The organism is Brevibacterium aurantiacum (genome assembly GCF_900169065.1).
GTDB classification, from domain to species: Bacteria; Actinomycetota; Actinomycetes; order Actinomycetales; family Brevibacteriaceae; genus Brevibacterium; species Brevibacterium aurantiacum.
Genome location: NZ_FXZB01000013.1, coordinates 1 through 55092, shown reverse-complemented (window position 1 = coordinate 55092; position 55092 = coordinate 1). Strand labels below are relative to the sequence as shown.

Sequence of the window (55092 nt, the reverse complement as noted above, 5' to 3'; positions counted from 1 at the left end):
CGGTCGAGGGCGACTCGATTGCCCAGAGTGAGCTGGCGTGCATAGGTGCCGGTCGTCCGTTCCCGGGTCAGCCACTTCACATCCTTATCTGCCACCTCCGACTGGCGCTGAGCGCGAACGGTCAGCGTGCGATCCTCAACGTCGACGTCGATGCTCGAGGGGTCAACACCCGGCATGTCGATACGTGCGACGAAGACCTCTCCATCACGGTAGAGATCCATGGGAAGCGAAGTGGAGTTCGGGGTGCGAGTCACTTCCGAGAAGAATCGATCGAGGTCACGGATGGGGTCAAAACGTGTAGCCATGAGCTTCCTTTCGTTAGGTCGTTACATTGAGTCAAACACACTCAACTTTGAAATGATTCCCATCTCATGAAATTCTCAGTCTCGTGAGTCTCACTCCGGTCCTCCTCGCCCTCGTTCCCGTCGCTGTTCTGATCTTCTTCGGCGCCGTGCTCAAAAGACTCCCAGGTTTCACCAATCCCGAATTCTGGTCAGGAGCGGAGAAGCTCGCCTACTACTGCGTGTTGCCGGTGCTGCTGTTCACATCGGTCGCCGACGTCAACGTCGCACATGTTCCGCTCGGGCGACTGACCATCGGCCTCATCGCCCCGACACTGCTCGTATCGATCCTCATCATCGTGCTGCGTCGGTTCGTGGCTCGCGATCTTCCATCCTTCACCTCGGTGCTGCAGGGCGGAATCCGCTTCAACACCTACATCGGACTGTCGATATCGGCCAGCATGTTCGGACCTGAGGGGAGTGCCCTGGCCGCCATCGTGGCGGCCGTTCTCGTGCCCACGGTCAACATCGTCTCCAGCCTGGGGTTCGAGTTTCTGCGCACCGGGCCCAGCTCGGTGCTCGGAATCCTCCGCGTCATCGTGACGAACCCGCTGGTGATCGGCTGTGCGGCCGGGGGAGCGTTCAACCTCACCGGAGCTCGCGTGCCAGATGTGCTCGACTCCGTGCTCTCGCCATTGGCGGCCGCGGCCCTGCCGATCGGACTTCTGTGTGTCGGCGCCGGTCTGCGAAGATTTCCGCTTCGCGCCCAGGTCGCGGGACTGGTCAATTCCACCGTGGCAAAGCTCATCGTCCTGCCTGCGGTGACCCTGCTCGCTCTGGTCCTGCTCGACGTCCCCACCACCCCGGCGTTGGTGGCCATGATCTTCCAATCGATCGCCACGGCCAGCTCCGGCTATGTCATGGCGAGGCAGCTCGGCGGCAATTCGGAGCTCATGGCCGCCCTCATCGCGGCCCAGACTGTGCTCATGCTCATCACGCTGCCCATCGTCCTGCTCGTCTCACAAGCCGTACTCGGCAGCTGAGCAATTCATCGTCCGCGGTCTCTCGCATTACCCGCGACTTCGCGGACTGGAAGTTCTCACACCGAAGCAGCGAATGGCCGGACCCTGTGCAGGGTCCGGCCATTCGCTGCTTGCCTACGGTGACTGCAGGTCACACGCAACAGATCATGATCTGTCGATCACTCGTTGTCAGCCTTGATGTCAGGGTGACGCGATCCGAGCTCGGAATCGATCCGGAGCAGACCGGAACCGCTGTCGCCGACGAGCTCCAGGCGACCGATGATCTCAGAGATGGTTGATTCCTCTTCGACCTGCTCGTCGATGAACCAGTGCAGGAGCGGCAGGACGTCGAGATCGGTCTCCGACTGAGCGGTGCGGTAGAGGTTGCGAATCGATTCGGAGACCTTCTCCTCGTGGGCCAAGGCAGCCTTGAAGTAGTCGATGGGCTGTGAGCCCGAGACCTTCGGTGCCGCGATGTCACCGATCTGGGGAGCGAAGCCACGATCCTGGCAGTGCTGAATGAATTTCGCAGCATGGACCTGTTCTTCCTCGGACTGCGCACGCATCCAGCGTGTCATTCCGGGAAGGTCGTGATCATCGAGCTGAATGGACAGCTGCAGGTAGACCATCGACGCTTCAAGTTCGAGAGTGACCTGCTCGCCGAGGACCTTCTGCATTGCGGGGCTCAACTGCATATGTTTCTCCTTCGCGATACGAGACGGATTCGTTCCGTCCTCATGTTCCATATCCTGACACCTTTTCTAGAACGGTTCCAGTGTGGGAAGGCTCGGCAAACAATGCTGAGGCATGGCATACCTGACCCAGCAGATTCGCTGCTTTTGCCGATGCCGTGGCTATGGACACTTCGCCGGGCCCGGTGCCAAGCTGGGTCCATGCAGGATCGAATCGACGAACTCACACAATGGCAATCGGCCGACGACGCACTCCACGCACGGTTCCTGACGGGTTCCTTCGTCAGCGGAGTCACGTTCATCAATGCCATCGCAGACGCAGCAGAAGCCGCAGGCCACCACCCGGATGTGGACCTGCGGTTCCCACATGTGGATATCTCACTGACCACCCATGACGCCGGGTCGATCACCGACAAGGACATCGACTTGGCCACTGAGATCTCCCAGATCGCGAAGGATCAGGGCATCGACGCAGCCAGCTGAGGATGACGGCGATGGACCTGGGTCGCCGTTTCGAAGGCATGCGCCATGCGCAGCAGGTCCACGTCGGCACCCGGCTTCGCGACGAGCTGGACTCCCACCGGCAGCCCCGACTCCGAGAAGCCCGCAGGCACGGAGATCGCCGGGCACCCCGTGGCCGAGATCAGACACAGGGCTCGCATCCAATCGAGATAGTTCTCGAGTCCGACCCCGTTGATCTCCGTGGGGTATTCGATGCTGGCGTCGAAGGGGAGCACTTGGCAGGTGGTGAGCACCAGGAGGTCGTGGTCACCGAAGAACTGGTCGACTTCGCCATGCAGACGTGCACGAGCACGATCGGCGGAGACCACCTCGGTGCCGGTCAGCTTGAGTCCCATCTCGATGTTCCAGATCACGGAATCCTTGATCTGTTCGGGATGCTGTTCCAGCAGGGGCCCCCAGGAATGGACGAAATCGAGGGCTCGTCGAACGTTGAAGACCTCATCGGCATCGCCGAGGTTGGGGATCGTGTCGACGACGCTCGCTCCCAGCTCGGAGAAGACGTCTGCCGTACCCGCCACGATGTCATGGACCTCCCGTTCGACGGGGAGCAGACCGTTGAGGTCTGGGTTGAATCCGATCTTGACACCGCGCAGGTCAGGTTCGGCCTGATGTCCCAGCTCGAACTCGGGCAGGTCGAAGACGCTGCCGGGCTCACTGATCGAACGAGGCCCGCCTGGCTCCGGCCCGGCAGTCGCACTCATCGTCAATGCCACATCCGAGACCGTCCGGGCCATGAAGCCGCTCTGTGCCAACCACGCGAACGGGTTGCCGGGAAGCGTATGAGGAATGCGCCCATTCGACGGGCGAAACCCCACGACATTGTTGAACGACGCGGGGGAGCGCAACGATCCTCCCATGTCCGAACCATCTCCGGAGGCTTGGATGCCAGCGGCCAAGACCGCCCCGACTCCGCCGGAGGAGCCCGAGGCGGACTTGCTCGTGTCATAGGGATTGACCGTGGTGCCGAAGACCGGGTTGAAGGTGTGCGAGCCCGCCGCGAACTCAGGCACATTCGTCTTGCCGGTCGTGTTGACACCCGCCGCTTTGAGTCGGGCGATGATGAGGGAGTCAGTCTCGGGAACGCGATCGGCCATGATCGGCGAGCCCCAGGTGGTGCGCATCCCGGCAGTGTCGTGCGTGTCCTTATGGGTCATCGGCACGCCGTGCAGCGGTCCGATCGGCTCACCGTTGGCCACCGCCTGGTCAGCGGCGTCGGCGCGTGCCAGCGCGCCTTCGTCATCGCGGGTCACCACCGCGTTGAGGGCCGGGTTGAGAGCATCGATGCGTGCCAAGTGATCGCTGAGTGCTTCCCGCGCAGAGATCTCCTTCGTCGCGATCTTCGCCGCCAGCTCACGGGTGGACAGCCAGTCCAGTTCCTTGCTCATCGTCTCACTTCCCGACCGTGCTGAGAACGGCGCTCAGTGCCGCACGAATACCGGTCTCCAGTGTGGTTTCGACATCGTCTGGAGCGAAGAAGGGGGAGTGGTTGCCTGCCGGCGGTTCATCACCGTCGAACTTGGCGGGGGAGTACCCGCCGAAGAACCAGTAGACGTAGGGCACGTCGATGTCATCGCCGAAGGCCCCGAAGTCCTCGCTGCCGGTGACGGCCTGGTCCAGGTGGACCTGTTCTGCTCCGAGCTCGGATCCGGCAGCCTCGAGGAACTGGTCGGTGGTTGCAGGATCGTTGTAGCAGCGTGGGAACCGGTACATCTCTTCGATGATCGGCTCCGGTGCCCCGGATGCCTGCGCCTCGGCGAGGATGATGCGTTCGATCCGGTTGAGGACGACCTCACGCACCTCCTCGTTGAAGGTGCGGATGTTGAGTTTGAATTCGGCGGAATCGGGAATGATGTTCTCCTTCAGCCCGCCGTGGAAGGTGCCCACGGTGACGACAGCCATGTCGCGACCCGAGATCTCTCGCGAGACGATGCTCTGGAGGCGGGTGATCATATAGGCGCCGAGGACGATCGGGTCGACTGAGTTCTCGGGCTGTGAACCATGAGCCTGCTTGCCTCTGACCGTGACCTTGATGCAGTCGGACATCGCCATGGCGGTCTCCTTGGCCACGTAGACGTGTCCGGCCTTACCGGGCCACACGTGCTGTCCGTAGACGACCTCTGGCTTGACGGTCGAGTCCCAAAGTCCGTCGTCGAGCATCGCCCGCGCGCCCTCGCCGGTCTCTTCGCCGGGCTGGAAGATCATGACCACGCTGCCTGACCACAGGTCCTTGTGCTCGACGAGGTAGCGGGCCAGATATAGGCCGACGGTGATGTGCGTATCGTGGCCGCAGCCGTGCATGACCTTCGTGGTCGATCCATCGGGCAGTGTTCCCTCGGCCGTCGAGGCGTAGTCGTATCCGGTATCTTCGGCGATCGGCAGTCCGTCGGTGTCGGCCCGGTAGGCCACGACAGGGCCTTCTCCGTTTTCGATGACGCTGACGATGCCGGTGCCGCCGTAGGTGCGGGTTTCAAGTCCGAGTGCTTCGAGCTTGGAACGAATCGTCGCAGCCGTCTGAGTCTCCTGCATCGACAGCTCGGGCGTGCGATGGAAGTCCTTGTAGTCGGCGACTGTCTGTGCCAGATTGTCCGAGATCGCACTCCGAAGAGTGGTGTTGAGCGACATGATGTCCTTTCACAGTGTGGGTGTATTCGATGGTCTCAGGTATTGAATGATGAGGTGGCGGGTGACCGTCAGTTGATTCCGACGTTGTCGCCGTCTGCCGGTCCCTTCTTGTCGGTGAGGGCCTTGTTCCGGGTGAACCAGGTGATGGCGATCGTCAGAATGACGACGATGGCAACATCGCCGGAGGCCAGGACTGGGACGAGCGGGATGAGGACGAGGATGACCAGGGCCGCCGCTCCCAAGGCGATGAGCGTGGACTTGACCTGCCGCAGAGAAGCGATGAGCTGGACTGTGACACCGCCGAGGATGGCCGGCAGGATGTAGAGCTTGGCTACGAGAGTCACCGGTTCGGGAATGATCGAGACCAGCCAGGTGCCGAGGATGCCCACCAAGAGCACCATGGAGGCCACGTGGATCAGTGCCGCTCCGCAGATGGCCATGGTGGCCGCGTATTCGCCCTTGCGCGTACCCGGCTTCACTCCGAGCGTGTCCTGCGCGACGATCGCCGAGGGCAGGAGCTTGTTGGAGATGTTGCCGATCAGGAATGCCTGGTACATGCCGGCGGGTCCGAGGATCGGGAAGTAGGTCAGTGGTTCGACGATGTAGAAGACGCCGTAGACGGCGAAGACGGCCAGGAACCCCTTGAGGATCTCACCGAAGTTGACGTTGGCATCTGCAACGAACAGAAGGTAGAAGGGCACCGCGGTGGCAATGAGGAACCCGATGAACAGAGTGAGTGAGCCCCACTTGGTCGTGGTGCGTTCGAAGGCCGCGTGCGAGGGTGACGTGATGATGTTGGACATGATGTTCTCCTCAGGCTTCGGGTGCGCCAAGACCGGCGTAGTGGGCGAAGTAGGACGCGATGAGACCCACGAGCAGGGAGATTCCAAGTCCCCATTCCTTGAGCCATGGCTGTTTCAACGTCTTTGCGAGGAAGAGACAGATCGTCATCACCACAGCTGAGACGAGGATGGCGATGACGTGTGTCGGGGATTTCGGAAGCTCCCGAAACGTCAGTGCGGCGAAGGCCGCGAGCAGTGCTGCCCCGGGAATGATGGACATCAGTGCCGGATTGACCTTTTCAAGCTTGTGGGAGCTGTGCTTGAAGACCGGAGTCAGGATCAGGGTGGAGATCATCCACCCTGCACCCGAGAGGCTCATGGCCATGAGAGCGACGATGAAGACGCCACGAGTGAAGGTCTCATCACCGAGGCTCGAGCCCATGGTGCCGGCTGCGATCGAGGCCGAGGCAACCTCGGTGGCGGCGGAACCGATGAGACCGACGCGTACGACGACCGGGGGAGTGCCGAAGAGGGGGAGAAGCGCAATGGCGACGAGGACGACGGACAATGACGGCCCGATCGCAGCAACACCGCCTGCTCTGAAGGCCGATTTGACCTCCTGTTGGGTCATGCCCGCCGATTCGGCGTTCTTCTTCACCGCAGTCATGTAGATGAGTGACTGGACGACGACAACGCCCATAACTGCCGCTGCCAGAATCCAGAGAACCGGGGCATTTGCGAGACCGATGTAATCGGCCGACTGACTTGCCAGCACCATAGCGGGGCTCCTCACTTTCTTGTCGGAGTTGCTCACAGGACCGAGCCACGTCGTTGTGGTCCGCATCACGTGTGTGAGTAACGTATACCGGGACGGGGCTGAAATGATCATCTTTGGCCAGACTTCCCGACTGGCAAGAACAGACTTCTCAATGCCGACCATCAACGAATCCGATGAGTAACCTCAAGAACACAACCATTCGCGATCAGGAAGACTCGAACAATGGGCAAGCGGAACATCGACAGCTACCTCGACCAGGCAGAGACGTGCTGGGTGACTGCTCTGACCCGAGTCTCAGACGAGCACTTTGATCTCAGGAGCGGATGCCAGGAGTGGACCAATAGGGAACTGATCAACCACCTCATCGGCGGGGGACTGCGCTACGAAAAGCTGCTGGCTCAAGCCCCGCCAGCAGAGGTCGAGGCCACCCGAGGACAGGACCACCTCGGCGAGGATCGAGTTGCGTCGTTCTGGAACCATGAACGGGCCTTCCGCAGAATTGCGGGGGAGTGCGATCTCGACCGACAGGTGCCTCATCGCATCGGCCCGATCTCCGGCCATCAGCTGATGCGAATGCGCATACTCGAACTGGCGCTCCACGCCGCCGACCTCTCTGTCGGAACCGGTGATGGGTGGCCCATCGATGATGAGCTGGCAAAGTTCATGTCGACAGAGCTCGACGAACTCATCATCGAATTGGGGGAGACTGGGGGATATGCATCGCCGAGACATCGACACTCAGGATCCCACGCAGAGCGCGTGCTGGCGATCTCGGGGCGCTGAGAGGCGAGGGCTGACCTCATTCGTGAGGGGGAGCGGCCGCCGACAGTTGATCGCAGCACCAAAACGTCAGGCCAACTCTTCTCGAAGCAAGGTGCCACCCAGCAGGTGAAGATGCGGATGTGTGATGCGCTGTTTCGTGTCCGGTCCGAAATTCCACACCAACCGATAGCCGCGTTCATTTAATCCGCGCTGTGCGGCAATCTCCGCTGCCCGCCGCATGAGCCGACCGACCCGCGGACTCGACCTCACGCTCGAGAAAATAGGGGAGACCGTCGTAGTGTGCGCGAGGAAACAGAAGCACATGCGTGGGTGCCATAACGCGAAGGGGAGTGATCGCGAGACACTCCGGATCGTCGTAGATGATCTCTGCGGACTCTGTGCCATCGGCCACGTCACACAATATGCAGGTCATAGCGACACCATATAACGCATTTCCAGAAACACATCCGCAGGGGAGCCGGGGATCGGACTTCCTGCACGTCGACCTAGGCAGCCTTCTTCCGAGAGACCCTCATGGTGATCTCCGCGGAGACGAACACCTGACCGTCAGCATCGAGGACATCGACCGGCACGAGCAGTTCCATCGGATCATCACCGAATTCCGGAAGCGCATCAAGCCGTGCAATGGATGTGACACCGGTGGTGGCCTTGGCCTTGTACTCAACTGTCATTCCGACTGGAATCCAACGATGCGTTGCCGGAACCGTCGCCTCAGTCATCATGCCGGCAGCGATTTCAGCCATATTGCAGGAGGCGATGGCGTGATAGGTGCCGAGATGATTGCGTACGCCGCGACGGTTCGGGGCACTGACTCGGCAATACCCGGGACGCAGCTCATGGATCTGCGGATGAACGGTTCGAAAATAAGGAGCTTTGAAGCACACGGCACGAGTGAAGAGCCAGTTGCCGAACGGGACCTTCTGCAGTTTCTGCCAGATTGTGAAGATCGCGCCCGAAGCTGTGGTGTCCAGACTGCGCGGAGCGCCGGGCATGGAAGTGCGCTGCGCCTCTGCGGTGCCTGTGGTGTCTGCTGTTCCTGCGGTCATGGAATTCTCCTTTGGCCATGGTGCCGGTCGCGGCAATAGTGGTGACGAATGAGTTTACTTAACATAATGTATATTATCGGCGTTATACACATGACCCCAAGGGAGCCACGAGATACCGCTGATATTGAGCTGTCAGTTCTGCCGTCGGTCTTGCCATCAGTTCTGCTGTCATTCCTGCGACGATCATAGTTACCGGTCAGTCACCAGCGTACAAAAAGATGACGGCCGCGGATAGCTTCTCAGCTATTCGCGACCGTCATCGTGCTGACTGCGTGTCAGCCAACTGCGTGTATCAGCAGGTGTCTCAGCTGCCGCCGAGTCCGACCTTGTCGTCATCCTTGGATCCACCATCGTCCTTGGATCCTCCGCCGTCGTCTGCAGCGCCGTTGGCCTTCGTCAGGCCAGCTTCTTCACCACAGACCGGCCATGCTCCCGGGCCCTGCTCCTTGAGAGTCTTCTGAGCGACATCGATCTGCTCTGCCTTGCTGGCCTTGTGAGGCATACCCTCACCGCCGAAGGCCTTCCAGGTCTGCTCCGAGAACTGCAGTCCGCCGTAGTAGCCATTGCCGGTGTTGATGTGCCAGTCACCGCCGGACTCGCACTCGGCGACCTTGTCCCAGACGCCTTCCGAGGACTGAGCCCCTGTGGAGGCCTGAGCTGGGCCGCCCATTCCCGTCAGTCCGGCTGCGGCGACCGCGCCGGCTCCTGCAACGAGGGCGACCTTGCGGAGGCTTGTGCTGTAGAGGTTCACTGTCTCATCTCCGTAATACGACTGCATTTCGGTTCTGTAACTCGGTCGTCACCGAGCCGTTATACACCGTAACGGATCTGAGTGCCGGTGTGAACCGAGATCAAGGTCTCTGCACTCCGAATCGACTCACAGAAGTCACAACACGAACTGAGAGACGAGCCCGTCAGGTGAGTGTCACAGAGGTGCTCGACTCCCCCGAGAATCGCCTCAGACTCCCCCGATATCCGGCTCAGGCACCTGAGACGTAGGCCGCCAGGTGCTGTGCGGTCAAGGACGCGTCCGACTCCGAGGCACCGTCTACGAGTTGCTTCGGAGTGCCTTCGAAGACGATGCGGCCACCGTCGTGTCCGGCCCCGGGTCCTAGGTCGATGATCCAGTCGGCGTGGGCCATGACTGCCTGATGATGCTCGATGACGATAACTGTTCTGCCTGCATCCGCGAGACGGTCGAGCATTCCGAGCAGGTTGTCCACGTCGGCGAGGTGCAGGCCCGTTGTCGGTTCGTCGAGGATGATCACCTGTGCGGCATCCGCGGCTTTGGCCGACAGATGTGTGGCGAGCTTGAGACGCTGTCGCTCACCGCCCGATAAGGTCGTCAACGGCTGTCCCAGGCTGAGATATCCGAGTCCCACCTCGGCGAGGTTGGCGATGATCTTACTCACCGCAGGGATACGTGACTCCTCTGCTGCGAAGTATTCGATGGCTGCTGACACCGGCAGGTCGAGTACCTCACGGATGTTCTTGCCACCGAGCGTGTATTCGAGGACTTCGGCCTGAAATCCCTTGCCGTCGCAGACATCGCAGGGAGCTGACATTCCCGCCATCATTCCGAGATCGGAGTAGATGATCCCGGCACCGTTGCAGACCGGGCAAGCCCCTTCGGAGTTCGCGCTGAAGAGTGCTGGTTTGACCCCGTTGGCCTTCGCGAATGCCTTCCGAATGGGTTCGAGCATGCCGGTGTAGGTGGCCGGGTTGCTCCGACGTGAGCCCTTGATACCCGCCTGATCGATCATGATCACACCATCGCGATGGCGCAGCGATCCTTCGATGAGGGTGCTCTTGCCCGAACCTGCCACGCCAGTGATCGCAGTGATGACTCCGACAGGAACATCAACATCGACGTCACGCAGATTATGGGCCTGTGCTCCCCTGATCTCGAGACGTCCAGTCGGTTCACGGGTTGTCGCCTTCAGCTGCGCACGGTCATTGAGATGTCGACCGGTGAGGGTGTCACTGGTGATGAGGTCGCCGACGGTGCCGGTGAAGCAGACCTCTCCCCCGGCTGTTCCTGCTCCGGGTCCGAGGTCGACGATGTGATCGGCGATTCTGATGGTCTCGGGTTTGTGTTCGACGACGAGGACTGTGTTGCCCTTGTCTCGAAGCGCGATGAGCAGCCCATTCATTGCGTCGATGTCGTGCGGGTGGAGCCCGATCGTGGGTTCGTCGAAGATATAGGTGACATCGGTCAGTGAGGACCCGAGGTGTCGGACCAGCTTGATTCGCTGTGCCTCTCCCCCGGACAGCGACCCGGCCGAACGGTCAAGGGAGAGATATCCGAGGCCGATGTCGACGAAGGCCTGCACATCTGCGATGAGTGATTCCACGAGGTTGCTGACGCCCTCATCGGGGACTTGGGCGAGCCAGTCCAGGAGGTCAGAGACCTGCATTGCGCAGACTTCCGCGATGGACAGACCGACCAGCTTCGATCCTCGTGCCGCCGAGTTCAGGCGTGTGCCGTCACACTCGGGACACTGCGTATAGACGACCGCACGATCGACGAACTCACGCACATGCTTCTGCATCGCGTCGCGGTCCTTTGACAGGAAGGAGCGTCGAATCCGGGGAATGAGTCCGTCGAAGGTCATATTCGTGCCGTTGATGACGATCTTCTCGTCCTCGGCGTAGAGGAGATTGTGCCTCTCCTCCTCGGTGTAGTCGACGATTGCCTTGTCGGGGTCGAAGTATCCCGATTCCGAATAGAACCGCACGCTCCATCCGCCGGGCTTGTAGCCGGGGATCGTGATCGCACCCTCGTTGAGGGACCTCGAGGAGTCGACCACCTCGGCGATGTCGATGTCTGTGGCCGTGCCCATTCCTTCGCAGTGAGGGCACATCCCTCCATTGACGGTGAAGGTACGTCGCTCGACCTGTTTGTCGGCGCCCTTGTCGATCGTCACGGCTCCCTTGCCGCTGATCGTGGCCACATTGAACGAATAGGCCTTGGTCGATCCCAGGTTCGGTTGAGCCAGCCGGGAGAACAGGATGCGCAGCTTCGCGTTGATGTCGCTGACGGTGCCCACCGTCGATCGCGGGTTGGCCCCGATGCGTTCCTGATCGACGATGATGGCGGTGGTCAGGCCCTCCAACACGTCGACTTCGGGTCTGGCCATAGTCGGCATGAAGCCCTGGACGAAGGCGCTGTACGTCTCGTTGATCAGGCGTTGGGACTCGGCTGCGATCGTGGAGAAGACCAGCGACGATTTGCCGGAACCGGAGACTCCGGTGAACACAGAGAGTCGGCGTTTGGGGATGTCGACAGAGATGTCTGCGAGATTGTTCTCCCGAGCTCCCTGCACACGGATGAGCTCATGGTCATCGGCTGGATGCGTCATACCGATCAGCCGCGCTGCTGAACGCGGATCATATTGCCGGCCGGATCCCGCAGAGCGAAGTCCCGGAGACCGTAGGGCTGGTCCATCGGCTCCTGGACGATGTCGGCTCCCCTGCCCTCCACCTCGGCGAAGGCCTCATCGACGTTCGTGCTTGCCAGCACGATCGCGGCGTAGCTGCCCTTGGCCATGAGCGATTCGATGACTGCCCTCTCCTCGTCGCTGATGGTCGGGTCGGTGATCGCTGGGGTGAGCACGATCGAGGTATCGGGTTGACCAGCAGGGCCCACAGTCAGCCACCGCATCTGCCCGGATCCGACATCGAGGCGAACCTCGAAGCCGAGGACGTCACGGTAGAAGGTCAGGGATGCTTCGGCATCGGTGTGAGGCAGGAAGCTGGCGTTGATTGAAATATTCATGATCGTCATCCTAGTGCGCATCACCGGGGTGGAACTTCTCGATTCCTGACCGGTCTGAGCACATTCTTGACGATGATCGTCGGCAGGTCGTGGTCGCCTTCGACGACGCCGGAACGGTAGCGGGAGGGTGAGACCCCGACAAGTTCGCTGAATCGAGTGGAGAACGTGCCCAGCGATGAGAATCCCACAGCGAAGCAGATATCTGTGATCGACAGGTCACCGCGACGAATCAGTGCCATGGAGCGTTCGATGCGCCGGGTCATGAGATAGGAATAGGGCGACTCCCCGTAGGCAGCTTTGAATCCGCGACTGAGGTGCCCGGCCGACATATGCACCCCGGCGGCAAGTTCCTGGACGTTGAGAGGCTGGTCGAATTCTCTGTGGATGCGGTCGCGCACACGCCTCAGGATGGCCAGCTGCTGCACAGACGGAGTGTCGCTGCCTCTCGCGCTCACCCTGTGTGGACTCCCTGCGTCAGCGTCTTCCCGCGGAAGTAGTCGGGGTGCCTGCGGGATTGGATGATCATGATGACCACACCCAGGAGCAGGACGCCGATGCCCAGCACGAAAACCAGTCCGATGCCGAAGACCGAAGAGCCGGAACCATAGTCGGGATCGAGTGAGTCGATCGCGGTGGTCACGAAGATCACCAGCAGGGTCACTCCCCCGACCAGCGGGAAGAGGCACCTGAAGAAGAAGTTCTTCGCCCCGGAGAACAGGGACCGTCGGAAGTACCAGATGCAGGCCAGGCCGGTCACACCGTAGTAGAAGCAGACCATCAGCCCCAAGGCAGTGATCGTGTCCCACAGTGCGTTCTCTGACAGCAGACGCATGACCACATAGAAGATGATTGCGGCCGCCGCCGAGGTGATGGTGGCCACGGATGGAGACTTGTACCGGGGCGAGATCTTTCCGTACTTCTTCGGCAGCGCCCCGTAGTGGCCCATGGCCAGGATCGTGCGCGAGGGAGAGACCATCGTCGACTGCAGCGAGGCCAGTGAGCTAGAGAGGACGGCGATCGAGACGAGAACGGCGAAGGGCCCCATCACCGGGCCGGCGAGGACGGCGAAGATGGATTCCTGATTCTCCGGATTCCCCGCGCCCAGCCCCTCGGTGCCGACACCGGCGAACGAGATGACGGCGACGGTGCAGGCCAGGTAGATGATGACGATGGCGATGATCGTGAGCATGGCTGCGCGTCCGGGAGTCTTCTCCGGGTCCTTCGCCTCTTCGTTCATGGTGATGACGGTGTCCCAGCCCCAGAACAGGAAGATGGACAGAGACACTGCCGCTGCGACCGTCGAGAAGTCTCCGGCCTCGGCAGGGTTGAACCAGCCGAGTTCGACCGGTGTGGGGTCGAAGGCGGTGCCGTTGGACACGTGGACGAATGCTGCGATGACGAACCAGCCGAGTGCAAGTACCTGGAAGGCGACGAGCCAGACCTGAATCTTCTCGGTGGCTTCGACTCCGCGGTAGGAGATCCACGCGGCGGCCGCGGTCAGGAGAACTGTGACAGGAATGTTGATCCACAGCACTCGGGTCAGATCGGCGATTCCTGGGTCACCGAAGATCTGCGCCAGCAGCAGGAACAGGAAGTCCACTGCCACTGCGGCCAGGTTCGAGAGCACGAGGATCGTGGCAGAGATCAGGCCCCATCCTCCCATCCAGCCCAGCCAGGGCCCGAAGGCGCGGGTCGCCCAGGTGAAGGTCGTCCCGGAATCGGGCATGGCAGTGTTGAGTTCGCGGTAGCCGAAGACGACGAGCAGCATCGGAACGAATCCGATGAGCAGAATCGCCGGAGTGTGCACACCGACCTGCGAGATCGTCGGTCCCAGCCCCGAGGTCAAGGTGTAGGCGGGCGCGATGCAGGAGATGCCGATGACGGCACCGCCGATGGCACCGATCTTGCCCGCCGACAGCCCCTTGGAGCTCAGACCCGAAGCGGATGTCGCAGACGCGCTTCCGGTCGGGCCCGGTGATGGAGTTGCCGAGGTCATCAGTTCAACCTTTCAGACATGTGCTCAGGTGCCCAAGATCATACGGGCGGTGTCCTGCCCGATCCTGATGGCGCCATCGACGTGCTGGTACCCGTGTGCTGCAATGTCCGAACTTGCGAAGTGGATGGGACCGACTGGGTCGTTCTGGAAGCGGCCCCACCGGTGCAGTCCACCGAGGTCGTAGCTGGTCGCATACGCTCCACGGGTCCATTCCTCGGAGCCGAAGTCTGACAGGTAGAAGACGTCAGGCTCCAGGGCACGTGGACCGAGGAAGTCTGCCAGGCATTCGACGATGCGCTGCTTGCGGGTGTCCTCGTCGAGGGCGAACATCGCATCGGCGTTGACGTCTGAGATGAATCCGACGAGAGTCCCCTGCTCTTCACCGTGATTGGTGTTGTCATAGACCTCCTGAACCAGCTGGCCGGCACCGAATCCGGTTCCGCACAGGCCGTCTTCACGCCAGAACGGTGTCGGATAGGTGGCATGGACCTTGATCACCAGACCCATCGACTGGTGCTGGTGGAAGACCTGCTGGAGTCGGGGCAGATGCGGGGAGTAGCTGATGCGTGAGTACAGGTTCGGCGGGACGGCCACAATGACACGATCGGCCGACACGGTCATCGCATCGGTGCCGACGCTCACCGAATCCTCTGTCCACTCAATGGTGCGCACGGGGCTATTGAGGTGGACGACGCCCTCACCGAGCTCGCCGGCCATCTGCTCGGAGACCGACTGCATTCCACCCACGACGCGGCGGTCGAGAATGAAATGATCATCGACGAGGTGGGTGAATGATCCCGCCGAGGCGGCCATGAGTATCGCCTGCAGTGCGGAGAATGCGGTGGCCGGCTTCGTCAGCATTCCGCCCGCGATGAACATGCCGATGTTCGCGCACGCGGTCTCATCGTCTGATTGTTGGCGCAGCCAATGGTGGAACGACACCGAATCGAGTTCGGCAGCATCCTCGGCTTCCCACGGAGCTGTCGGTCCGATGCGGGCGGCGAGCTCGTCCAACTGCGCGATCAGCCGTTCCATCTCCGCTTGGGTCGACTCCCCCACTGGGAACATGTCGCCGCTGTAGACGGAACGTGTGCCGTCCGGTGCGATGTAGACGCTGTCGCCTTCTCGGTAGCGCTGGTACGTCTCCTTGCCCAGCTCCTCGACGAGTTCGAGGAGTGCCGTCTGGTCAGGTGAGATCCACTGACCACCGATTTCGTACATCTGACCGTCGATGTGATCTGTCCACGTCCGACCGCCCACACGATCTCGTGCCTCGAGGACCACAACGTCCTTACCTGCTGCCTGCAGCGTCCGGGCCGCACTCAGGCCGGTCGGGCCAGCTCCGACGATGACCACATCGCATGTTCGATCCGACATCCTGCTCTCCTTCGAAAGTTCCACTTATGTGATCAGAGTAACCAGGGAACCAGGGCCTGCCAAGGCGAGTTCGGGTCCGGTCGGACCGGTGCGGAATCGGTTTCAGCGATACTCGCGGGCGTCCGCGCCCAAGTCGGCCTCCTTGGCTGCCATGAAGCTCCAGGAATCGGGTCGAGAACCATCGATATCGTCGATCGCGTAGATATCTGCGAGTTCCCGCGTGCTCAATGTGCGTGTGTTGAACCGGTGCCGTTGCGCGTCCGAGGCCACTGCGACGACAGTTCGCCCCAACAGGTGCGGGGTCTCCGAAATCGCGAAATCCGCAGGCGGCAGTTCACGCTCGGTATCCAGAGAGTCTCGCAGCCAAGTCTGCTCACTCGTGTCGAAGAGGTCGAGCATCATCTCCGATCTCAGCCAGCCTGGGGTGATCGCCAACGCGGTGCACTCGGAGTCGCTGAGCTCGTGGCCGAGTCCGAACGCCAGCCTGCTCACCGCCGTCTTCGTCAGGTCGAGATAGATGGACTCCCGGTAGTGGGCAGCATTGAACTCGGAGGTTCCGTCGGTGATCTCGATGTGCAGTCCCCCTGGGGTGCGTGTCAGCAGAGGGAGTGCAGCGTGGGCTGTGTGCAGGTGCGTGAGCAGGCCCGCGTTCACCAACCTCATGCCCGAGTCGAAGTCCGTGTCCCAGAACTTCTCGCCCCAGGAGACGTAGGCCTCTCCCCCGATGTCGTTGACGACAACGTCAAGCCGACCGTGCTGCTCATCGATGCGGCGCACTACCTCGTGGATCATCTCCGGTTTCAGGTGATCGCAGACGAGCGCCTGGGCGTGGCCGCCGTCTGCTTCGATGAGTTGGGCTGTGCCCTCGATCGTCTCGCTGCGACCGTAGTCGGATGGCTGCGCCGAGGTGGATCGTCCTGTGCAGTACACGAACGCTCCCGCCCGGGCCAGATTCCTGGCGATGGCGCGTCCGGCACCCCGGGTTGCGCCGGCGACGAGAGCGACTCGGCCCTTAAGCGGACGCTGGACGAAGGGAGGAAATTCTGGTTCTGCTGGTGCCTGGGATGAGGTCATGATGACAGCATCTCGTGCGATCACTGACACCTCATGTCAGTGATGAAGACTATTCTTGATGAGCATGAAGGCAGCACGGCTGGTGTCGGAGATCGTCATCCTCAGCGCGAGGAGCGTACCGATCACTGCCGCGAATCTGGCCGAGCGGCTCGAGGTCACCGAACGGACGGTCTATCGCGATCTCGGCGACCTGTCTCGGATGGGTGTGCCCGTGGTGACAGAGGCCGGCCCAGGTGGGGGCATCAGCCTGCTGGGAACCTGGACGTCTCCGCTGTCGGGCATGACCCGTGATGAGCTTGATTCAGTGCTCGTCGGAGGTGCCGCAGCAGCCGATCTCGGGTTCGCACGGGAGTTGGCGACGGCGCGGGAGAAGATCCTGTCCGAGACGGAATCCGTCTTCTCATCGAACGTCCTCGTCGACGGGCCCGACTGGTTCATGACACATGAGCGTCTCGAGGCGCTCTCGGTCATCGTCACGGCTCTGCGTTCGCACCGCGGACTGCAGTTTCGGTATGCAGCCCGTACGGGATCACGACTTCGCACTGCCATTCCGCTGGGACTCGTCGTCAAGGCCGGTCGCTGGTACCTCATCGCACAGCCTCCCGGAGGCAGACCCCGAACCTACCGGGTCTCCCGGATGACTGCGATCGCACTGCGCTACGTCGCGGTTTCACGGCCGGTGGAATTCCACCTCGGCGACTATTGGTCGCGGTCTCAGGTCGAATTCGACCGCACCGTCAGGTCGACGACGGTGAGACTGCGGGTTCCCAGCCACAGCCTCGACGATCTGCGCCGGGCAGTTCCGGGTCGAGTCACCGAGGAGGCAATCGAGGCAGGATCCATCACCGCCGACGACTATGTCATCGACCTTCCGATGGAGCCCGTGGACGTCGCTGTCTCCCAGCTGATCACGGTGCCCGGAGTCGAGGTCATATCACCTGGAGAACTCCGACTGGCGCTGCATGAACGGGCCCGTCAAGCGGCCGCGTGCAATGGTCCCTGACGTCGCTCAGCGACGCCAGGGACGGTCACTGGACTTCGTATTTGCCGTTGATCTGCCCGGCACCGACTCCGCCGACTGCTTCCATGGCGGCCTTGGACAGGTCGATGCAGCGGCTGCCGTGGTAGGGACCACGGTCATTGATGCGCACGGTCACGGATTTTCCGTTGGCGGTATTGGTGATCTTGACCTGCGAGCCGAAGGGCAGCGTCTTATGCGCAGCGGTCAGCTTGTTGGTGTCGAAGATCTCCCCGTTGGCCGTCTGCTGGCCATCGAATCCATCGCCTCCGCCGTAGTACGACATCGGGCAGGTACCGGACTCGCCAGCGGACTCACCGGACTTCGAGGGTTCGTCATTGGTATCAGGAGCGGGCTTCTTCGTGTCTGTGCCGCCTGCGGTGCCGCCTGTGGTCGCGTCCGTGCTCGCAGCTTCGTCGGACGCGGTCTCCGACGGGGTCGGGCTCGGTGTCTCGACCTTGGACTTGAGGGAGATCTCGGCTGGCTTCTCTTTGGCCTGCTTCTTCGCTTTGGCCAGGAACTCATCTGGGGATTGGGTCGCCTCGGCTGCGGCGACGACAGGAGATTCGGCGACGACCTGCTGGTCACCGCCGGCGCTGCCGGGCACCATCGCCAGGCTGGATGCGACGACCGCTGCTGTTGCGGCGGTGGGAACGATGAATGCGGAGAGCACTGGACGTGCACGCACCGAGGCCAGCACTCCCCCAGCGGTGTTCGCAGATGCCTGGGTCCCCTGCGGCGAATGCCGTCCGGACTTCTTCGGTGCTTTGAACGCAGAGAAGAGCGATCCCGTCGATTTCGAACGGGGTGAAGAGTGTTTACCCACAGTCAGTCCTTGTATAGATGTGCCGGTGTCCTTCGCAAACATGGGTCTCAGTGATCGAGCAAGGCTCAACACTGACTCCAAGTTATCGGATCGTTACCTGAACACAGTCTAATTAAGAAACTGTTACAAAAGCAATGCGGCACGCTAAAAAGCGTGCCGCATCAATGGTTATCGGGTCACTCGGACTTGCGGTTGACCAGCCTGCGGACGGTATCGGCGCCGGTGGTCACACCTTCCTGGGCCTTGTCGAAGACTCGCTCGACCTTGCCGCTTCGCACGGCATCGTCGATCGCGTGGGAGACATTGCCCAGCGCCTTCTTCACGTTCGTCTCGGTGGTCTCGATGAGACGGTTGCCAGAGGTTGCTTCACGAGCGTTCTTCACACTGCTGCTGGCCGCACCGTAGGCTCTGGTGGCTGCCGAACGCACCCTTTCGGTCGGGGTCCGCTTGGTGGAGTCAATGACGTAGTCAGGTTCAATCGGATCTTGTGTTCGGCTCATGTCTCCATAGTTGTCGACCCTGCTCGTCAGGTCAACAGCAACATAGGATTGGACCATGAATTCTCAGGCAGAGATCATCGCCCACAGAGGCGGGCAGTGGCCCGGTATGAGTGAGAACACCCTCGAGGCGTTCGCGTCCGCGCATCAGGCCGGCGTGCGGTGGATGGAGACCGATGTCCATGCGTCTGCCGACGGAGTCGTGTTCGCCGCCCATGATGCCGATCTGGATCGCATCGCAGGTCGCCCCCACCGCATCCGCGATCTCAAGGCCGCCGAACTCGATTCCATCGAACTCATCGCAGGCGGGCATCTGCCTCGCCTGACCACGCTTCTGGAGGAGCTTCCGGACCTCGCCTGGAACATCGATGTCAAAGCCGCCCACTCCATTGCACCGATGATCCGCACCATCCGCAGCCGCGAGGCTGGAGAGAGGATCCGGCTTGCCTCGTTCTCCTCGTCGACTCTGCGCAGACTGCGCGAGGCCCTGCCCGGGGTCCGTTCTTCGGCCGGAGTGTTCGAGTCTGCCCTGTTTGCCTTAGGCGCCCTGCCGGGAGTCGCGGATTCCGGCCTGACTCCGCTGCCGGCCGGTCTCGATGCCCTGCAGGTGCCGATGTCGTTCAAGGGCCTCCGTGTCCTCACCGAGGACTTCGTTTCGCGTGCTCACCGCTCGGGCCTGCAGATCCATGTGTGGACCATCAACGACGTCGCCGAGATGCGCACCCTCCTCGACCTCGGCGTCGATGGGATCGTCACGGATGATGTCCTGCTGGGGCTGCGCGAGATCGCGGCGTGGACCTGACTGCTGGGAATAGGCGTAGACGGTAGACTGTTCCTTCGTATGAGACGTCTGCAGTCGAGTCGGAAGGTGAGAGAGATATGAGCGAACGCAGTCTCCGCGGTACACAGTTGGGCTCACGCAGCCTGGAAACGGAAGAGGGCGTCGAACCGGCACCTCGCCAGATGGTCGAATTCGAGTGCGAAGACGGAACCAAGTTCAAGGTTCCCTTCTCGATCGAAGCCGAAGTGCCCTCCACCTGGGACTCAGGCATCCACGGCATCGGCACTCGTGTCGGCGTGAATGAACCCGATGGGGAGCCGGGCAAGCATGTGCGGTCCCACTGGGACATGTTGCTTGAGCGCCGCTCCTTCGACGAACTTCAGGTTCTGCTCGATGAGCGACTCGCCGTTCGTCGCGGAGAGGTGCCAGCACAGGCCTGAGCGCCTCTGTACTGAGTCACACGAACGTATCCGAGCGTAAAGGGCGGGGTGCAGGTCATCGGACCTGCACCCCGCCCTTCATCGTCCCGAAACTCATCGTCCCGAAACTCATCGTCCCGAAACTCATCGTCCCGAAACTGCCGGGAATCACCTCACGCAGTTCGACTGCGTGTTGTCAGACGCTCAAGCAGGCCCCGAGCCTGACGTCGGCGCCGGGTCAGTCCCCATCCGGCGACCTTGGTGAATGCCTCGGAGATGATCGATCCGCTCATCTTCGACTCCCCCAGCTCGCGTTCGACGAAGACGATGGGGACCTCGGCCACGCGGAATCCGGCTTCGACGGTGCGGTAGGTCATGTCGATCTGGAAGCAGTAGCCCTGAGACTGCACCTCGGAGAGATCGAGGTTCTGCAGTACTTCTCGCGAATACGCACGGAACCCTGCTGTCGCGTCTTTGACGCCGAGGCCCATGACCGCGTTGACGTAGATATTGGCTCCGCGGGAGAGGAAGAAGCGTGAGCGTGGCCAATCCACGATCGCCCCGCCGCGAACCCAGCGTGAGCCGATGACGAGGTCGGCGTGCCCGGCCTGAGCGACGGCCAGCAGCTGCCCGAGGTCAAGGGGGCGGTGGGATCCGTCGGCGTCGAATTCGCAGATGATCTCGTAGTCGCGTTCCAGCGCCCATTCGAACCCGGCGATGTAGGCCATTCCCAAACCGGACTTCTCACTGCGGTGCAGGACGTGCAGGCGTGGGTCGGTTCGCGCCTGTTCATCTACCCATTCGCCGGTGCCGTCAGGTGAACCGTCGTCGACGACGAGAACATCGACGTCGGGCTGGTTCTCAAACAGCCCCGACAGCGTCACGGGCAGAGCGAGTCGTTCGTTGTAGGTCGGAATGACGACCAGAGTCTTAGAAACCACGGCCACTACGATACGCGTCGCGGCAGAGAAAATATGAGCCGACACCCTCGCCTTCGGACCACGTTGAGCAACGAGTTATCTAATGACGGGGGTGCCGGCTCCATCCCAGCTGCTGTGGAATGTCAGCAACGAATCTAGTGGCTCTCAGCGTCTTTGCAAAATCGCTCTGACCTGGGGTTATGTTCAAATCTCCAGGTCAGACGCAAGACAGAATGATGAAAATAGATCTTCCTCGGCGTGTCGTCTTGCCTTCGATGAGTCGTGACTCGACTCACACAAGCGGCTGCTTCTAGACGTCCTCGCCGAGCGGAATGCGGGTCGGCAGTGCAACGTCAGAGGAAAGCTCCGGCAGTCCGGGAGTACCCGAGCGGGGGTCTGTGCTCCACGCCGCCACACGTGCGTCTGCAACCTGAACGACGAGTCGTTCCACCTGCCACCGCACGAAATCCGCATCCGCGCCCGGGGCAAGGACTCCCCCATCGGGATTGCCGGCGGCGCGGTGAGCGAATCGGGTGGCCGCGTTGAATGCTGCGCGTGCACCGATTCCGTTCTCCCCGACGACTGCCGAGCGCACCGTCGCCCACGGGGAGTCCTGTGAGTCGGTCCACGACACCTGAGCACCTGCCGAGAGCAGCTGCGCCAGAGGTTGGGGCTGTGCCGGATCGAGAGTGATCGCGATGCCGGAGTAGCCCAAAGGAGTGACGAACTCCTCTTCGACACTGAAATCCAACAGCAGGCGATAGCCGTTGCGCTGGGCCAGTGCTGCCTGTCCGCGCACGCGGTCAAGGACCTCGCCCAGGCGCTGGTTCGACTCGACCTGGATGTACAGCGCGGTCTCGGGCATCTCGTCGAGGCCGAGGAAGTCGCCCGCGGCGATGCTCGCCCGGCCCTCGACCTGGTCGGCGCTGCCAGCGTCGTCGGACCCGATCTCGGGGTAGGCGACGATCCGCAGGCCCTTCGGTGCGCGAGCCTGGAAATCCTCCACATCCTCGGCGCTGCCAAGGATGTGCGCGTGCGTGTATCCGGATTCGACGAGTCGATTCCCATCGGGATCACCGCCACCCAGAACCAGTCCTGCATGGACGAAGCCTGGGGTCAGGAAATCCCCGTCGAGGTTGATCGCATCGGGGTCCGCTGCAAGCGCAGCTTCGTCGGAGCCGATGAACGAGACCTTTCCGTCCTTCGAGCCCAGGGCAGTCGCAAACGGGTCGACGCTGCTGTAAACATCTCCACCAAAGTACATAGTCACAGCCGACAGGTTACACCTCTGCTGTGGGCGACGTTGCACTCGCGTCAGGGGTGTCGGGTATCGTCATCGAGTGTGAAGCCCTTGGTTCTGATTGACACGCCTGCCCTGTACTACCGTGCCTTCTATTCGGTTCCCGACTCGATCGTCAACGACGAAGGTCAGCCGGTCAATGCCGTGCGCGGCGTTCTCGATGCGATTGCGCAGATGATCCGTCGCTTCGACTCCCCTCGAGTCGTGGCGACCATGGACGCCGACTGGCGCCCGGCATTCCGCACCGCGATCATGCCCGAGTACAAGGCCGCCCGAGTCAAGGACGCCGAGGCAGGCACGGAGATCCCACCCGAATTGGACGCGCAGCTGCCGATCATGACCGATGTCCTCCGTGCCGCAGGCATCCCCATCGCCGAGGTTGACGGCACCGAAGCCGACGACGTGATCGCGACCATGGCCGCCCAGTCGCAGACACCCGTGGTCATCGTCTCCCCCGACCGTGATCTGCTTGCCCTCATCGATGCTGCCTCCGATGTGAGCGTGCTGCGTCCCCGCAAGGGCGGAGAGTGGGAGGCCATCTCCCAGGCCGACCTGCCCGAGGCCTACGGAGTCCCCGATGGCACCAGGTACCGTGAGCTCGCCGCGATGCGCGGAGACCCCTCGGACGGATTGCCGGGAGCACCGGGGATCGGAGAGAAGACCGCAGCGACGCTGCTGGCGAACTTCGGTTCTCTCGAATCGATCATCAAGGCAGCCAAGGCCGGGGTGAAGACCGGAGGTCTCAGCCCCAAACGAGCCGCCACCCTCATCGAGGAAGAGGAGACGCTGCATAAGACCATCGAGGTCATGCGCTGTCTGACCGATGTCGCCCATGGGCTCGATCTCGAATCGGTCCCCGGCGAATGCGATCGTACTGCGGTTGAGGCTGCGGCCCACGGCCAGAACATTCGTCGTTCTGTCGACAACCTCATCGCCGCACTCGGCGATGCCGGCCGAGGCAACGACCAGAGCGGAACCACACAGCCGGCGCCGGTGCCTACCAGCACGACAGCCGCAGGGGCAGGGTCCGGGCCCGCATCAGGATCCGCAGCCGCCTCAGTCTCTCCTGCGAAGTCTCGCGCCTCGCAGAGTCCGGGATCGGTCTCGGCCGAGGCCTGGTCACAGTCGCGACTCGTCGGCTTCGACCTCGAGACGACCGGCGTCGACCCGGCGACTGCACGCATCGTGACTGCGGCCTTCGTCGAATCCGCCGACAACGCCCGGACCTGGCTGGCCGATCCCGGAGTCGAGATTCCCGAACCGGCCCGGGCCGTTCATGGAATCACCACCGAGTTCGCCCAAGCCAACGGAGCACCGGTCGCCGAGGTGGTTGCCGAGCTCTGCACGGTCCTCGCCGATCTCAAAGCGGAAGGTGCCGTGGTCGTGGGCCACAACATCGTCTACGACCTCAGCGTCATGTCCGCCGAGGTCAAACGCCACCAGCCCCACATCGGTCTCGCGGCCCTGCTGCCGACGATCGTCGACACCTTCGTCCTGGACAAAAAGGTCGAGCAGTTCCGCCGCGGCAAGAGGACCCTGACCGAGACAGCCAAGCGGTGGAAGGTTTCTCTGCTTGATGCCCATGATGCCGCCGCAGACGCGCTGGCCGCCCTGGACATTTCCCGAGCGTTGGCACAGAGCTCAGAGGAAATTGCCCAGCTCACCCGGGACGAAATCATGGCCGCACAAGGCGAATGGAAACGCGACCAGGCCGCTGACCTGCAATCTTGGCTGCGCAGAAAAGGCAACGCCGAAGCCGTCGTCGATGGCTCCTGGCCCATGGCCTGAACGATAGAATCAACTGCGACCATCACTCGACAAAGGACGATAATGGGTTTCTTCTCACGACTGCTCAACCGACCCGGCGCCCAGGCCGACAAAGCAACGGGATGGTTCGACAAGGCCGCCGACGATATGGCGGCCGCGAGTCGTGAATACGCGGAGCTCGATGACAGCGGCCTGACCGAGGCAGCTGCCGACATCTTCACCTCAGGTTCTACCCAGGACAACCTCGTCCGCTACTGCGCGCTGGCCCGTGAGGCTGCCGAACGGTCCCTGGACGAACGTGCCTATGACACGCAGATCAAGGGTCTCGTCGGGCTCCTGAAGGCCAATATCGTGCAGATGGCCACCGGTGAGGGTAAGACCCTCGTCGGTGCTCTCGCCGCCGCTGGATACGCCCTGCAGGGACGTCGCGTCCACGTCGTCAGCGTCAACGACTACCTCGCAGTCCGCGACCGTACCTGGATGAAGCCGCTCTTCGACCTCCTGGGTGTGAAGTCGGCGTCGATCTCCGGGACCCAAAGTGAGACCGAACGCCGTGAGGCCTATGGCGCTGAGGTTCTCTACGCCTCCGTCACCGAGGTCGGATTCGATGTCCTCCGCGACCGATTCGTCACCGACGATGACCAGATCCGTGTCCCGGACCGCGATGTCGTCATCGTCGATGAGGCCGACTCCGTGCTCATCGACGAGGCGCGTGTCCCACTCGTCCTCGCCGGCTCGGCCAGTGTTGAAGATGCCAACGCTGCGATCGCAGCACTCGCCGAGAAACTCGAGCCAGACGTCGACTACGAGATCAGCCCGGATCACCAAGCTGTTTCCCTCACAGATGCAGGCATCACCCGAGTGGAGACGGAACTCGGTGTCGAGCTCTTCGACGAAGACGCGTCCGACCTCGCAGCAGTCAACCTCGCCCTGTATGCGAAGTCCCTGGTCAAACGCGATGTCGACTACCTTGTCGTCGACGGAAGGGTGAAACTCATCTCGGCCTCCCGCGGGCGCGTCGCCGAGCTGCAGCGCTGGCCCGACGGACTCCAGGCCGCAGTTGAGGCCAAGGAAGGCGTCGGCACCACCGAAAGCGGAGAGATCCTCGACCAGATGACCGTCGAAGAACTCATCCACGGTTACAAAACGGTCTGCGGAATGACGGGCACCGCGCTGGCAGTCGGAGATGACCTGCGTGAGTTCTACAACCTTGAGATCGTTCCCGTCGACACCCACCTGCCTGTCATCCGCAATGACGAACCCGACCGCCTCTACACCTATCAGGAGTCGAAGGAACGCGCGATCGTCGAGGAGGTCGCTGAGAACCATGCCAAGGACCGTCCGGTGCTCATTGGCACCTCATCGGTGGCAGAGAGCGAATCCCTGGCCGAGCGACTGGTCGAACGCGGCATCGAGGTCACGGTCCTCAACGCCAAGGATGACTCGCTCGAGGCTGAGGTCATCGCCGCCGCTGGTGCCCCCGGTGCCGTCACCGTCTCAACTCAGATGGCTGGACGCGGCACCGACATTCGGCTGGCCGATGACAGCGTCGCCGAGGCCGGTGGCCTGCTGGTCATCGGCGCCGGTCGCTACCTGTCCTCACGACTTGATGACCAGCTGCGCGGTCGTGCAGGTCGTCAGGGTGACCCGGGAACCTCGGTGTTCTTCACCAGCCTCGAGGACGAGCTGCTGACTCGTGTGCCCGAGATCCAACGCTTCGTCTCCGAGGGAGATGAGACCGGTTGGATCGAGTCCAAGCGCGCGCTGAGCCTCGTCGAACACGCGCAGCGTATCGCTGAAGGTCAGAACACGGCATTGCATCGCGACACGTGGAAGTTCAACGAACTCATGGCCAAGCAGCGCGATCTCGTCCTCGCCCGGCGCAGGGAGCTGCGTGTCGATGATGAGGCTATCGACGAACTCAAGACCCGCCTCGGGGATGTGGCCGAGAACCTGGCGGAGGACCATCCTCAGGAGCTCGTCGATGAGACGCTGCGCGAGGTCATGCTCTTCCATCTCGACGCACGTTGGGTCGATCACCTTGCCTTCCTCAACGACCTGCGTGAGGGCATTCATCTGCGCACCTTCGCCCGTGAGAAGCCGCACGAGGCATTCAACACGGAATCGATCCGCGTGTTCTCCACCTTCTGGTCCGATGTCATCGACGATTCCGCATCGACTGTCGAAGAGGCAGAGTTCACTGATACGGGTATCGACCTGGCCTCGCACGGGCTCAAACGTCCGTCGTCGACATGGACCTACCTGACCACGGAGAGCGCATTCGGCTCCGACATCGAGAACATCGTCAAGAAGGTCAAGCGCTGAGCAGTCGCCGGGCCACCCCGTTTTAGGGAGAGCCCGGCGGTCACTGCCGCAGGCAGACCAGCTGTCACCCCTGGCAGACCAACTGTCAGGAGTCTGCGACGACTCCGCGACGGATGGCTTCGATGGTCCGCCGGATGCGCACAGCGGTCTCCGGTTCGGCCACCTCGGCGACCTGACCGAGGAGGTCAAGGCTCTGTTTGGCCCACCGGACGAAGTCGCCAGCGGCGATGTCGGTGCCGCGCAGGGAATCGGCGAGGTTCTTGCCTTCGGTCCAGCGGTACATCGGTTTGAACAGGCCCCGGTCGGGTTCCTGAGTCGTCGACAGCGCGTGCTGCTCCTCCAATTGGAAGAGCTTGCGCCACATCGTCACCGCTTCGTCGCCGTTGACCTTGAGGTCGCGGCTGGGTGCGCGCTCCGAATGGAGTGTGTCGGCGCGCCGTGACTGGAAGACGAAGCACGATGCGAATGCTGCGAGTTCAGGTTCGACGAGGTTGTCCCACAGCCCGGCTCGGATGGTCAGTGCCACGAGCAGGTCTCGTTCCCCGTAGATGCGGCGCAGCATATCGGACTGCTCGGGATCGAAGCCGAGGGTGCGCAGCACATCCTGAACACGTTCGAAGACGAGGGCGATCGAGGTCGTCCTGCCTTCGATGCGAGCGATGAGCGAATCGTTCTCCTTGACCAGTTTGGCCGCTCGGTTGGCCCACCTGGCGTGCATCTCACGGTCGGGGCAGTCATGACAGGGATGGGCACGCAGCTGCGCGGTCATCTCCGTCACGCTCGAGCTCACACCCGGGGAACCTGGTTTGGACTCCCAATGTGCCTCGTGATCGACCTTACCCTCGTGGATGGCGTCGTTGAGGATGCCCAGCAGCTGCCGGCGGTCCCCTGCCTGGCGGTGGTTGAACTTCTTCGGCACTCGAACTCGACCCTGGGCTGGCAGCGGCGCGGTCACCTCGTGGGGCCGCAGGTGCCAGACTTTGCCCTGTTCGGTCAACACTGTCGGCAGTCTGGAACCCCCATCCCGGGAGCTCATGGGTGCGATGATGACCGCTGCGCCTTCGACTCGCTTCGTCGGCAGGGTGACGACATCGCCGATCTTGAGAGCGGTCAGGGACTCGACGATCTCACGCTGCCGATTCTTCGACTTCGTGCGAGTCTCCTGCTTCTCGGTATCGCTGATGGCCTGCCGCAATCGCGCGTACTCAGCGAAATCGCCCAGATCGCACTTCATCGACTTCTCATAGGCCGCGATCGTGGCCTCGTTCTTGCGCACCTTCTTCGCCAACCCCACGACGGCCTTGTCCGCCTGGAATTGTGCGAACGAGGTCTCCAGGACCTTCGCAGCCTCGGCGGAGCTCATCCGGGACAGCAGGTTGGCTGTCATGTTGTAGGTGGGTCCGAACGCAGAATTGAGTGCATAGGAGCGGTTGGATGCCAGCCCAGCGATCTCGTTGACTTCGAAGCTGGGATGCCAGATGACTACGGCATGGCCGATCTGGTCGATGCCGCGGCGCCCTGCGCGTCCGGTCAGCTGGGTGTACTCCCCCGGCGTGATCGAGACGTGGGCCTCTCCGTTGAACTTCACCAGCTTCTCAAGAACCACGGTGCGGGCAGGCATGTTGATGCCCAATGCCAGGGTCTCCGTGGCGAAGACGACCTTGATGATTCCTTGGGAGAACAGCTCCTCGACGAGCTGTTTGAACTGCGGGATCATTCCCGCATGGTGGGCGGCGACTCCCAGGAGAAGACCTTCGCGGAACGAATGGAACCCGAGGATGCCCAGATCCTCGCTGGCCAGTTCATCGCGCAGCTTTTCGAGTGCGGCGTTGACGATGACCTTCTCTTCACGTGAGTTCAGGTCGAAGCCCGAGCTCAGATACTGTTCGACCGCTTCGTCACAGGCATTGCGCGAGAAGATGAACATGATCGCCGGCAGCATTCCGGCCTCTGCCAGAGAGGACACGACCTGGGTGCGGCTGGGCCTGCGGAAACGGGCCCTAGTGGCTCGTTCACGCTTGGAACGGGGCCCGCCGTGGGTCCGAGTCGCATGATTGAGCGCAGGATCGATTCGGTCGGAGTCGTGGTGGGTGAACAGATCGTACATGCGGTGGCCGACGAGGACATGGTTGACCAGCGGCACGGGCCGGTGGGAGGTGGAGACGACGGTGGTGGGTCCGCGTACCTCGCTCAGCCAGGCACCGAATTCCTCGACGTTGGACACCGTTGCCGACAGCGACACCATCTGCACCCGGTCCGGCAGATGGATGATCACTTCTTCCCACACGGGACCACGGAAACGGTCGGCCAGGTAGTGAACCTCGTCGAGGACGACGAAACCGAGATCAGAGAGCCCAGCGACATCGTTGTAGAGCATGTTGCGCAGGACCTCGGTGGTCATGACGATGATCGGCGCGTCACGCCGGATCGAGGTGTCGCCGGTGAGCAGACCGACGTTCTCCACGCCGTGGACGTCCATCAGGTCATTGAACTTCTGATTGCTCAGCGCCTTGATCGGGGTCGTGTAGAAGACCCGTTTGCCTTCGTCTCTGGCCAGCTCCACAGCGAATTCCGCGATCAGAGTCTTACCCGCTCCGGTGGGGGCGGTCACGAGGACGTCTTTGCCGTCCTGCAGTTGGGCGCAGGCCTCAAGCTGGAAGTCGTCGAGCTCGAATTCCATTCTGGCCGAGAACCGCCCTAAAGGAGTCTGGGCCTTCTTCGTCCGGTCCTTGTAGTCGGCATAGGCCACCGAGGGGCTCAGCGTCTCGGTCTCGGCTGAGGATTGGATCGGGCTCTCGGATTCAGTCATGGCTCTCTCAGTCAATCGGTTCGTCGGGGTCGACCCACAGGCCCTGGGCGATGAGTCGTCTCTTGCGTCTCCGGTCGCTGAACAGGCAGATCACCCATGCCACAGCAAACAGCGTAAGCATCGGGATGACCAGGAAGAACATCGACATGGCGTCGGGGGTGGGGGTGGCGATGGCGGCGAACAGGAACACGATCATCACAATCACCCGCCAGGACTTCTGGATCCTGACGGCTGAGAGGATACCCAACATGTTGAGTCCGACCATGAGTACCGGCAGGACGAATGCGAGTCCGAAGACCACGATGATGACCATCACAAAGCTCAGGTAGTCCTGGGCGGGGATGATGTTGGTGCCGCCTGCCGGCGTGAAGGACGTCAGTGCTTTGACGGCGTTGGGAAGGGCGAAGAAGGCCATGGTCGAGCCCGCGAGGAACAGCGGAATGGCTGCGCCGAGGAAGCCGACGGAGTACAGCTTCTCCTTCTTCGTCAACCCCGGAACGATGAACGCCCAGACCTCGTAGAGCCAGATCGGACAGGACAGGAAGATGCCGATGAAGAACGACAGTTTGATCTTCAGGTCGAACGGGGAGGCGACTCCGGCGAAGTTGATCTCCGCGGTCCGGTCCCCCGAGGCTCGGATGCTGCGGATCGGCTCCTGCAGGATGTCGAGGACCGGGTCGTAGAGGAACCATCCGGCGACGGCTCCGAGGGCGATTGCGATCGCCGCGACAAGGCTGCGGTTGCGGAGTTCGATGAGATGCCCGACGACGGGCATCTTCCGTTCGGGATTCTTCCTACGTGCCGAAGCCGAACGCCGGTTGTTGTGCTCTTTCACTTCTCGTGAGACTGCGGATCCTGCTTTTCCTTCGCAGGCTGCTCAGGCTTTCGAGCAGCCTCGGCGGTTGTCGAGGTGTCGTTTTCGGTCGCTTCGCGGTTGAGTTCGCCCGGTTCCGTCTTCTTGGGCTCGTCGTCATCACGGAGATCCTTGACCTCGGATTTGAAGATCTTCATCGACTGACCAAGGCTTCTGGCCAGCGCCGGCAGCTTGGGTGCGCCGAAAATGATCACGATGATGAGGATCACGATCGCGATCTGCACGAAACTCGGTTTCATGGGGACTCCTTGACTGTTGTCTGCTGTGAAAGATTCTACGCTCTGTGGCTGTGCCTTTCATCCTCGCCGCACGGCAGGGCGGGAACGCGAAGACCGGGCTCAGCCCAGGCGCTGCAGCGCGGCTTCCACCGCGTCGCTGTCGTCGATGTCGGTGATGACGTCGGCATGGCACAGCAGGAAACGACTCAACCAGTCGACGGAGTGCACAAGGAATCGAATCCGCACACTTGGCTCACCGTTGGCGAAGTATTCACGCTCACTCAACTCGAGTTCATCCGCGAGCCATGCTCCATCCGGGGCCAGTGTCATGGTGACCTCATGCGCACTCGACTGCTGATCGCCGACGCCCAGTGGAGGATGAACAGCGGAGTTCCAGGAGCGGATGCTGCTCAGGGCGAAGCGCCGCGGAGCCTGGGCGCTGTAGCACCAGGCATCCAGGTACCAGTCTGCGCCGGGGACGAGCCGGCTGGGGGCGACGATCCGCCGAGTGAGTTCGTCTCGGGAAGCGACGTAGTAGTCGATCTCGACCGCGGCCTCGGCGTCGATGGCCTGCTTAAGGAAGGTCATGAGCTCCTCATCAGCGGGGATCGGACTGACCTCGACCGGGGTGTGCAGGTTCTCCCCCGCCGCCAGCCTGAGTTTCTCTGCCGCCGTCCGCACTGCCTGAGTGTCGAGACCCGGCAGCGTATCGATGAGTTCGAGAGCCAGGACGAGAACCCCTGCCTCCTCCGCACTGAGGCGGACCGGGACGGAGACCTCCTCGGCGTTGGAGATGTAGATCTTCCCGCCTTCCCAGCTGGCATCGATGAGATCATCGGGCATGTGCCCGGGCCGACCGGTGACGAAGAGGAGCTGCAGGTCATCGATGAGGGTGTCCGAGTCGATGTTGAAATATCCGGCGGTCTCCTCGAGATCTGCTCCCGGATGGGCATCGAGATAGGGCACCAGGCTCAGCAGCCGGGTGAGTCGTTCACGCGCTGAGGACATTGCGACCTCCGAGTCGTTTGAGGGACTCCCTGACCGTGTGCCGACGATCGTCGACAGCCTGGACCAGTTCCGCAGGCTCAAGCACGACGACTGCTGTTCCGAAGCTCACGATCTCCGCGGCAAGTGAGGCCGCATCGGTGAATTCGACGATGATGGCATCGTCCTCGGTGCGGACCTGTCGCCGGACCAGCGGGTCGGCACGGTGGGCACGGATGCGCAGCTTCGCCTCGGCGACGACAGCCATCTCCGTGCTCGAGTTCAAGGCCACGTGGGGTGCGAAGTCAGCGGGAATCTCGTAGTCACCGGGGTCGCGGCCGCCGAGCTTCGTCAGCTTGCCCTCGACCCGGGAGAGCCGGAAGGTGCGCTGAGCACCACGGTCGATGTCGTGGCCGAGGAGGTAGACACGGTCACCGCGGCTGAGCAGCGCATAGGGTTCGAGCTTGACCTTGCGGGGGCTCTGACCTGGTTTGTGATATTTGAAGCTGATGGCCTCACGTGCGTTGATGTGGTGGAGGGCGGTGGCGAAGTTCACGCTGCCGAGCTTGCGTGCGGCAGGACCCTGGTTGGCTTCGACACGACCTGGTCCTGCCTCGGTGAGGTCGATGCCAAGGGCACGAAGCTTCGTCAGGGCCTGAGAACTGGACTCGCCGAGTTCGGTATCGGACCAGAACTGTGCCGCCACGGCTACCGCCGCCGCTTCGGCAGGGGTGAGCTCAACGTCGTCCATGGCATAGTCATCGGCGGAGATCCGGTAACCCGTCTCCCCGGTATCCGAATAGGCATCGTGTTCGGCTCGGGTGGCGATCGTGATCCCCATATGCCGCAACAGCTCCTTGTCACGGGAGAACTTGCGGTCGAAGGCGATGTCGTCAAGGCCTGCGTAGCCGTCGATGGCACTCATCAGGGTCTTCCTGGAGACCCATCCGCGGGCGGCTCTCAGAGCGATCAGCAGGTTCATCAGACGCTCGGTCTGCTGCCTCTGTCGACTGGCGCGGGGTGCATTCACAATTCCACCGTAACCTAATGCGGGCGATAGTCTTAGGACCATGATTCATTGGCGCAGAGGAACCGTGACCACGATTCGCTCCACCCGGCCAGGATACACAGAGGTCGAGGCCGATATTGACCAGGCGCTGCCAGGCACGACGATCACACACATCAAGGCCGTGGCGTACACCGAGGCGATCGGGCATCCGCAGGTCGGAGACACGGTCCTGCTCAACGTCTCGGCTCTGACCAAACGTCTGGGCACCGGTGGTTTCGGTCTCGTCATCGCCCTGCCCGATGCGCTTCCGGCCGACCCGCCGGAGGGGCCGGGGCATCTGGTCAAGGACCGCTACTCCCCTCTGCAGACGATGGTCCTCGGCGTCGACGATCAGGAATCGGAGCACCACGAGACCCTCGCCAGCGAAGAGACGCTGCACGACATGCCGGTGCTCGCTGCGGACCTGCATTCGGCGCTGCCTGCCATCATCGCCGGCATCCGGACGGTGCGGCCCGAGGCACGGATCGCCTATGTCCTCAGCGACGGTGCGGCACTGCCCGCCAGCTTCTCCCAAGCCGCCGCCGGGCTCAAGGACGCCGGCTGGCTGCACGGAACGATCAGCACCGGCCAATCCTGGGGTGCCGATCTCGAAGCTGTGACCATTCACACCGGACTGCTGGCCGCCAAACATGTTCTGGGCGCCGATATCACCATCGTCGCGCAGGGTCCGGGGAACCTGGGCACCGGCACCAAATACGGCTATTCGGGTCTGGTCACCGGCGAGCACCTCAATGCCGCTGCCCTGCTGGGCGGGACCCCGGTAGGTGTCCTCCGGATGTCCAATGCCGATGCTCGGGGCAGACACTTCGGCATCTCCCACCATTCGCTGACCTCTCTGGCAGAGATCGCCCGCCCCGGAATGACGATTCCGGTCCCGGACTTCTCCACCCTCGCCGAGGCGGACCGTCGAGAGATGGACACCGACCCCGCCGTCGTGGCCGAGGTCGCAGCGGCACAGCTGCCGATGCTGCACATGCACAATCAGGTCGACGTGAGCCTGGAGGGACTGTGGTCCGGGCTCAAGTCCTCACCGGTGGCTCTGTCGACGATGGGACGAAAGCTGCCCGCCGATGCGGCAGCGTTTCTCGCTGCCGCCGCGGCGGGCAGGCTGGCCGCCGAGCTCTGAAGCCGCGGCGGCCACACTCTCCTCAGCCCCAGGGCTGAGGAGAGCTCATCAGTTTTCAGTGTCTCAGCGGACGCCTTCGAGATCGCAGACGAAGATCAGTGATTCGCCGGGCTTGATGACGCCGCCTGCACCCTGATCGCCGTAGGCCAGGTGCGGTGGGATCTGCAGCGTACGCCGACCGCCGACCTTCATGCCTTGGATTCCCTGATCCCAGCCGGAGATGACCATGCCGGATCCGAGACGGAACTCGAGCGGGGTCCCGCGGTTGTAGGAGGCGTCGAACTCTTCACCGGTTGAATGGGCGATGCCGACGTAGTTCACGCTCACGGTATGACCGGGAGCCGCCTCGGCGCCGTCACCGATGATGTCATCAACGATGACGAGTTCGGTCGGAGCCTCTGTTCCGGGGAATTCGACGACTGGTTTCTGCTTGCTCATGGTGTCTCCTTATGTCGTGGTTCTGTGGTGTTCAGGGACCCAGTTCTTCGCGAACTGAGTCTCAGCCCTGAGCGGAGAGGACGTCGATGACGAACACGAGGGTGGCGTTGCCGGGAATGCTCGGCGGGCTGCCCTGCTCTCCATATCCTTTGTCGGGCGGAATGACGAGGACGATCTGGCTGCCGACCTTCGCACCGACGAGACCTTCGTTCCATCCGTCGATGACCTGAGCCTGACCGACTGGGTCGACGGCGAAGGGTCCACGACCATCCTGCCAGCTCGAGTCGAAGTACTTCGAATTGTCGTCCCAGAGCCAACCGGAGTAGTGCACGGCCACGTTCTGGCCCTCTTTGACCTTCGGTCCCTCGCCCTCGATCGTGGTGTACGACTCGAGTTCCTTCGGGGCCTTGCCCTTGGGCTTCGAGATCGAGGGTTCACCGTTGTCTGCCCACTTGACGGTCACGGGGTTCTTCGACTGGTCGATCTTCTTGCCTTCGGCGCGAGTCAGCGGCTTCGTGGTCTTCTCGATGTCGATGACGTAGACGAGCGTCTCAGCGGGCTGACCCTCCTGTGCGCTGCCGTTGAGCGACATGAGCACACGCGACCCGACCTTCGCGTCCAAAAGCGCGTTGTACAGATCCTCGGAGATCTGGCTCTTGTCCATGGGGAACCCGGCCGGTGACTTCGAGTCGTAGCTCGACTCGATCTGTTTCCCGGTCGTGCCCGAGATCAGGGTCATCTGCGCGGTGACCTGTTCGCCGTCGGCGACCTTGTCACCCTTGCCTTCGCTGATGACCGACTTCCCGGTCTTGTCGACGACCAGGGGTGCCTCGAAGCTGACCTTCGGCTTCTCCCCGACCTTGCCCTTGACGGTGACGTCGTCGAGGCTGGTCGACTTCGCGTCTTCGGCCGAGACGGAAGCCGGGGCACTTGCAGTGTCCTCCGCCTCCTCGCCCTGCCCGCAGGCGGACAGCAGCAGTGTGGCGGCCGCGATGACGGCGAGCACTTTTGTGCGCACGTGGTTCCTTTCGTTCAAGACCAGATCACTGAGATCTTACAGGCCCGCGATGAGAGCTTCGGCCTGTGGGTGTGTGGGCTCGAAGGGGTTCTTCAGTGCCACGGCCCGACCGGATTCGTCGTTGAGTCGCAGATGCACCCAGTCGACCGTGTAGTCTCGGCGTGCGGCATGAGCGGCACGGACGAATTCGCCGCGGATCGCTGCTCGTGTGCTCGTCGGCGGAATGTCCTTCGCCTTCTCCCGTGCCTCGGCGGAGACCAGGTTCTTCGCCATCCCTGTCCGCTCCAGCTTCGGAAACAGGCCGGTCTCGGGAGTGATGTCGTGATAGGCGATGTCGAGGCGGGAGATGCGGGCATCCGTGACGTCATCGATGCCCCGGGCCAGGGCTCGATCGATGAGGGTCTTCTTCATCACCCAATCGATCTCGTGGTCAACGGCGGAGAAGTCCTGAGACTCGACCGCCTCAAGCATTCTGGTCCACAGGTCGATGACGTATTCGGCCATGCCATCGTCGCCGAGGCTGTGGTCGCCGTTGTCGACGATGACTCGAGCACGGTCTCGATAGTCGGCGAGCAGATTCAGCGGGGTGATCGTCGTCCCGTCGGTGCGTTCGAGTTTGACCGAGCCCGTGAGGTCCCTGGCGACGAGACGGATGTCGCGGACGGGGTGGCGCAGGCCGTGTTCGGGGATCCGTGCTCCCTGTTCGATGAGGTCGAGCATGAGCACGGCGGACCCGATCTTGAGCGCCGAGGTGGCTGTCGACATCGAGGAGTCACCGACGATGACGTGCAGCCGGCGGTACTTCTCCGCGTCGGCATGGGGCTCGTCCCGGGCGTTGATGATCGGGCGTGATCGGGTTGTGGCCGAGGACAGTCCCTCCCACATCACATCCGAACGTGCCGAGAGTCCGAACATCATCTCCGACTGGTTGGCCTCGACATCGGGTTGGAACGAGGACTGTGCGGGAATGATGGCCCCGGCCCCCACCAACAGCTGCCTGGACACGAGGAACGGCAACAGCACCGTGGTGAGACGGTTGAAATCGAGGTTGCGGCGGATGAGGAAGTTCTCGTGCGAGCCGTACGAGTTCCCGGCCGCGTCCGTATTGTTCTTGACCATGTGGATTCTGCCGCCGAGGCCATCTGCTTCGATACTCGCCTGGGCCTGATTCAGCAGATCGATCATCAGTGACTCCCCTGCCCGGTCCTGGGTGAGGAGGTCGCTGAGCTTGTCGCATTCCGCGGTGGCGTATTCGGGATGGGATCCCACATCAAGGTAGAGCCGCGAACCGTTGGGCAGGAACACGTTCGAGGAGCGTCCCCACTCGACAACGGGTCGGAACAGGTAGCGTGCGATCTCCTCCGGGCCGATCCGTCGATCGCCCTCTCCTGCCGAGTGAGCGAGACCGTATTCGGTTTCGAGGCCGTAGATTCTGGCCATCAGTCCTCGTCTTCCCGCAGCGAGACCATCAGGGCGTCGCTGAGTCGTTTGAATGTGCGGTGTCCGCTGGCGTTGCGATCAAGCACCGCTGCTTCGAGATCCTTGGTCGCCAAGGTCCCAGAGGTGGCGATGGCGAGTGCGCGAACACCATGGTCGAAGACCTCGCTCAGCGGCATCACCGAGGTCCTCAGGTCCTTCAGTGTTGCGGTGATCGCATCGGCCTGCCCGCCGATGGCCACGTGCTCGGTCTCATCCATCACCGAGCCGTCGTAGCTGAGGCGGTAGAGCTGATCTGTGTCGGCGGTCAGGCCGAGTTCGGCGACGACGAGTTCGACTTCGAAGGGCTTCGACTCTGTGGTGAAGACCCCGGCCAGGGTCTGTGCGTAGGCGTTCGTCAGGCCCCGAGCGGTGACATCGCTGCGGTGGTAGGAGTATCCGCGCAGGTCGGCGTAGCGCACCCCGGCTTGGCGCATCGTCTCGAATTCGTTGTACTTCCCCACGGCAGCGAAGCCGATGCGGTCGTAGATCTCGGCGATCTTATGCAGCGTCGGTGAGGGGTTCTCCGCGAGCAGGAGGATGCCTTCGTCGTAGCGCAGAACCACCACGGACCGTCCTCGGGCGATGCCCTTGCGGGCGAAGTCGGCCCGGTCCTTCATCAGCTGTTCCGGTGAGACGTAGAACGGTGCCTGGCTCATGACTGGGCCTTCCTGGTCCGACGGTCTACGACCTCGGCGGCAACCGACATCACGTCGGCGGAGGGGACCTCGACGACGCCGTTTTCCAGGTCGACGGTGAAGATGGTCGGGGCGATCTGTCTGACGAAGTCGGGGCCGCCGGTGGCGGAATCGTCGTCGGAGGCATCGAAGAGTGCTTCAACGGCGACCGAGATCGCCGCGTCGAATTCGAGACCGGGCTGCCACAGCTTCTTCAGCGCCCCGCGAGCGTAGCCGGATCCGGAGCCGATCGAATGGAATCGGTGCTCTTCGTATTTGCCGCCGGTGACGTCGAAGCTGAAGATCTGTCCGGCAGGAGTGGCCTCGTCGACTCCAGCGAAGAGCGGAACCACGGACAGTCCCTGCATGGCCAGGCTGAGGTTGCCGCGCAGCATCGATGCCAATCGGTTCGCCTTGCCGGCCAAGGACAGGCGGGCGCCTTCGATCTTCTCGTAGTGTTCGAGTTCGAGTTGGTAGAGGCGGATGAGGTCGAGGGCAAGTCCGGCAGTCCCGGCGATGCCGATGACCGAGAAGTCATCGGCCGGGCGCACCTTCTCCATGGAGTGGGAGGCGATCATGCTTCCGATCGTCGCGCGCCGGTCACCGGCCATGAGGATTCCCGCGGCGGTGCGGAAGCAGATGATGGTCGTGCCCTCAGGGACCTGATGTCCCAGATCATGCCCGGCCGTGGTCGGCAGCGCCTCTGGGGCCACGGCACGGGCGAATTCGACGAACGAGTTGCTCGTCGAGCTCAGAAATGCAGGAGAGAACCCCGACATCTCATTGGCCGCCCTTCTGGACGAAGTTGCGCACGAACTCCTCTGCATTCGTTTCGAGGACTCCGTCGATCTCGTCGAGGATCGAATCCACGTTCTGGGTGTTGATCTGTCCCTGCACGGCCTCCGGCGGATCGACGGGTGCTTCTCCCCCGCCGGCCGAATGATCCTTCTGCACCTGTTCCTGCGAACTCATTTCGCACCTCTTTCATCGTTCGTCGTTTTCAGTCTATCCACTCCCAGCGCCTGCAGCAGTGCCTGCGCATCGGGCACTTCGGCCAGTCGCTCGGCCAGGAGTTCGCGGGTGCCCTTCAGCGGTTCGCTCATCGGCAGACGCACGATCCCGTAGTCTCCGGCGTCGAGGACGAGCGAGTCCCAACTCGCTGCGACCAGCGATTGCGAGAATCGGGTCACGGCCAGGGATCTGAGGTAAGCGCGAGTCCCGTCGGGTGCTGAAGTCACCGCCTTCTCCACCTCATCATCGGTCGTCAGGCGTCGGATCCGCCCGGCCTTCTCGAGCTTGTAGAACAGACCCTTCTCCGGCCGCACATCGTGGTACTGAACGTCGATGAGAGCCAGCTTCGGGTGATCCCAGTCGAGGTTCTCCTTCTGCCGGTAGCCTTCGAGCAGCACCCATTTCGCAACCCAGTCGATGGAATCCGAGAGGCTGCGCGGGTCTGTGCTCAGACCATCTAAGAGTCGTTTCCATTCAGCGAGGACCTCGCTGGTGTCGGCGTCATCACCAGCGTGTTCGAGGCAGGCGGAGAGGTACGCGTTCTGGATCTCGAGGGCTGTCATCGTTGTGCCGTCGGACATGGGCAGCTTGGTGCTGAGTTCGAGGTCATGGCTGACATCCCACAGTGCCTGCATCGGGTCGGCGAGTTCGAGAGTGGGGGCGAGTCCGGCTTCGATGAGTCCGAGGACAAGCGAGGTGGATCCGAACCTGACCAGGGTGGCGGGTTCGGCCATCGTGGCATCACCGATGATGACGTGCAGTCGACGGTATTTGGCCGGATCGGCGTGGGGTTCATCGCGCGTATTCACAATCGGCCTGCGCAGGGTGGTCTCCAACCCCACTTCGGCTTCGAAGAAGTCGGCACGAGATGAGATCTGGAACCCTGCGGTCTCGCCTTCGCGCCCGATGCCCACACGACCGGATCCGCAGAGAATCTGCCTGCTGACGAAGAAGGGAATCAGGCCCACGACGAGGTCGTCGAAGTCCACTGCCCGGTCGACGAGGTAGTTCTCGTGGGTGCCGTAGGACGAACCCTTCGAGTCGGTGTTGTTCTTGTAGAGGTTCACGGGTTCGTCTGTGGCCGCGAGAGTGCGCACCGAGGCCAGGGCCACGAGGTCTCCGGCCCGATCGTAGGTGACGAGATCGCGCGGAGTCAGCACCTCCGGCGAGGAGTATTCGGGGTGAGCATGGTCCACGTAGTAGCGAGCACCGTTCTCAGTCACCACGTTGGCCAGGTACTGTGCTTCCACCGATTCTTGGGGCATGTGGGTGAGCTGGGAGATATCGGCGTCGGCGACGTTCATGAAGAATCCGCGGGCGTCGGCCAGAGGGGATTCCGTGGCGAAGTCCCAGAAGTTCTGGGACGACTTCAGCCCGCGCTGTCCCGCATAGGCGTCGACGACACGCGCCGAGTCACGCATCGGGTTCGCGCCCGGATTGCCCGGCTGGCTCAGCCCGAACTCGGTCTCGGACCCCATCACGCGGTGGACACTGAGCATCTGAACTCCCTCTAACGTTTAGACTCGGGGACGTGGCAACGAAGAAATCTCATCTCCCGATCGCGTTGATCGTCGACCTCGTCCTGGTCGTCCTCTTCACCATCATCGGTCATTACACACATTCTCATAATTTCGATCCCCAGGGGCTGCTGACCACAGCGTGGCCGTTCCTGGTCGGACTCGGCATCGCCTGGCTGCTCGCAGCTGTCTGGGACCGTCCGATCGCGCCCTTGGCCACGGGAACAGGAGTCTGGGCGATCACCATCCTCATCGGCCTCGTCATCCGCGGCATCACGGGTGCCGGAGGCGAGCCGGGACAGGTGCCCGTGAGCTTCATGATCGTGGCCACGAGCCTCAATCTCATCACCCTGGTCGGGTGGCGCATGATCGCCACGGCCGTATCCGGCGGCGGCACCAGGCCTCGCCGACGCCGCCGCTGAACAGGCGGACCGGATCAGACCAGATCTGAGTTCGGGTACACCTCGGCGATGTCCGACTCCAAAGGCACCGCAGGCGCTCCACGAGTCGTATCCAGGTGCATCATCCGCAGATGAGTCACCCGCTCCCCCTTGCGTCCTGAGATTCGGGCCCATTCGTCGGGATTCGTCGTATTGGGCAGATCTTCGTGCTCGCTGAATTCCTCGGCGATGGCCTCTTCGAAGTGCCTGGGCTGCAGACCGCGTTCACCCGTCTCGAGCAGAGATTTGATCGCGCTCTTCTTCGCCCGGTCCACGATGTTGTGGATCATGGCACCGGAGGCGAAGTCCGCGAAGTGCAGGACTTCCTTCGCTCCGTCGGCATAGGTGACTTCGACGAATTCGTTCTCCGGCGACAGGGCGAACATGCGATCGACACAGAACGAGATCAGGGCCGACACCGCCTCGGCGGGGGTCTCATGTCCTGACAGCACGCTCGGGTGCAGCGGCAGGTCGACGGTGAGGTACTTCTCGAAGATGTCTCGGGCCGCATCAGCATCGGGACGTTCGATGCGGATCTTCACATCGAGGCGTCCCGGGCGCAGAATGGCCGGGTCGATGAGGTCCTCACGGTTCGATGCGCCGATGACGATGACATTGTCGAGCTGTTCGACACCATCTATCTCGGTCAGCAGCTGCGGCACGATCGTCGTCTCCACGTCCGAGGACTTGCCGGTGCCGCGCGTGCGGAACAGCGATTCCATCTCGTCGAAGAAGACGACGACGGGGAACCCGGCCGAAGCCTTCTCCCGAGCCCGGGCGAAGATGAGTCGCAGCTGACGTTCGGTCTCACCGACGTACTTGTCGAGCAGCTCGGGGCCCTTGATGTTGAGGAAGTAGGTCTTCCGAGACTGGCCTGCTCCGGTTCGATCTGCCAGCGAGTTGGCCACGGCCTTCGCGATCAGCGTCTTGCCGCAGCCGGGTGGGCCGTAGAGCAGGATGCCCTTGGGTGGTTTGAGGCCGTGCTCGGTGTAGAGCTGAGGGTGTTCGAAGGGCAGCTCCACTGCGTCCTTGATCTGACCGATCTGGTCGGCCAGTCCACCGATGTCGGAGTAGGTGATGTCCGGGACCTCTTCGAGCAGCAGCGAGGAGACTTCCGGCTTCTCAACAACCTGGAGGGCGTAGTGAGTACGGGTGTCGACGACCACGGCGTCTCCGACGCGCAGTCCGGAGTCGATGAGATCTTCGCCGAGGATGAAGACCTGCTCATCATCGCCGGGAGCGCCGACGAGGATGCGGGTGTCGTCGACGAACTCACGCACGTTGACGACCGAGCCCACCGGGGCGAAGGAGCCGGTCCCGATGATGACGAGGCCTTCGGAGAGCAGCACGTCGGTGCCGGCACGCAGCTCGGCAGGGTCCACCTCGGGGCCGACGGCGACGCGCATTCGGCGTCCGCCGACGATGACGTCCGCGTTCAGTCCCTTATCGCCGAGCCCGATGAGCGTGCCCCAGTTGTTCGGCGGCTCCGTCAGTCGACGGGCCTCTTCCTTGATCCTGTTGAGCTCATCGCGTGCTGTGCGCAGGGTCTTCGACAGGGCTTCGTTGCGTTTTCCGGCGCTGAAGAGCTGTTGGCGCAATGCCGCAGTGTCCTCGCGCTGACGTTTGGCTTCGGGCGTGGTCTCGGTCATTGGTCCTCCTTCGACCCTTGAGTGTCCGACTCGGGAGTCGACACGTCGTGGTCCAACCGTTTTCCTGCTTCGCGCATGACGCGACGCAGTTTCTTTCCCTGTGCGACTCTGGCGCCGACGGCTTCGTTGGTGACTTCCGGTTTCGTCCAGGCATCAACGTCTTCGCTCGATGCCGGGGCGCCCTGTGGTCGTTTCTTCTTCTCCAACGGGGCGACTCCGGGTGCCATGCGTCGGGCGATGACGAGGAAGCCGGTGTGGGCGATCATCCGGTGATCGGGACGGACGGCGAGTCCATCCACGTGCCAGCCTCTGACCATGGCTTCCATCGACTGAGGTTCGCTGAAGCATTCGGTGGCCCGCAGCGCCTCTACGAAGCGAGAGAGCTGGGGCACGGTGGCCACATAGGCGATGACGACTCCCCCGGGTGCCAGAGCCCCGCTCACCGCGTCTAGAGTGTTCCACGGTGTGAGCATGTCCAGGACGACCCGGTCGACGGTGCCTGGCTCGTAGGCCTGAGGCAGCTCCTCGCTCAGGTCCCCCACGGTGACCGACCAGTTGTCGGGGCGTCCGTCGAAGAAATCTGCGATGTTCCCGGCGGCGATGGTCGCGAACTCTTCGCGCAGTTCGAAGGAGTGCAGCCGTCCGGTGGGACCGACTGCCCGCAGCAGGGCCATGGACAGTGCCCCGGATCCGACGCCTGCTTCGACGACGACTGCACCGGGGAAGATGTCGCCGAGGGTGACGATGAGCCCGGAGTCCTTGGGATAGACGACCGCGGCCCCTCGGGGCATGGACAGGACGAAGTCCTCGTAGCGGGGACGGAAGACCTGGAAGTCGATGCCCCCGGTGTTCGACACGATGATGCCTTCGGTGCGACCGATGATGGCGTCGTGTTCGATGAGTCCCTTGTGGGTGTGGAACAGCTCACCGGGAGCGAGCACGATGGTGTGCATACGGCCCTTGGGGTCGGTGAGCTGAATCTTCTCGCCGATCTTCAGGGCCCGGCGGGGATCGGTATGGCTTGCCTCAGTCATGATGCGTCCACTCTACGCTGATGGGAAGTGTCTCAGCACACCTGGTTCAGGCTGCGAGAAGCTCGTCGAAGAATTCCTGCAGGTCGATCACGCCCACCAGGGTGTTCTCGTCCATGACCAGGCTGAATTGCGCCTTGGGGCGATGTGTCAGCGACTCGAGCAGATGGGGTGCTGTGATGTCCTTCGGGACACCGATCCACCCGGCGAGGGGGCGGGCGACTTCTCCGGCCGGGACCTGGTCCAAGGACTCGGCGAGGCGGCCGGCAGCGGCATGCCTGTCAACGAGGCCGTAGGGCAGGCCCTTCTGGTCGAGGACGACGATGAGGGTGCGTTCCTTCGCATTGCCCAGCGTGTTCGCGTAGTCGAGAGTGTCCGCAAGATCGGCGTCCCAGGTTGCGGCGATAGCCGGCTGGATCACCTGGGAGAGGTCGTAGGTCTCCATCTTCCGGGCCCGCTTCGCGTGAGTTGCCGCGTCTCCGGCGGAGAACCACAGCATGATGGCGATCAGCGACATCCACGCCACCGTCAGAGGGTCGGGACGCTCTCCGGCCAGCAGCGGGGTGATGACAGACCAGCCGATGAAGCCGATGGCGATGACTCGCCCGACCCAGCTGGCAACGATCGTGCCCAGGTACTGCGAGCCGGTCAGTCTCCACATCAGAGCCTGCAGAGCCCACCCTCCGTCGAGCGGAATGCCCGGCAGCAGGTTGATCGCGCCGAGGGCGACGTTGGCGAAGGTGACCGCGATCAGCAGGAGCCACGGCACCGAGGTCGGCGAGACCGCGCTCAGGCACCACCAGCCCAGCAGCGCCAGCACGATGTTGACGATCGGACCGACGATGGAGATGACGAAGCTGGTGAGCGCCGCCTTGTCACGAGGATTGTCGGCCTGCGGCTCGAACCGGGTGAATCCACCCCAGATGTTGAGTTCGATCGCGGCGACCTTGAGCCCGTAGAACTGGCCGGCGACACCGTGTGCCAGTTCGTGGAGGAAGACCGACGCGAACAGGAGGACCGCATACGCGAAGGCGACGAACCAGGCCCAGACACCGAGGTCGGGCCGGACGGTATTCACCCACGGGGCGAACAGGATCGTGATCACGATGGCGGCGAGGAACCATGACCAGGCCAGGATCACCGGGGCGCCGAGAACAGTCCCCAGGCGCAAGCCCGAAGAGGCACCAGTCTGGTGATTTTTCGCGGACATGGAAGGAGTTCCTCTTGCTTGGGGTCGGGTCTACTCAGCCTAACAGCGACGGGGTCCTCGACGTGTTCTGACGCGTCGTGTCAGGGCAAGTCGTTAGAGTAGTCACATGGCCGAGCTGATCAGTCTTTCGCCCTCACGGGCAAACGACTTCGTACAATGTCCCTTGAAATTCCGATTCCGCAGCATCGACAAGCTGCCGGAGCCGCCTTCGCAGGCCGCCTTCAGGGGCACGGTCGTCCACTCCGTGCTCGAGAAGCTCTTTGAGCTGCCCGCTGCACGACGGACCCAGGATGTCGCCGAGTCGCTGCTGCGTCCCAGCTGGGACGAACTCGTCGACAAGGACCCCGAAGTGCTGGAGATCTTCGGAGACGAGGGTGAGAAGGAGACCTTCTTCACTACGGCCGCAAACCTGCTGCGTGCCTACTTCAGTCTCGAGTTCCCCGAGCACCTCGAACCGGAGCAGACGGAGAAGTATGTCCGCACCCAGCTCGACAACGGTCTCGAGCTGCGCGGCTTCATCGATCGGGTTGATGTCGCCCCGGGCGGTGAGAAGCGTCTGGTCGACTACAAGACCGGAAAGCAGCCCAAACCCCAATACGGCAGGGAGGCCCATTTCCAGATGGGCTTCTACGCCCTCGTCGAATATCGGCTCACGGGTGAACTCGTCCACACTCTGCAGCTCATGTATCTGGGGTCGCAGTCCATCCTCAAGTCTCATCCCACGATGAGTGACATCGAGCGCACCCAGTTTGAGATCGAGTCGATCTGGAAGGACATCATCGCCTCCGCCGAGGCTGATCGCTGGCGTCCGAAGAAATCACCCCTGTGCAACTGGTGCACCTTCAAACCGCTGTGCCCGGCATGGGGGAACACTCCCCCACCGACTCCGGAGATCACACGGATAGTCGGGACGTGAGCTCCTGCAGGTCAGCAACACCGCGCCCCTGAAGGCTCGACCACAGGTTCCGGCCCGGGCGCTGTTCGAGCTCAACCAGGTGCGGGATGCCGATGGCGATGGTCCCGGCCGCTTCCGCGCTGGCCAACCCAGGCTTTGAGTCTTCGAGCGCCACGCAGGCTCCCGGTTCCAGCCCCAGCAGCGCCGCACCCTTGAGGTAGGGCTCGGGATCCGGTTTGCCGGCGCTGACCTCGTCGCCGGCGATGAGGCCGACGAAGCTGCCCTCCGGGCATGCCGAGATGACGGCTTCGGCGAGTCGGCGATAGGACATTGTGACCATCACGCAGGGAATTCCGGCACTCACGATCGCGTCGAGGAACTCAAGAGCTCCCGGACGGAACGGCACTGAGGCTTCGATCTTCGCAACGACCTCGTCGAGGAGGGTGTCGACGATCTCTCGGGCGGGCAGGTCGAGTCCCGCGTCCTGCATCATCGCCGCAGAGGTGAGCAGATCATTGCCCACGAATTCCAGGCCCTGCTCTTCGGACCAGTCAATGCCGTGAGCGTTCATCAGTTCGGTCTCGGCCCTGATCCAATACGGTTCCGTATCAACCAGAGTTCCGTCCATGTCCCAGAGGACTGCGGCAGGATTCGTCATGATTCCAGCGTAATCTGGAAGCATGACTTTTCTTCCATCAGGGTCCGGGGCACTCGTGTTCATCGCCTTCGAAGGGCAGGATGCGGATGCTTCCGAAGCCGCAAGTTCGCTGGTCAAGGATCTCATCGATGCGTGGGAACTCAACGACAGTGAGATCTTGGACACCGACGGCTTCTATGAGTTCAGATTCTCAGAACCTGAGATCGTGCGAGACGAATCGAACCGCGCAACGATCGCCTGGCCGGGCATCGAAGTCCATCGGGGGCAGCACATGGGCACCCCGATCACCATCATTCAGGGACATGAGCCGGGTCTGAAGTGGCGTGAGTTCCTGTCCCTCATCCTCGCCGAGGTCACCGCCGAGGATTGCGTGGTCCTGCTCGGAGGGCTGCACGCCGAGGTCCCGCACACGCGACCGCTGCCAGTCGTTGCGAACACCGAAGACATTCGCCTCGCCACTCATCTGGGCATCGATGTCAACGGGTATTCGGGTCCGATCGGCATTCTCGGCCTCCTCGGCGTCGAATGCGACAGACGCGGGCTGCGCGCGATCAACCTGTGGGTCGGCGTGCCCGACTACCTCACCGACTCCCCCTCACCCAAGGCAGAACTGGCCCTCGCCTCGGCGGTGGAGAAGTACACCGGGCACGAGATCGACATTCCCGTGCTCGAAGAAGAGAGCCGAGCCTGGGAACTCGGTGCTGATGAGCTGGTCGCGCTCAACCCACATCTGGTGGAGCTGCTCAAGGGACTCGAAGAACTCAATGACTCCACTGAGCTGCCCGAAGCCAGCGGCGATGCGATCGCCGCCGAGTTCGAGCGCTACCTACGCAAACGCGGTCGCGAGAGGTAGTCGAGCCCGAGAGCCAGTCGACTCTGAGAGCCAGTCAGGCTCTCAGAGTCGGTCAGACCCTCAGGGTCGGTCAGGCGTGCAGATTGATGCCGAGCAGGGCGTCGACGGCGTCGGCGACCCTGTCTCCGCACACCGGCGCGGTCTCGGCCGCGGGTGAGTCAGCGTAGTGCTCGGCCCATTCGTCGAGAATGCCCAATGCACGGGGGCTGTCGAGGTCATCTGCCAGGGACTCACGCAGCAGCCCGATGATGTGCCCGCGCAGTCCTTCCCGACATTCGGCTTCGCACATCGCCGCATGCCTCCAGGCCTTCAGCCGCGCCGAGGCGGTTTCCAGCAGGTCCTCGGTGAAGTTCCAGTCGCTGCGGTAGTGGTTCGACAGCAGCACGGTGCGAATGACCATCGGATCAACACCCTGTTCGCGCAGCTTCGACACGAGCACCAGGTTGCCCTTCGATTTGCTCATCTTCTCGCCCTGGTATCCGACCATGCCGGTGTGCATGTAGGTCCGGGCCAAAGGTGTCTGCTTCCACGCAGCCGCGTGGGCTGCGCTCATCTCATGGTGTGGGAACACGAGGTCGCTGCCGCCACCCTGGACGTCGACAGGAAGCCCGGCATACTTGTCGGCGATGACGGTGCATTCGATGTGCCATCCCGGGCGTCCCGGCCCGAGCTTTCCGCCGTCCCAGGACGGTTCGCCTTCGCGTGCGGCTTTCCACAGCAGCGGGTCGATCTCATTGTCCTTGCCCGGAGTCTCCGGATCCCCGCCGCGTTCGGCGGAGAGTTTGGCCATCGTGGCCCGATCATCGTGGCTGACGCTGCCGAAGGGCGGATTGATCGGGGTAGAGACTCGGTAGTACACGTCACCGTTGTCGAGGGTGTAGGCGGCCCGCGAATCAACGAGGTCTTCCACCGCCTTCACGATCTGGTCGACGGACTCGACGACGCCGATGTAGCTCTGCGGAGGAAGCACACGCAGTGCGCTCATGTCCTCGCGGAAGAGTTCGATCTGGGATTCAGCGAGTTCACGCCAATCGACACCGGTCGCGTCGGCCCGCTCAAGCAGGGGGTCATCGACGTCGGTGGTGTTCTGCACATAGACGACGTCGAGCCCCGCGTCGCGCCAAACCCGGTTGAGCAGGTCGAACGCGACATAGGTTGCGGCGTGACCGAGGTGGGTGGCGTCGTACGGGGTGATTCCACATACATAGAGACCCGCTGCCTGGTCACGCCCTTTGAGTCTGCGTGGGCTCCGAGTGCCGGTGTCGAAGACTGTCGGCACCTTTCCGGAGCTGGTGAGGCGGGGTAGCTGAGGTTCGGACCATGACTTCACGGAGACTAGCCTAACCGAGTCATAGCAGAACGGCACTTCCTGCCTCAGACGATTCTCGCGGTCGTTTCTCAGCCTAGATCGGCGGCCAGGGGATGACGGTCCGATCTTCGGGCGGTTCGGGGAAGGTTCCGGCCTCCCCCAACGCCTCGGCGCGGCGCTGCAGGCTCTCGATTTCGTCCTCGTCCAGGCACTCCTCCAGCGCGGAGACCAGCTCCGTGGGCATTCGAGCCACCTCGTCGAGAGCATCGAGTTCTTCCACCCGGAACGACGAGCGAGAGAATCCCCACAGTACGGTCCGCAGCTTCTCCTCGGCATGGAATGTCAGACCGTTGTCGATGCCGTAGGTGCCGATGCTGGTCGGGCCGCTGCCCGGCAGGTAGCTGCCGGTGATGATGTGGCCGGCTTTTCTGTCGGCGTTGTTGGCCAGAAGGTCGAAGAAGGCGATCGCTCGGAGTTCGTCCCCGGTGTCGTGGGACAGCACGAGATCGGTGCCGTCCTCGGTGCGCAGGGCGAACATCGGGGTGTGATCGGCCGGGATGGCGTTGACCGTGGTGAGGGACACAGAGTCATCGTCGCCGGCGTCCTCGACGTAGGCCTGCAGGGAGCCTATCCCTGCCCCCAGATCTTCGCGCAGGACGGTTGGCGGGACCACGTTGAGGTCGAGGTGGGAGCTCAGTCGGTAGGACGCCACTTCACGCAATGAGAGGGTGTGCTGCGGAAAATCGGCGAGGGGACGTTCTCCCGATGCCGGTTTGTAGACGGCTTTGAGGTGTGTGCCGGCATGGTCGACGACCACCAGGCGAGTGTCGTTGCTGGCTCGTGGGATTGCCCCCATCACGGTGCAGGAGCCTTCTTCCAGAGCCTGCCTGGCGAAATCTTCGTGCATGGGACTCAGGTTCGCGCAATCCCATTGGCGCGGGGGCACAGGTGGCCTTCTGGCTCCAACGGCAGCGAACAGAAGGGGCAGTCGCCACGACCGGCGGAGACGACCTGGTCGGCTCGGCGCGCGAATTCGCGGGAGCCGGCGGCGTCGAGAACGATGCGCAGCACCTCCCGGTCCACTTCATCGTCGTCGGGTTCTGCCGAGGTGCCCGTCTGAGCGTCCGCTTCGGTGAGTTCGAAGCATTCGACCACGAGCTCGTGGGCGACGGTGTCCCACCCCAGGCTCATGGTGCCGACCCGGAACTCCGGTTCGATCGGCACGTTGAGGCCGGCGTTGTCGATGCGTTCGTCGATGGCAGATTGGGGCACTCGCGCCGCAGGGTCTTTGACCATGACCATGTCGAGAAGTTCGGTGATCCGATCGGCGAGGATCTCGACCTGTTCCTTCTCCACCACCACCGTCGTCAGTGAACTTCCTGATTTCGCCTGCAAGAGGAACGTTCGCTCGCCGGGCAGACCGATCGTGCCGACGATGAAACGTTCTGGGGTGGGGTGGTCGTACAAAGCTGCCATGCCTTCAGCCTAGTTCAAAGACTTACATGTCCGACTTCCCTGGGATACATTTGAGTCATGAGCACTGATCCTCGTGAGGCCCTGGACGCATTCCTCGAAGCAGTGGGTGAGCACTTCGCTGCATCCGCACACCGCAATGGAGACCAAGACCCCCGTGTCGAAGCTGCCTACATGGCCTTAGCCGACGCCTTCGAAATCTATGAGGACGCGATCTATACCGCGTACGACGAGGTCACTCCGTTCGAGCTCTTCGACGATGTCGAAGACGCCAAGGAGGATGACGACGACAACGACCTCGACGGTGATTTCGCCGTCGAGGACGATGACGAGGACGACTGAGCTTCGTCGACCCTGTCTGAAACCTGGTCAGTCAGCCTGAACCTGGTCAATCAGGCTGCAGGATCAGGAGATCTGATCGAGCACCTCGGCGATCTCGGGTTCGAGTTCGACCTCGCTGCTGACCACCTGGGACAGCTGTTCGGGGGTACGGGCGGAGACCAGTGACGACGTGATGCCCTGGTACCTGTTGAATGCCAGTGCGATGTCCGCCGTGGTCACGCCCAGTGCAGCCGCAGCCTTGCGGACTCCTGCCAGCACCCGAGTCGAACGTTCGTCGAGGTAGGCACCCACATAGTCGGTGAGTTCACCCACCGCGAAACGCGAGTCCTGTGGAGTGCCGCGCCGATATTTGTCGCTCAGCACTCCCCTGCCCAGGCTGGCACCGGCGATGAGTCCCACCCCTGCATAGTTGGCTGCGGGCAGCAGATCGTTCTCCGCCTCCCTGTTGAGCAGGGAGTATTCGGTCAAGGCGCAGGCGATCGGCACGCCCGCTCCGCGCATCTCCGCCAGTTCCCAGCCGGCGTGGTGAGACACACCGACGTAGCGGATCTTGCCCAATGTCAGCAGGGTGTCGATCGCCGAGGCGGTCTCTGCCCTGTCCACGTCAGCATCGAAGACATCGAGGATGAGCACATCGATGTGCGAGCGTGCGGTCGTGCGCAGCAGCGAATCCACCTGGTCAAGGATCCGAGCTCGCCCCAGACCCACCTCGATGTGGGATGGCTCACTCATTGACACGCCCACTCGGGCAACCAACACGATCTCCTCAGAAAGTCTCAGCTGGGACAGCACCTGGGCCGCGTGGACACCTGAACTGGGAAGCTCAATGAGGTTCCCACCAGCACCGACGTACTCGTCGACGAGTCGCTGTGCGACTGCGGCGTCGACCCGGTGCCCCCATTCGAATGTGCCGAGACCCACTTCGCTGACTTCAAGACCGGTGCTGCCGAGGCGTTGTTGCTTCATGATTGTTGAGGTTACCCGATTCGGCGACTACCGTGGTTTCGTTCCCACCCCACTTTCTCTAGGAGACGCATGTACGACTGGCTGGTCGCCGCTGTGCTCGGCATCGTTCAGGCACTGACGGAATTTCTCCCGATCTCATCCTCTGCACATGTGCGCATCGTCGGAGAGTTCATGCTGCCGGGCCAGGACCCGGGAGCGTTCTTCACCGCCATCATCCAGATCGGCACCGAGGCGGCTGTCGTCGTCTACTTCTGGCGCGACATCGTCTCCATCATCTCCAAATGGTGCAAGGCGCTGGTCGGAAAGCATGACCGCAAGGACCCGGAGGTCCGGCTCGGCTGGCTGATCATCGTGGGCTCCATCCCCATCGTCATCCTGGGTCTGCTCTTCCAGGACGCTATCGAAGGTGCCCTGCGCAGCCTGTGGATCACCGCGACCATGCTCATCGTCTTCGGTCTCATCATCGGCCTCGCCGACTGGGTGGGCAAGAAGGAACGCACTCTCGAGGATATGACCTGGGGCCAGGGCATCGCCTACGGCTTCGCCCAGGCGCTTGCCCTCATCCCCGGAGTCTCGCGGTCCGGCGGCACGATCATGGCTGGACGCTTCATGGGCTTCGACCGCCCGGCAGCCGCCCGCTATTCGTTCCTGCTCGCCATCCCGGCCGTCCTGGGCTCAGGCTTCTATTCCGTCTTCCAGACGCTGGGCAGCACGGACATGGTCATCGGCTGGGGCCCGACGATCCTCGCCACCATCATCGCCTTCGGACTCGGACTCCTCGTCATCCATTGGTTCCTCGGATACGTGAAGACGAAGTCGTTCGCGATCTTCGTCTGGTACCGCGTGGCCCTGGGTCTCGTGCTCTACGTTCTGCTGGGCACCGGCGTTCTCGCCGCCACCTGAGCCACCGCCGCCACCCGAGCCATCGGATAACGACCCAAGGGGTCAAGCCGAGAGAAGGGCGGTCACAGCAGCTGCGGTGACCGCCCTTCAGCGAGTCAAGGAACCTTCAATGCTTCAAGGAACGAACTTCAGCGCAGCCCTCCGCCGCCCGGCGTGTTCCCCTCGGCCAGCCCTGCGGCGGTGATCGACATTGCACTCAGCACGGGTCGGGGTCCTGAGTAGTCGATGACGGTGAATGAGCCCGGTGCCACGCTGATGCGCTGAAAGTCGTCGAGCGGCATGGCCAGCGCGTCGGCGATGAGCGCCTTGATGATGTCTCCATGAGAGACGAGCATCGCCCACCGGCTGGTGCTGGTCTTCTTCTCATCGGAGTTTGGGTCTCGCTGCTTCTCGTCGTCGCGCTCTTCATTACGCAGCTCCTCGACGACGGTCGCTACGCGTGCGACGGCACGCTCAGCCGCCTCGGCGATGGACTCTCCGCCGGGGAAACGTGCTTGGGATGCATTGTCGATGACGGTCTTCCACAGTTCTTCACCACCGAGGTCCTTGAGACTGCGTCCCGTCCACTCCCCGTAGTCGAGCTCGATGAGATCGTCGATGGCTGCCACGGTGTCGGCGCTGATCGTCTCCCGCGCGATCTCTGCGGTCTGCTCACACCGCAGAAGCGGCGAATGCAGCAGGCGGGAGAAGTGTTGGTTCGGGAGCATCCGCAGGGTCTCACGAAGGGCGCTGATACCCTGATCGGTCAGCGACACGCCGGGAGCGCGCCCGGCGAGGATCCCTGCTGTGTTCGCACTGGATACGCCGTGCCTGAGGAGAACGATGACGGGCATGCCATCAACCCTAGCCCAGATCATCTACAGTGGGCCTATGAAACGTCAGCGTCCGGCCATGACCTATGAGTTTCGCAAGGTCTCGTTCTCCAGAGATACACCCCGCTCGGTCAGTCTTCAGGAACTCAACGATGAGGCCGAATACGGCAAGTGGGAGCTCGCCCGGACTCGGATCTCCATGGGAGGCACCAAGACTGTCTGGCTGCGTCGCAAGATCATGCCTCTGACGTTGAGCAGCTGACACCACTCCTGTGAAATCACCCGCTGCGCTTCTTCCTGTCCTCTTCGCCGGCTTCGTCACCATCGTGGCCGGCGGTGCCATGTCTCTCCAAGGTCGCGCCAACGGCCTCCTCGGCCCGGTTCTGGGCCATTCGGTCTTCGCCGCGCTCGTGTCCTTCATCGTCGGGCTCATCCTCGTGGGGACGACGATGCTGTGCTCCTCGCGCTCTCGGACCGGTGCGCGGACTCTGATCCGCCTGGTTCGCAGCCGTGCGATGCCGTGGTGGATGCTCCTCGGCGGTCTCAGCGGCGGCCTCGTCGTCATCGCCCAGGCCTCGACTGTCCCGATCATGGGCGTCGCCATGTTCACGATGGCCTTTGTCTCCGGTCAGGTCACCGGTGGCCTTGCCGTCGATTCCACACGCCTGCCGCCGGGCGGGAAACAGCGTCTGACGGTCCTCCGGGTCTTCGGGGTCATCGTCGTCATCGCGGCCCTGGTCTACGGCGCGTCGGAGAGGCTCACGCTCGGAGTCCCCCTGTGGGCTCTGCTTCTGCCCTTCGTCTCCGGTGCTCTGACCTCCGTGCAGCAGGCGTTCAACGGACGGATCAAGTCAGCCACCGGGTCGGTCATCGTGGCCACCACTGTGAACTTCGCGGTGGGGTTCCTCGCGCTTCTCGTGGCTGCGGGAGTCATTATGCTCAGCGGAGTGTCCTGGGCAGGCTTCCCGACGGAACCGACTCAGTGGTGGATGCTGCTCGGCGGAGCCTTCGGAGTCATCTTCATCGGGCTGACCGCTCTGACTGTGGCCAAACTCGGTGTCCTCCTGCTCAGCCTGTTCTCGCTGTTCGGGAATCTCCTCGGCGCGTTGCTGCTTGATCTCCTGCTGCCGATTCCCGGATCCCTGGTGAGCACCACGACGGTCCTCAGCGCCGCCCTGGTGCTCGTCGGAATCGCGATTACGATTATGTCTTCATCAGGAAATCGCCCAGGACCCTCGCCCCGAACTTGAGCGCCGAAATGGGCACCCGCTCGTCGACGCCGTGGAACATGGCTGGAAAGTCGAGATCGCCGGTCAGCTGCAGTGGGGCGAACCCGTAGCCGGTGATTCCCAGCTCCGCCATGGACTTGTTGTCGGTGCCGCCTGAGAGCGTGTAGGGCAGAACCTTTGCTGTGGGATCGTCATCGAGCAGGCTCTTCTGCATCTGAGCAACCAGCGGGGTGTCGAAGGGGGCCTCCAGTGCGTCCCCCTCGTCATTGGCCTCGATGTCGATGCCCTCCCCCGCGAGCTCCTTGATCTTGAGCATCACATCCTCGTGCTGACCCGGCAGGGTGCGGCAGTCGACGTAGGCGGTGGCCGTGCCCGGGATGACGTTGTGCTTGTAGCCGGCGTTGAGGAATGAGGGATTCGAGGTGTTCTGCAGGGTGGGTGCGACGAACTTCTCGACCGAACCCAGTTCAGCCAGGAGCTCGCCGATCGTATCGGCACGGAATTCGATTCCGGTGATCTCTGCGACGCCCTCGAGGAGCTGCCTGGTGGCCACCGGGATCTCCTGCGGCCATGGGTATTCGCCGATGCGCGCAATAGCGGCAGCGAGACGCGTCACCGGATTGTCGTCGTTGCGCTGGGAGCCGTGGCCGGCCGTCCCATGTGCGATGAGGTTGAGCCAGGCGAGTCCCTTCTCAGCTGTCTGGACGAGGTAGACACGCTGACCTCGGACATCGACGGAGTAGCCGCCGACCTCGGAGATCGCTTCGGTGGCACCGGAGAAGAGCTCCGGGTGATTGCGGACCATGTACCGGGCGCCGTAGTTGCCCCCGGCTTCCTCGTCGGCGAAGAAGGCGATGATGAGATCACGACGGGGACGCAGACCCTGGCGCAGCATGTCTCGGACGGCGGCGATGATCATCGCGTCCATGTCCTTCATGTCAACGGCCCCGCGACCCCAGAGCAGCTCATCCTTGATGACACCGGCGAAGGGGTCCACGCTCCAATCCTCGGCTGCCGCCGGGACCACATCGGTGTGGCCGTGGACGACGAGAGCGTCGGCATCTGGGTCTGTGCCCTTGATCCTTGCCACCAGCGAGGCCCGTCCCGGTTCCGATTCGATGATGGTGGACTCCAGGCCCACCTCGTCGAACCAGGCGGCGATGAGATCCGCGGCAGGGCGTTCAGGATTGACCTTGTTGCCGCCCCAGTTCTGGGTGTCGATGCGGATGAGCTGCTGGCACAGAGAAGTGACCTCGGCTTCGGCGGCGCTGAAATCGTACACGGTGTCTCCCGTCGGATCGGTGGAAATCGCTGATGCGATCCACGTTATAGCAACTGCGTCGACGACACCGTAATATCCGCCAATCGTGATGGGTTAGCGGCATAAATGTGTGTACAGGATAGGCCCCTTCCCCAGTAAACAGTAAGGCAAGACAGGATTAAACATGCTCTGGAAGCATGTTCAGTGTCTCTTCCTAGGAATCAACCCAGGTGTGGTG

At 62.6% G+C, this 55092-nt stretch carries 57 protein-coding genes (1 of these 57 only partly in view); 16 read left to right on the top strand and 41 right to left on the bottom strand.

Going from position 1 to position 55092, the window contains the following annotated elements; translation table 11 throughout:
• Positions 1-305, bottom strand: partial view of an Hsp20/alpha crystallin family protein gene (locus tag BAUR9175_RS10420; RefSeq protein ID WP_009884626.1) — the 5' portion only. 160 nt of this gene lie to the left of the window's left edge; 305 of the gene's 465 nt are visible here — the first part of the coding sequence; its start codon is at positions 303-305; the stop codon falls past the left edge of the window.
• An 83-nt stretch (positions 306-388) separates the two neighbouring features.
• On the opposite strand from BAUR9175_RS10420, the gene BAUR9175_RS10415 reads away from it, so the two are divergent.
• Entirely contained in the window at positions 389-1324 is a 936-nt protein-coding gene (locus tag BAUR9175_RS10415) for an AEC family transporter (RefSeq protein ID WP_101583685.1), read from the top strand.
• A 158-nt stretch (positions 1325-1482) separates the two neighbouring features.
• Here BAUR9175_RS10415 and BAUR9175_RS10410 read toward each other — a convergent pair whose 3' ends face one another.
• Complete coding sequence (locus BAUR9175_RS10410; RefSeq protein WP_029417556.1) at positions 1483-1998, bottom strand: ferritin; 516 nt, start codon at positions 1996-1998, stop codon at positions 1483-1485.
• Positions 1999-2196: 198 nt separating this feature from the next.
• On the opposite strand from BAUR9175_RS10410, the gene BAUR9175_RS19370 reads away from it, so the two are divergent.
• Positions 2197-2478 (top strand): 4a-hydroxytetrahydrobiopterin dehydratase, encoded by a 282-nt coding sequence (locus BAUR9175_RS19370; RefSeq protein WP_009884623.1) that lies wholly within the window; start codon positions 2197-2199, stop codon positions 2476-2478.
• On the opposite strand, the gene BAUR9175_RS10400 is transcribed toward BAUR9175_RS19370, so the two are convergent.
• The 4 genes from BAUR9175_RS10400 to BAUR9175_RS10385 all read right to left on the bottom strand — a co-directional run bounded on the left by BAUR9175_RS10400 (position 2454) and on the right by BAUR9175_RS10385 (position 6699).
• A complete protein-coding gene (locus tag BAUR9175_RS10400) occupies positions 2454-3902 on the bottom strand; it encodes an amidase (RefSeq protein WP_009884622.1) in 1449 nt (482 codons plus the stop codon). The genes BAUR9175_RS19370 and BAUR9175_RS10400 overlap by 25 nt on opposite strands.
• A gap of 4 nt (positions 3903-3906) precedes the next feature.
• Positions 3907-5139 (bottom strand): amidohydrolase, encoded by a 1233-nt coding sequence (locus BAUR9175_RS10395; RefSeq protein WP_009884621.1) that lies wholly within the window; start codon positions 5137-5139, stop codon positions 3907-3909.
• 68 nt (positions 5140-5207) lie between these two features.
• Positions 5208-5942, bottom strand: a complete 735-nt coding sequence (locus BAUR9175_RS10390; RefSeq protein ID WP_009884620.1) for a membrane protein — start codon at positions 5940-5942, stop codon at positions 5208-5210.
• A gap of 10 nt (positions 5943-5952) precedes the next feature.
• On the bottom strand, positions 5953-6699 hold the full coding sequence (locus tag BAUR9175_RS10385) for a DUF5058 family protein (RefSeq protein ID WP_101583683.1): 747 nt from the start codon (positions 6697-6699) through the stop codon (positions 5953-5955).
• 222 nt (positions 6700-6921) lie between these two features.
• Between BAUR9175_RS10385 and BAUR9175_RS10380 the strand changes: the two genes are divergently transcribed.
• Entirely contained in the window at positions 6922-7482 is a 561-nt protein-coding gene (locus BAUR9175_RS10380; RefSeq protein WP_101583682.1) for a maleylpyruvate isomerase N-terminal domain-containing protein, read from the top strand.
• Positions 7483-7548: 66 nt separating this feature from the next.
• On the opposite strand, the gene BAUR9175_RS19940 is transcribed toward BAUR9175_RS10380, so the two are convergent.
• From BAUR9175_RS19940 to BAUR9175_RS10335, 9 genes are all read right to left on the bottom strand, one after another.
• Positions 7549-7785 (bottom strand): HIT domain-containing protein, encoded by a 237-nt coding sequence (locus BAUR9175_RS19940; RefSeq protein ID WP_114320280.1) that lies wholly within the window; start codon positions 7783-7785, stop codon positions 7549-7551.
• Positions 7786-7967: 182 nt separating this feature from the next.
• The gene (locus BAUR9175_RS10370; protein ID WP_009884903.1) at positions 7968-8528 is read right to left on the bottom strand and encodes a hotdog fold domain-containing protein; all 561 of its coding nucleotides are present in this window, start codon (positions 8526-8528) and stop codon (positions 7968-7970) included.
• A gap of 304 nt (positions 8529-8832) precedes the next feature.
• Positions 8833-9279 carry a transglycosylase family protein gene (locus tag BAUR9175_RS10365; RefSeq protein ID WP_269465928.1) on the bottom strand — a complete coding sequence of 149 codons (447 nt, stop codon included), beginning with the start codon at positions 9277-9279 and terminating at the stop codon, positions 8833-8835.
• A 229-nt stretch (positions 9280-9508) separates the two neighbouring features.
• Positions 9509-11890 carry an ATP-binding cassette domain-containing protein gene (locus BAUR9175_RS10360; protein ID WP_101583680.1) on the bottom strand — a complete coding sequence of 794 codons (2382 nt, stop codon included), beginning with the start codon at positions 11888-11890 and terminating at the stop codon, positions 9509-9511.
• Between the two features lie 5 nt (positions 11891-11895).
• On the bottom strand, positions 11896-12315 hold the full coding sequence (locus BAUR9175_RS10355; protein ID WP_009884900.1) for a VOC family protein: 420 nt from the start codon (positions 12313-12315) through the stop codon (positions 11896-11898).
• A gap of 11 nt (positions 12316-12326) precedes the next feature.
• On the bottom strand, positions 12327-12761 hold the full coding sequence (locus BAUR9175_RS10350) for a helix-turn-helix transcriptional regulator (protein WP_096145561.1): 435 nt from the start codon (positions 12759-12761) through the stop codon (positions 12327-12329).
• Positions 12758-14302, bottom strand: coding sequence for an APC family permease (locus BAUR9175_RS10345; RefSeq protein ID WP_009884898.1), 1545 nt, complete (start codon positions 14300-14302; stop codon positions 12758-12760). Before BAUR9175_RS10345 ends, BAUR9175_RS10350 begins: the two co-directional genes overlap by 4 nt.
• A gap of 24 nt (positions 14303-14326) precedes the next feature.
• Positions 14327-15679, bottom strand: coding sequence for a flavin monoamine oxidase family protein (locus BAUR9175_RS10340; protein WP_096145562.1), 1353 nt, complete (start codon positions 15677-15679; stop codon positions 14327-14329).
• Between the two features lie 102 nt (positions 15680-15781).
• Positions 15782-16753 carry an SDR family oxidoreductase gene (locus tag BAUR9175_RS10335; RefSeq protein WP_069601349.1) on the bottom strand — a complete coding sequence of 324 codons (972 nt, stop codon included), beginning with the start codon at positions 16751-16753 and terminating at the stop codon, positions 15782-15784.
• 58 nt (positions 16754-16811) lie between these two features.
• Here BAUR9175_RS10335 and BAUR9175_RS10330 point away from each other — a divergent pair, with 58 nt between their 5' ends.
• A complete protein-coding gene (locus BAUR9175_RS10330; RefSeq protein WP_096145563.1) occupies positions 16812-17756 on the top strand; it encodes a helix-turn-helix transcriptional regulator in 945 nt (314 codons plus the stop codon).
• A 25-nt stretch (positions 17757-17781) separates the two neighbouring features.
• On the opposite strand, the gene BAUR9175_RS19865 is transcribed toward BAUR9175_RS10330, so the two are convergent.
• Entirely contained in the window at positions 17782-18597 is an 816-nt protein-coding gene (locus tag BAUR9175_RS19865) for a septal ring lytic transglycosylase RlpA family protein (RefSeq protein ID WP_101583678.1), read from the bottom strand.
• A 176-nt stretch (positions 18598-18773) separates the two neighbouring features.
• A complete protein-coding gene (locus BAUR9175_RS10320) occupies positions 18774-19097 on the bottom strand; it encodes a hypothetical protein (RefSeq protein WP_101583701.1) in 324 nt (107 codons plus the stop codon).
• 55 nt (positions 19098-19152) lie between these two features.
• On the opposite strand from BAUR9175_RS10320, the gene BAUR9175_RS10315 reads away from it, so the two are divergent.
• Both BAUR9175_RS10315 and BAUR9175_RS10310 read left to right on the top strand, forming a co-directional pair.
• Positions 19153-19896 (top strand): glycerophosphodiester phosphodiesterase family protein, encoded by a 744-nt coding sequence (locus BAUR9175_RS10315; RefSeq protein ID WP_009884891.1) that lies wholly within the window; start codon positions 19153-19155, stop codon positions 19894-19896.
• Between the two features lie 77 nt (positions 19897-19973).
• A complete protein-coding gene (locus BAUR9175_RS10310) occupies positions 19974-20315 on the top strand; it encodes an RNA polymerase-binding protein RbpA (RefSeq protein ID WP_029417638.1) in 342 nt (113 codons plus the stop codon).
• 152 nt (positions 20316-20467) lie between these two features.
• Here the strand turns inward: BAUR9175_RS10310 and BAUR9175_RS10305 are convergent, their stop codons facing one another.
• Positions 20468-21241, bottom strand: coding sequence for a polyprenol monophosphomannose synthase (locus BAUR9175_RS10305; protein ID WP_009881280.1), 774 nt, complete (start codon positions 21239-21241; stop codon positions 20468-20470).
• A gap of 283 nt (positions 21242-21524) precedes the next feature.
• A complete protein-coding gene (locus BAUR9175_RS10300; protein ID WP_009881281.1) occupies positions 21525-22478 on the bottom strand; it encodes a hypothetical protein in 954 nt (317 codons plus the stop codon).
• 78 nt (positions 22479-22556) lie between these two features.
• Here BAUR9175_RS10300 and BAUR9175_RS10295 point away from each other — a divergent pair, with 78 nt between their 5' ends.
• Positions 22557-24302 (top strand): 5'-3' exonuclease H3TH domain-containing protein, encoded by a 1746-nt coding sequence (locus tag BAUR9175_RS10295; protein WP_236850403.1) that lies wholly within the window; start codon positions 22557-22559, stop codon positions 24300-24302.
• Between the two features lie 42 nt (positions 24303-24344).
• A complete protein-coding gene (gene secA2 / locus BAUR9175_RS10290; protein WP_101583675.1) occupies positions 24345-26606 on the top strand; it encodes an accessory Sec system translocase SecA2 in 2262 nt (753 codons plus the stop codon).
• An 85-nt stretch (positions 26607-26691) separates the two neighbouring features.
• Here secA2 and BAUR9175_RS10285 read toward each other — a convergent pair whose 3' ends face one another.
• From BAUR9175_RS10285 to BAUR9175_RS10265, 5 genes are all read right to left on the bottom strand, one after another.
• The gene (locus BAUR9175_RS10285; RefSeq protein WP_101583673.1) at positions 26692-29415 is read right to left on the bottom strand and encodes a DEAD/DEAH box helicase; all 2724 of its coding nucleotides are present in this window, start codon (positions 29413-29415) and stop codon (positions 26692-26694) included.
• A 7-nt stretch (positions 29416-29422) separates the two neighbouring features.
• Entirely contained in the window at positions 29423-30250 is an 828-nt protein-coding gene (tatC, locus tag BAUR9175_RS10280; RefSeq protein ID WP_307722867.1) for a twin-arginine translocase subunit TatC, read from the bottom strand.
• On the bottom strand, positions 30247-30528 hold the full coding sequence (gene tatA / locus BAUR9175_RS10275; RefSeq protein ID WP_009881286.1) for a Sec-independent protein translocase subunit TatA: 282 nt from the start codon (positions 30526-30528) through the stop codon (positions 30247-30249). The genes tatC and tatA overlap by 4 nt, the downstream gene beginning before the upstream one ends.
• Positions 30529-30627: 99 nt before the next feature.
• Positions 30628-31515: a WYL domain-containing transcriptional regulator gene (locus BAUR9175_RS10270; RefSeq protein ID WP_009881287.1), complete on the bottom strand. Its 888-nt coding sequence runs from the start codon at positions 31513-31515 to the stop codon at positions 30628-30630.
• Positions 31499-32521 (bottom strand): helix-turn-helix transcriptional regulator, encoded by a 1023-nt coding sequence (locus tag BAUR9175_RS10265; RefSeq protein ID WP_236850405.1) that lies wholly within the window; start codon positions 32519-32521, stop codon positions 31499-31501. Before BAUR9175_RS10265 ends, BAUR9175_RS10270 begins: the two co-directional genes overlap by 17 nt.
• Positions 32522-32561: 40 nt before the next feature.
• Between BAUR9175_RS10265 and BAUR9175_RS10260 the strand changes: the two genes are divergently transcribed.
• Complete coding sequence (locus tag BAUR9175_RS10260; protein ID WP_029416450.1) at positions 32562-33686, top strand: DUF3866 family protein; 1125 nt, start codon at positions 32562-32564, stop codon at positions 33684-33686.
• A 63-nt stretch (positions 33687-33749) separates the two neighbouring features.
• On the opposite strand, the gene BAUR9175_RS10255 is transcribed toward BAUR9175_RS10260, so the two are convergent.
• The 7 genes from BAUR9175_RS10255 to dop form a co-directional block, all read right to left on the bottom strand.
• Positions 33750-34124, bottom strand: a complete 375-nt coding sequence (locus tag BAUR9175_RS10255; RefSeq protein WP_009881290.1) for an FKBP-type peptidyl-prolyl cis-trans isomerase — start codon at positions 34122-34124, stop codon at positions 33750-33752.
• 61 nt (positions 34125-34185) lie between these two features.
• Complete coding sequence (locus BAUR9175_RS10250; RefSeq protein WP_236850408.1) at positions 34186-35142, bottom strand: FKBP-type peptidyl-prolyl cis-trans isomerase; 957 nt, start codon at positions 35140-35142, stop codon at positions 34186-34188.
• Between the two features lie 36 nt (positions 35143-35178).
• On the bottom strand, positions 35179-36582 hold the full coding sequence (gene pafA / locus BAUR9175_RS10245) for a Pup--protein ligase (protein ID WP_096161968.1): 1404 nt from the start codon (positions 36580-36582) through the stop codon (positions 35179-35181).
• The gene (gene prcA / locus BAUR9175_RS10240; protein WP_096161967.1) at positions 36582-37277 is read right to left on the bottom strand and encodes a proteasome subunit alpha; all 696 of its coding nucleotides are present in this window, start codon (positions 37275-37277) and stop codon (positions 36582-36584) included. The genes pafA and prcA overlap by 1 nt, the downstream gene beginning before the upstream one ends.
• Positions 37274-38074 carry a proteasome subunit beta gene (prcB, locus tag BAUR9175_RS10235; protein WP_180957319.1) on the bottom strand — a complete coding sequence of 267 codons (801 nt, stop codon included), beginning with the start codon at positions 38072-38074 and terminating at the stop codon, positions 37274-37276. Before prcB ends, prcA begins: the two co-directional genes overlap by 4 nt.
• 1 nt (position 38075) lies before the next feature.
• Entirely contained in the window at positions 38076-38267 is a 192-nt protein-coding gene (locus tag BAUR9175_RS10230) for a ubiquitin-like protein Pup (RefSeq protein ID WP_009881295.1), read from the bottom strand.
• Positions 38264-39805 (bottom strand): depupylase/deamidase Dop, encoded by a 1542-nt coding sequence (gene dop / locus BAUR9175_RS10225; RefSeq protein ID WP_069600206.1) that lies wholly within the window; start codon positions 39803-39805, stop codon positions 38264-38266. Before dop ends, BAUR9175_RS10230 begins: the two co-directional genes overlap by 4 nt.
• A gap of 32 nt (positions 39806-39837) precedes the next feature.
• Here dop and BAUR9175_RS10220 point away from each other — a divergent pair, with 32 nt between their 5' ends.
• Positions 39838-40245 carry a DUF3054 domain-containing protein gene (locus tag BAUR9175_RS10220; RefSeq protein WP_069600207.1) on the top strand — a complete coding sequence of 136 codons (408 nt, stop codon included), beginning with the start codon at positions 39838-39840 and terminating at the stop codon, positions 40243-40245.
• Positions 40246-40259: 14 nt separating this feature from the next.
• On the opposite strand, the gene arc is transcribed toward BAUR9175_RS10220, so the two are convergent.
• The 3 genes from arc to BAUR9175_RS10205 are packed head-to-tail and all read right to left on the bottom strand — an operon-like array spanning position 40260 to position 44153.
• Positions 40260-41912: a proteasome ATPase gene (gene arc / locus BAUR9175_RS10215; RefSeq protein ID WP_009881298.1), complete on the bottom strand. Its 1653-nt coding sequence runs from the start codon at positions 41910-41912 to the stop codon at positions 40260-40262.
• Positions 41909-42946 (bottom strand): tRNA (adenine-N1)-methyltransferase, encoded by a 1038-nt coding sequence (locus BAUR9175_RS10210; protein ID WP_009881299.1) that lies wholly within the window; start codon positions 42944-42946, stop codon positions 41909-41911. Before BAUR9175_RS10210 ends, arc begins: the two co-directional genes overlap by 4 nt.
• Before the next feature lie 46 nt (positions 42947-42992).
• The gene (locus BAUR9175_RS10205) at positions 42993-44153 is read right to left on the bottom strand and encodes a site-2 protease family protein (protein ID WP_009881300.1); all 1161 of its coding nucleotides are present in this window, start codon (positions 44151-44153) and stop codon (positions 42993-42995) included.
• A gap of 106 nt (positions 44154-44259) precedes the next feature.
• On the opposite strand from BAUR9175_RS10205, the gene BAUR9175_RS10200 reads away from it, so the two are divergent.
• Positions 44260-45069: a RecB family exonuclease gene (locus BAUR9175_RS10200; RefSeq protein WP_029416455.1), complete on the top strand. Its 810-nt coding sequence runs from the start codon at positions 44260-44262 to the stop codon at positions 45067-45069.
• Here BAUR9175_RS10200 and BAUR9175_RS10195 read toward each other — a convergent pair.
• Positions 45047-45706: an HAD family hydrolase gene (locus BAUR9175_RS10195; RefSeq protein WP_029416458.1), complete on the bottom strand. Its 660-nt coding sequence runs from the start codon at positions 45704-45706 to the stop codon at positions 45047-45049. The genes BAUR9175_RS10200 and BAUR9175_RS10195 overlap by 23 nt on opposite strands.
• A 22-nt stretch (positions 45707-45728) precedes the next feature.
• On the opposite strand from BAUR9175_RS10195, the gene BAUR9175_RS10190 reads away from it, so the two are divergent.
• Complete coding sequence (locus BAUR9175_RS10190; RefSeq protein ID WP_009881303.1) at positions 45729-46559, top strand: proteasome assembly chaperone family protein; 831 nt, start codon at positions 45729-45731, stop codon at positions 46557-46559.
• 70 nt (positions 46560-46629) lie between these two features.
• On the opposite strand, the gene mshC is transcribed toward BAUR9175_RS10190, so the two are convergent.
• The 3 genes from mshC to BAUR9175_RS10175 form a co-directional block, all read right to left on the bottom strand.
• Entirely contained in the window at positions 46630-47889 is a 1260-nt protein-coding gene (gene mshC / locus BAUR9175_RS10185; RefSeq protein WP_009881304.1) for a cysteine--1-D-myo-inosityl 2-amino-2-deoxy-alpha-D-glucopyranoside ligase, read from the bottom strand.
• A gap of 73 nt (positions 47890-47962) precedes the next feature.
• On the bottom strand, positions 47963-48775 hold the full coding sequence (locus BAUR9175_RS10180; RefSeq protein ID WP_101583671.1) for an SCO1664 family protein: 813 nt from the start codon (positions 48773-48775) through the stop codon (positions 47963-47965).
• A gap of 5 nt (positions 48776-48780) precedes the next feature.
• Complete coding sequence (locus BAUR9175_RS10175) at positions 48781-49344, bottom strand: DUF3090 domain-containing protein (RefSeq protein ID WP_096145573.1); 564 nt, start codon at positions 49342-49344, stop codon at positions 48781-48783.
• Between the two features lie 57 nt (positions 49345-49401).
• On the opposite strand from BAUR9175_RS10175, the gene BAUR9175_RS10170 reads away from it, so the two are divergent.
• Positions 49402-49683 carry a hypothetical protein gene (locus BAUR9175_RS10170; RefSeq protein WP_009881307.1) on the top strand — a complete coding sequence of 94 codons (282 nt, stop codon included), beginning with the start codon at positions 49402-49404 and terminating at the stop codon, positions 49681-49683.
• A 63-nt stretch (positions 49684-49746) separates the two neighbouring features.
• Here the strand turns inward: BAUR9175_RS10170 and BAUR9175_RS10165 are convergent, their stop codons facing one another.
• Positions 49747-50649, bottom strand: coding sequence for an aldo/keto reductase (locus tag BAUR9175_RS10165; protein ID WP_069600211.1), 903 nt, complete (start codon positions 50647-50649; stop codon positions 49747-49749).
• 69 nt (positions 50650-50718) lie between these two features.
• Between BAUR9175_RS10165 and BAUR9175_RS10160 the strand changes: the two genes are divergently transcribed.
• Entirely contained in the window at positions 50719-51552 is an 834-nt protein-coding gene (locus tag BAUR9175_RS10160) for an undecaprenyl-diphosphate phosphatase (RefSeq protein ID WP_009881309.1), read from the top strand.
• A 128-nt stretch (positions 51553-51680) separates the two neighbouring features.
• Here the strand turns inward: BAUR9175_RS10160 and BAUR9175_RS10155 are convergent, their stop codons facing one another.
• Positions 51681-52385, bottom strand: coding sequence for a histidine phosphatase family protein (locus BAUR9175_RS10155; RefSeq protein WP_101583670.1), 705 nt, complete (start codon positions 52383-52385; stop codon positions 51681-51683).
• Between the two features lie 37 nt (positions 52386-52422).
• Here BAUR9175_RS10155 and BAUR9175_RS10150 point away from each other — a divergent pair, with 37 nt between their 5' ends.
• Together BAUR9175_RS10150 and BAUR9175_RS10145 are read left to right on the top strand one after the other, a co-directional pair.
• Positions 52423-52626, top strand: a complete 204-nt coding sequence (locus tag BAUR9175_RS10150) for a DUF5703 family protein (RefSeq protein ID WP_029416462.1) — start codon at positions 52423-52425, stop codon at positions 52624-52626.
• 10 nt (positions 52627-52636) lie between these two features.
• The gene (locus tag BAUR9175_RS10145; RefSeq protein ID WP_009881312.1) at positions 52637-53614 is read left to right on the top strand and encodes a DMT family transporter; all 978 of its coding nucleotides are present in this window, start codon (positions 52637-52639) and stop codon (positions 53612-53614) included.
• Here BAUR9175_RS10145 and BAUR9175_RS10140 read toward each other — a convergent pair.
• On the bottom strand, positions 53568-54875 hold the full coding sequence (locus BAUR9175_RS10140; protein WP_035277984.1) for a M20/M25/M40 family metallo-hydrolase: 1308 nt from the start codon (positions 54873-54875) through the stop codon (positions 53568-53570). The genes BAUR9175_RS10145 and BAUR9175_RS10140 overlap by 47 nt on opposite strands.
• Positions 54876-55092: the final 217 nt, after the last annotated feature.

What these genes read in the sequence shown, in the direction of transcription:
- BAUR9175_RS10410 (WP_029417556.1), bottom strand. Translation starts at nt 1,998, where the DNA reads ATGCAGTTGAGCCCCGCAATGCAGAAGGTCCTCGGCGAGCAGGTCACT.
- BAUR9175_RS19370 (WP_009884623.1), top strand. Translation starts at nt 2,197, where the DNA reads ATGCAGGATCGAATCGACGAACTCACACAATGGCAATCGGCCGACGAC.
- BAUR9175_RS10400 (WP_009884622.1), bottom strand. Translation starts at nt 3,902, where the DNA reads ATGAGCAAGGAACTGGACTGGCTGTCCACCCGTGAGCTGGCGGCGAAG.
- BAUR9175_RS10395 (WP_009884621.1), bottom strand. Translation starts at nt 5,139, where the DNA reads ATGTCGCTCAACACCACTCTTCGGAGTGCGATCTCGGACAATCTGGCA.
- BAUR9175_RS10390 (WP_009884620.1), bottom strand. Translation starts at nt 5,942, where the DNA reads ATGTCCAACATCATCACGTCACCCTCGCACGCGGCCTTCGAACGCACC.
- BAUR9175_RS10385 (WP_101583683.1), bottom strand. Translation starts at nt 6,699, where the DNA reads ATGGTGCTGGCAAGTCAGTCGGCCGATTACATCGGTCTCGCAAATGCC.
- BAUR9175_RS10380 (WP_101583682.1), top strand. Translation starts at nt 6,922, where the DNA reads ATGGGCAAGCGGAACATCGACAGCTACCTCGACCAGGCAGAGACGTGC.
- BAUR9175_RS19940 (WP_114320280.1), bottom strand. Translation starts at nt 7,785, where the DNA reads ATGTGCTTCTGTTTCCTCGCGCACACTACGACGGTCTCCCCTATTTTC.
- BAUR9175_RS10370 (WP_009884903.1), bottom strand. Translation starts at nt 8,528, where the DNA reads ATGACCGCAGGAACAGCAGACACCACAGGCACCGCAGAGGCGCAGCGC.
- BAUR9175_RS10360 (WP_101583680.1), bottom strand. Translation starts at nt 11,890, where the DNA reads ATGACGCATCCAGCCGATGACCATGAGCTCATCCGTGTGCAGGGAGCT.
- BAUR9175_RS10355 (WP_009884900.1), bottom strand. Translation starts at nt 12,315, where the DNA reads ATGACGATCATGAATATTTCAATCAACGCCAGCTTCCTGCCTCACACC.
- BAUR9175_RS10345 (WP_009884898.1), bottom strand. Translation starts at nt 14,302, where the DNA reads ATGACCTCGGCAACTCCATCACCGGGCCCGACCGGAAGCGCGTCTGCG.
- BAUR9175_RS10340 (WP_096145562.1), bottom strand. Translation starts at nt 15,679, where the DNA reads ATGTCGGATCGAACATGCGATGTGGTCATCGTCGGAGCTGGCCCGACC.
- BAUR9175_RS10335 (WP_069601349.1), bottom strand. Translation starts at nt 16,753, where the DNA reads ATGACCTCATCCCAGGCACCAGCAGAACCAGAATTTCCTCCCTTCGTC.
- BAUR9175_RS10330 (WP_096145563.1), top strand. Translation starts at nt 16,812, where the DNA reads ATGAGCATGAAGGCAGCACGGCTGGTGTCGGAGATCGTCATCCTCAGC.
- BAUR9175_RS10320 (WP_101583701.1), bottom strand. Translation starts at nt 19,097, where the DNA reads ATGAGCCGAACACAAGATCCGATTGAACCTGACTACGTCATTGACTCC.
- BAUR9175_RS10315 (WP_009884891.1), top strand. Translation starts at nt 19,153, where the DNA reads ATGAATTCTCAGGCAGAGATCATCGCCCACAGAGGCGGGCAGTGGCCC.
- BAUR9175_RS10310 (WP_029417638.1), top strand. Translation starts at nt 19,974, where the DNA reads ATGAGCGAACGCAGTCTCCGCGGTACACAGTTGGGCTCACGCAGCCTG.
- BAUR9175_RS10300 (WP_009881281.1), bottom strand. Translation starts at nt 22,478, where the DNA reads ATGTACTTTGGTGGAGATGTTTACAGCAGCGTCGACCCGTTTGCGACT.
- secA2 (WP_101583675.1), top strand. Translation starts at nt 24,345, where the DNA reads ATGGGTTTCTTCTCACGACTGCTCAACCGACCCGGCGCCCAGGCCGAC.
- BAUR9175_RS10285 (WP_101583673.1), bottom strand. Translation starts at nt 29,415, where the DNA reads ATGACTGAATCCGAGAGCCCGATCCAATCCTCAGCCGAGACCGAGACG.
- tatA (WP_009881286.1), bottom strand. Translation starts at nt 30,528, where the DNA reads ATGAAACCGAGTTTCGTGCAGATCGCGATCGTGATCCTCATCATCGTG.
- BAUR9175_RS10270 (WP_009881287.1), bottom strand. Translation starts at nt 31,515, where the DNA reads ATGTCCTCAGCGCGTGAACGACTCACCCGGCTGCTGAGCCTGGTGCCC.
- BAUR9175_RS10260 (WP_029416450.1), top strand. Translation starts at nt 32,562, where the DNA reads ATGATTCATTGGCGCAGAGGAACCGTGACCACGATTCGCTCCACCCGG.
- BAUR9175_RS10255 (WP_009881290.1), bottom strand. Translation starts at nt 34,124, where the DNA reads ATGAGCAAGCAGAAACCAGTCGTCGAATTCCCCGGAACAGAGGCTCCG.
- pafA (WP_096161968.1), bottom strand. Translation starts at nt 36,582, where the DNA reads ATGGCCAGAATCTACGGCCTCGAAACCGAATACGGTCTCGCTCACTCG.
- prcA (WP_096161967.1), bottom strand. Translation starts at nt 37,277, where the DNA reads ATGAGCCAGGCACCGTTCTACGTCTCACCGGAACAGCTGATGAAGGAC.
- prcB (WP_180957319.1), bottom strand. Translation starts at nt 38,074, where the DNA reads ATGTCGGGGTTCTCTCCTGCATTTCTGAGCTCGACGAGCAACTCGTTC.
- BAUR9175_RS10230 (WP_009881295.1), bottom strand. Translation starts at nt 38,267, where the DNA reads ATGAGTTCGCAGGAACAGGTGCAGAAGGATCATTCGGCCGGCGGGGGA.
- dop (WP_069600206.1), bottom strand. Translation starts at nt 39,805, where the DNA reads ATGCTCAGTGTCCACCGCGTGATGGGGTCCGAGACCGAGTTCGGGCTG.
- arc (WP_009881298.1), bottom strand. Translation starts at nt 41,912, where the DNA reads ATGACCGAGACCACGCCCGAAGCCAAACGTCAGCGCGAGGACACTGCG.
- BAUR9175_RS10210 (WP_009881299.1), bottom strand. Translation starts at nt 42,946, where the DNA reads ATGACTGAGGCAAGCCATACCGATCCCCGCCGGGCCCTGAAGATCGGC.
- BAUR9175_RS10205 (WP_009881300.1), bottom strand. Translation starts at nt 44,153, where the DNA reads ATGTCCGCGAAAAATCACCAGACTGGTGCCTCTTCGGGCTTGCGCCTG.
- BAUR9175_RS10200 (WP_029416455.1), top strand. Translation starts at nt 44,260, where the DNA reads ATGGCCGAGCTGATCAGTCTTTCGCCCTCACGGGCAAACGACTTCGTA.
- BAUR9175_RS10195 (WP_029416458.1), bottom strand. Translation starts at nt 45,706, where the DNA reads ATGACGAATCCTGCCGCAGTCCTCTGGGACATGGACGGAACTCTGGTT.
- BAUR9175_RS10190 (WP_009881303.1), top strand. Translation starts at nt 45,729, where the DNA reads ATGACTTTTCTTCCATCAGGGTCCGGGGCACTCGTGTTCATCGCCTTC.
- BAUR9175_RS10180 (WP_101583671.1), bottom strand. Translation starts at nt 48,775, where the DNA reads ATGCACGAAGATTTCGCCAGGCAGGCTCTGGAAGAAGGCTCCTGCACC.
- BAUR9175_RS10175 (WP_096145573.1), bottom strand. Translation starts at nt 49,344, where the DNA reads ATGGCAGCTTTGTACGACCACCCCACCCCAGAACGTTTCATCGTCGGC.
- BAUR9175_RS10170 (WP_009881307.1), top strand. Translation starts at nt 49,402, where the DNA reads ATGAGCACTGATCCTCGTGAGGCCCTGGACGCATTCCTCGAAGCAGTG.
- BAUR9175_RS10165 (WP_069600211.1), bottom strand. Translation starts at nt 50,649, where the DNA reads ATGAAGCAACAACGCCTCGGCAGCACCGGTCTTGAAGTCAGCGAAGTG.
- BAUR9175_RS10160 (WP_009881309.1), top strand. Translation starts at nt 50,719, where the DNA reads ATGTACGACTGGCTGGTCGCCGCTGTGCTCGGCATCGTTCAGGCACTG.
- BAUR9175_RS10155 (WP_101583670.1), bottom strand. Translation starts at nt 52,385, where the DNA reads ATGCCCGTCATCGTTCTCCTCAGGCACGGCGTATCCAGTGCGAACACA.
- BAUR9175_RS10150 (WP_029416462.1), top strand. Translation starts at nt 52,423, where the DNA reads ATGAAACGTCAGCGTCCGGCCATGACCTATGAGTTTCGCAAGGTCTCG.